Source organism: Clostridium puniceum (assembly GCF_002006345.1).
In the GTDB taxonomy this organism is placed as follows: Bacteria; Bacillota; Clostridia; order Clostridiales; family Clostridiaceae; genus Clostridium; species Clostridium puniceum.
Genome location: NZ_LZZM01000053.1, coordinates 57,672 through 98,833, shown reverse-complemented (window position 1 = coordinate 98,833; position 41,162 = coordinate 57,672). Strand labels below are relative to the sequence as shown.

The window sequence follows — 41,162 nt, the reverse complement described above, 5'->3', positions numbered from 1 at the left end:
GCAGATACACCAGATAATAATTGTGCTGCAGTAGCTAATGCATCTGATGTATCTACTACGCTTGTTTTACCACTTATGCCATCTATAGTTATTCCTGATTTTATATTTCCGCTTACTAATAAAGATAAGTCTAATCCACCAGCTATTCCAGTATCATTATAATTACTAAAGGTTGTATTTTTTCTTACATCTTTTGCTAGTGCAGTGCCTTCCGCACTAGCTTTGATAAAAAAACAATCACCCGTTAAGTTGTACCAAACTGTATAAGCTTTACCAGTTACTAAATTAGGTGGCGTTGTCGTTCCTGGTTTATAAAGCTGCTTTCCATTTATAGTTGTAGCAGCTCCACTATTATTAGCACTTGCTATAAATGTTTTACTATATCCATTCACTAATGATGATAATGTTAATGTTATAGCAGTACCTGTTCCTTCTGCTATTTGAAATACTGAATCCCCACCACTTGTTTTTATTGCTGCTTTTTCTTCAGCCGAAACAAACATATGATTTTCATCTTCTTTTATCATAGCTGATGGAAGAATTTTAGGAAGTTCATAATAATTTGCATTATCCTGAATACCAGCTAATTTAGTTTTTTCTTGAGTACTGTAATCTTCAGTACTTAATTGTTTTCCATCCGCCTTATCAACTTTATTATTTAGCAAATTTATAATTGTGGTAGAAAAGTTAGGATCATCACCTAAAGCTTTAGCAATTTCATTTAAAGTATCCAACGTTCCTGGAGCACTATCGATTAAGTCATTAAATTTCTGCAGTACTTCTTCTTTAGTAAAAACAAGATCTTTATCCGCTTTATTAATTTCAACATTATTAACTCTAACATCAATGCTATTTACTTTTTCATTGTTTAACTGTTCATAATTATTAATTTCCTGTTGCGTTCTAACAATCTCATTTTGCAGATTATTTACATCCTCAGCCTCAACTTGATCTCCAGTAGTTTCATAAGTTATATATACTTTATCTACATTGTCCATAATTTTAATTGTATATTTCCATGGCGTTTCACTTGGAGTTGACAAGAAATAATTTGTTATCCTATCTCCTGTAAGTTTTGAACCAGTATATATATTTAAACTTTTTTTATTTATATTATCATGGGCCAAAGAGCCAATATATACTCCATTAATAAGCATAATTTCTTCTTCTGTAGTATATATATTCCCTTCTAACTTATTTAATTTTTCATTAAACTTGCTTACTTCCATCTATGTCACCACCCCTAGATTAACAATTCCACTTACTGCAATTTCTTCATCTAGCAAAGGTAAATTGATAGCAGCATTATTCAATTTTAAATCTACATAATCTATAACTCCAGCTGTATTTAGCAATAGATTCCCTATTTTTGCAATACTTATATATGTAGTTTTAAAACTCACAGACTTTAGATATTCTTCAAATAGACTCTCAAATTCTGCTTTTACCTGTGCTAATTCAATTCCTAGGGCTAGGGTAACATTTGCAGTTATATTTATTGCTTTTTCTACTGCGCTTGTAATTGTAACAGTTGCTCCAATTGGTGCCTGCCCTTCTCCATTTCCTTCTGGGTATGGATCAATATACATTTTAACCTTTGTGATTAAATCTAAGCTTGCACTTCTTTTGTTGCTATCTGCTATTACTACCTTTACTGTCCCATTACCATTCCATAAAGGAAATACTTTTGCACCACCAACTCCGGTAACTGCTAGAGCCCAGTTCTTATAATGATATTTATTTCCACTTGTACTAGGTGTCTGTATTTTAATATAATATCGCTCTCTTAATTCTTCATCGGTTTCTTCCTCGTAGCCTGTTTTGAAATCTTCTGTGCTTGTAACAGTTTGTAATCCATCTAAAGTTTTAGGGAAAAATTTAATTGCACCTACAGGAACATTTCCCACAGTTCCAAACTTTATACATTCAACTGAAACATCGATAGTTTTAGTTGATGGGATTACAGCATTTTCTAAAAACATAAAGTTAGTAGCATCACTTGCAACATATTCACCCTTAGTTATTAAAGAACCTTCCGTTCCGGTTATAGTTACTGTTCCTCTTGCTTTAGTTGCTTTTTTTCTAATTAAACCTTCTTCTGCTACTACCTTATCAAGTTCAGCTCCAGTAGCTGAATATCCATATCTCTTTTTTAATATTGCATCAGCTTTCTTATAAGCTCCTTCTAATTCAATAGCTACTGGTTTAGCAGAATCATAGAAAAATGCTCCCTCTGACCTATCATATTGGTTTGATATATTTGACATCATCCTAGATTGTATAGTTTCTTTATCATCTGCCATTTAGATAATCACCTCTTTGTCTATGCTTCCATATATAGTATTAACTCTAAAACTTACACCTAAAGTTCTATTTATTCTACTAAAAGTAAAATTTTCAAGCGAATTAATTTTAATATTTTTAAGTAATGATTCTGTAATTTCTCTTTGAATTTCTGCTTGTACAAAAGCTTGAGGATATCCACTATTCACAAATTGCAATAGTGAAATCCCATACTCCACTCTTTCCCCTGTTTCATACACTTTAAATTTAAACCTTTCTGTCCTTAAAATCTTTTCTATCCACATTTTTAAAGCTTCTAGATCTTCTAACTCTAGGAGTTTTCCATCTTTTACAATGAAATCTCCTAAATTAAAATCAAATAAAAAAGCCTTACCATTTCCAGCAGTCTTTGCAACTTCAATTTCTGAATTTATATTAACTTGTTGGGTTGGAAACATCAGCTAACACCACCTTATCGATTATAAAAAAATGTTGTCCATCAACAGTAGGCATACATAATAACATATCCCCGATTTTTATAATTTCTTTAAATAGTATTTCAATCTCATAATCACTTTTATCAGCTACTCTCATTGAGCTATTAGAATATCCTCCAGTATCTGTTGTACTTATTGAAGCACTATATGCTTTTATTCTCATATCTGCTTTTCTTAGGAATCTTTCTACCATTGCAGAACACATATAGCAATGTTGCGATTCTAAAATAGCTTCATTCCCATATATGGCGATTCTTAAAGGATTAATTGAAATAACCTCACCAAGCTGAGCTCCTGTGGGTTTAATATTATCCCTTGACCTAAATTGCTTTGCAAACTCTACATCATAACCCATATTACCACTCCAAACTTATACTCACTTTATGCGTACCTTTAGCAAGTGTATGACTTGCACTTTTTATTTTATAAAATCCGTTCATTCTACTGCCAGCCTCTACCCAAATCATTCTATTTGCCTTAATAGTTTCAGCATCTTTAACTGTCATAACTTCAAATGATGCATTTTTTAGTATTTTATTTTTCTCTAAAAGCAGATTATCAGCTATATTTTGTGCCTGGGATATATTTTTATCATCTACAGTTTGTATATCACTTAATACTCCAAACCAAGGCTGTTGACTTGTATCCTCTGCTTTTGCAATAATTGACATATTGTTTTCTTCATTAGATACTATAGTTATACTATTTTTCATATCCTCTATACTGCTATTAATGTCAATTCCCTTTGGAATTAATATTTGTGGGTATATCCTCATTTCTTCAAGCTTTCGTACATATAAAATGTTACCTTCTATTTCTTTAAAATATTTAATACCTTGATCCTTTTCTGCCATGTCTAAAATACCTTTTATTATTTCATCTAAACTATTGTCCGTATAAATTTTAGTTATTGGCGTTGGAATATTAACTATATTCCCTACAATATAAGCTTCTCCTAATAAGGATTTTATGGCTTCGCTTGCAGAAATTCCATTAAACTGTTTAATAACTTTATTCTTAAGATAAAAGCTGTAATCTTGACAAGTATAAGAGAATGTCCACCTTTTTTGAGTCTTTTTTATAACTATGCCTCTAAAATATTCAGTATCATTTATCCAGAGACTAACTACAACGCCCTCTTTCAAATCTTTTAAACAATCAAAACTTAACTGAGTACCTAATGTATCAGTTTCACTATTCCACTTAACTTGATTGATATATTTCATTAAATCTATCTCTTGAGAAATTAATTTGTACATATTGGTCAATCCCTCCTATTTAACCCAAACTCCATTTTCATCTACATAATAGCCATCTGGAGTATATGCATTTACATACATTCCTCCCTGCTCTCCAAAATAATAAGACTTACTATCAATAGTTATCCATTCATTTCTAGCCATCTTACCACTATCTTTTAAATAATACCAAGAACCACCATCTTTTAACCAAGCTGATTGTCTCATATATCCATTTATATCAAAACTATAATATTCGTTATCAATAATTTCCCATCCATCTTTGTAATAGTTTCCTTCTTCATCTGTATAATAAAACCATCCATTATTATTCTGATCCCAACCAACTTTATAAATTGTTGGGATTTTTGAAGTATATTCTCTCCATTGCTTTACACCTAAAGAATATTGATAATCATTCCTTTTATTTACATTATAAGAAAATGACTCAATAGAATATATATCATTTACATAAGATATATTGTTTTGAGTTGAAATAATTATTCTTATTGGTTCTGCATTGTCTCTGGCATCTTCAAGTGATTTTATACAATCTAGTGGATTTATTTGGCTTCTTGAGAAATTATATTTATTAGCCTTTTCTGGAAGCCAAGAATCTAAAGTAAATGCCAATAGTCCTGGCTTCTCTATAAAGTTATATACTCCACTCCAATATGTTTCAAATTCCTCATTTGCTATTGGTTTTGATAAAGAAGGTAATTCTGGTGGTATAATTGGCAATTGAATTACTTTTGTCTTTTTATAATCACTTATATAAACATCATATTTCATAAATTACCTTCCTTTCTAAACATTAGATAATCCTAAATTTATTTTATTCCATACATGTTCTCCAATGCTATCTGCATATTCTTCATTTCCTATTACGTTCCCTTGAATTATTACTTGTATATCAACTTTAGAATTATTATTTAACATCTTTTGGCTTTGACTAGCTGTATGCACCTTGCTGCCATTTGGCAAATCCACTATCTCCTTTCCATATTCTCCGACTACGGTTCTTCCACCTCGCCAATATTGAGTGCCTGTTGCATTAGCACCAACTTCAAATAGTGGCTGTGGTACATTTCCATTATCGTCTGTAGGTGCAAGTGGATTTCCTTGTTGTGTAGTTGTTATGGTCATATCTTTATTACTTGCTGGAGTATCATTCCACGATGTGAGCCAATTCCAAGCTTTTTCTATCCATTTACAAATATCCTCCCAATGAGCAACAATTCCAATTAATGCTACTCCCAATGGACTTATAACAGTAGCTATAAAACCTAAAATAGGATTATTATTAATAATATCCCATGTCCTTTTGCACCAATCTACAATTTCTTGCCAATGTGTAACAACTTCATAAATTGCTAATCCAAGTGCTGCTATTGCCATAATTACAACTCCAATAGGGTTTGCATCCATAGCAACATTTAGTAGCCATTGCACCGCTTCCCATGCACTAGTTGCATTTACAACTCCCCATATTGCTAATTCTACAGTTGCAAATATCTCATTTGTTGCACCTACAATTACTGTCCACGCTTCAATTGCTATAAGTGTTAATTTGTAAGCACCTAAAGCCCCTACAATTGTTAATATAACAGGCTCTATTTCATTCCAATTATCATTTATAAAATTAACAACCTCTGTTGCATTTGTTAGAATATCTTTTACTGCATCTGCTACTGAGTTCCAATTATCAGGAACAATTCCATCAATAGCTGGCTGTACACTGCTTGAAATAGTAGTCCCTAAATTTATACAAGAATCAATAAAATCTTTAAGTGGCGGTAAATCTTTATCTATTATTGAACTTCCTATATCTATAAAAGTTTGAGTTACCCATGAAACTTTTTCTTTTATAGATGGAATATTATTTATAAACCAGCCACCAAATTCATTTAATTTAGGTAACACCGAATCGGAAATTGGTATTAATACACTTGTTTGAATATTTCTTTTTATTCCCTCAAAAGCAGAACCTACATCATTATATTTTATAGTTTTTATTTTACCTAATGCATCTACAGTTTCACTTATAGAACCGTTAGTCTTTGCTAATGCCATTACTGCATTAGAGCCTAAGTCTTCCCACTTCGTTCCAAAAAGTTCGACTCCAATTTGATTCTGTTTAATTGGATTATCCATTTTAGCCAGTGCACTTATCATATCTTTAAAGGCTTCTTTTGAAGTATCTCCACCTTGTGAAAATTTTTTTGCCATATTATCAGCATTAAATCCAAGCTGAGTAAATCCATCTGCTGTTGTTTTACTGCCATCTACTGCCCTTATTGCAAATTCTTTTAATCCATCGGATAAAATATCTACAGAAAAAGTTCCTGAATCTGCTCCTGCCTTTATGGCATTAAACATATCTTCCGCCCCTAATCCAACTTTTTTGAATTGGACAGAATATTCATTTACAACATCTAATAAATCACCATTTTTGTTTAAGCCTTGTTGAGCACCTTGAGCTATAAGGTTATAGGCTTGATTACCATCTATGCCAAATTGCTTCATCATCATATTGGTACTTCGTACTGATTCATTAACTTCAAAACCAAAAGTATCTTTTAGTAATAAGCCATTTTCAGCTAGTCCTTTTAAATCATTACCAGTTGCTCCAGTCTGTTGTCCAATTGTTTTTATAGTTTCTGATATATCTTCAAAGTTTTCTCCAAAGTTATCATTATAAATATCCAACATTATTTGTCTCATACCTGACATAGTATCATCAGTATAGCCAGTTGCTGCTTGAATACCATTTAATGATTTTTGCAGATCAGAACCTAAATTAATCATTTCCGAAATATCTTCTTTAGCCTGGCCATATATATCTAATCCAGCACCTAAACCAATGCCATTTTTAATAGATTCACCAATAGAACTAAATGCATTGGTTATCCCGCTTTTCATTTTATTAACTGTAGTTTCAGATTCTTTTATTCCTTTTGCAAAATTAGCAGTACTGGCTGTAGTTCTTTTTATGGTTTCACTGAAATTATCTTTTAAATTTAAAATAGTGGATATGGTTTTTGATGCCAAACTTATTCACCTCCACCAAATGCCTCTGACAATATGGATCTCCATTTTAACTTTTCTTCTTCATAATATTCTTTCCTTGCACAATGAAAAAAAGCTTTTTCTAAGTGCGTTTTATTTAATAGATATTCTAATTTAAATCCACGCACTAGGTAAAAAGCTATCATGTTCGCATCTTCATCATGCTCTATTAGTTTTTTATTTCTTCCTCAATATTTGTATTGCCAAGCAATTCGTTAAATTGATTCATTATTTCTTTAATATCTGCAATATCAAATAAAATTCTAGGAATATCGTAAGGATCTTTCAATTCTAATGCTTCAATAACTTGTGGCTCTTTAAGTTCTTGACAGCAATCATATATTAACTTTCTATTGGCTTCTATAGTTGAAGCTAAGTCAGGTTTATCTCCAATTTCATTTGCATAAGAATAAATTCTTTCTTCACTTGGTTTTTTTAATGTGATTGCTCTATCCATACTAGTAACATATATATCCTTGGTTTTATCTTTATCTTTTTCTTTTTTCACTTTCTTTGCTACAAAATCCTCTAATGTTGCTTTTTTACTAATTTCTTTATTCATCTTCTAATCCTCCAATTTATTAATTATAAATAAAGGACACTCCTATGAATGTCCATAAAATTAAGCTATCGATTCTAATATCTCATAATCACTGAATTTGAATGGGTATTCTTCTTCTAGCATTTTTTTCGCTTCAAAACTTGCTAACGCAAATTCTGTAATAGTTATTCCTTCAATAGCTGCTCTTTCAGATTGCCCAGTTGATTTGTCTGTTAAGCGTGTAATAATCTTAATAGGTGGCATTACGCCAGTCTTATACGCCTCAGCTACTAGCTTCCATACGGTTGAATCAATTTTTAAACAAATAAAGCTGCCTTCACCGCTCCACCCATTATAAACTGAATGTGTGGAAGGGTCTCCGCAAAGATTAATATCTTCAAAATCTCCTTTAACTTTTGCTTCTATCTTTTTTAATGAGGCTAATAGTTGTCCATTAAACCACATTTCTCCATCTTTACCTTTAAGTATTCTATTAACATCTACCATTTTCGCACCTCCTAATTCATTGTTAATACAAGTTTTAGGTTTTCCATTCCGCCTAATATTTTTATATCTCCAAGTAAGAAAACACTTCTCTTGTAAGTGTTATTTTTAACTTTTGTATCATCCCATTCACTTGCCTCTCCTTTTATAGTAATAAGTGCTTTTCTTTGTTCTGGAATATTTATATCACAAGTATTACTAAATTCAGGATCAAGGATATTTTCTTTTGTAAGTTCTTTAAAATATGAAACTATTGCTGAAACAAGTACCATCTGATTATCAACACTATTTTTCTTTTTGCCTAAATAATCTGATTTAAAAATTGATTTAATATCATCTGTAATCAAATTCATGGCTTCGACTATGTCTATATATTTCATATCCTCTGTTGTATTTGTTTCTTCACTTATAGTTTGTAAGCTGTTAATTCCCAAACCGACTTTAATTTCATCTACATCGTTAATAAGTATAAATTCTCCAGCTTTAACCGCTACTTCTTCATCTACTACAGTTTCAATTGCTGCTAAATTAGTGCATATAAAATATGTTGATGATCTACTAACATTACAAGATGCTAAAATACCTAAAAGTGACGGTAAATATTTATCTCCTGTGAATTTTCCTCTATCACCTTTAAAAGTAATACTAGGATTTGTGAAATTGACTACTTGTTTACTATCTGCTACAACCTTATACACTATAGCTTTGTATGTTAACCCAACATTTTCTTTTGCTTTAACCCAATCCGCTAAAGATTGATAATCCGCTGCTAACCCATCCGGAAATGAAATCCAACCACTTCTAACAGTTTTTTCAACTATCTTTAAGGCATCTGCTATTGTAGGAATAGTTTCCTCTCCTGTTGCAGTAGCATTAATTCTGATTACTACTAACTTATAAGCTTTAAAATTTAAAACATCTTGCATATATTGATAATTAGATGAAGTATATAAATCCTTATCTTTTAATAATTCTTCAAGTGTTGAATATTTTTTATTGTCAAATGTTTTATCTGTATCATCTCTAACAATAAGAATAGCCACACCTCTCTCACTTCTGCTTCTAAAAGTATTAGCAAGCTGTTTGAAAATTACATCTATCCATGGTAATCTAACTGCCATATTATCATCACCTTTCTTAATCTTTTATTTCATGTAAATTAAAATCTAATTTTAATTCTTCCATTGGTTCTCCTGGTTCTTCTGAAATCAATTCAACTGAATATAAGTCAAAACTACATTGCAAAACTGAATCAGTAACACTAAAATCAACTCCATCTTCTAGAATTGGCATATAAAAAGTATCTGTTACTTTTATATCCTCAAGAAAAGCATTCTCAAGAATATCCTGCATTTTCATGTTATCGTTTTTGTACTTGTATCTATCTTTTGCAAAAAAATAAACCCTTACTGTGAGAGTTCTTTCTTTATTACGACTATTAAATTTTTCAATTTTACTTTGTTCTAGTTTAACTTTTATGCTTGGTCTTATTTCAGAATTAATTGAACCATCTGCGCTTTTTTTTAATGCTTCTTGTATATCTTCTGATTTTATCAGAACATCACTAAAATTCGTACAACTTAAAGCACCTTTTATAGTATCATTAATCGCTTTATTTATTTGTTGTAATGTGATCATATCTATAACCCCTTTATAAATACATTATGCAAAAGTTCTTCAACATCTAAATAGTATCCACTTTCAAAATTCTTAGCTGCTTCTTCCATAAAATGAAACCCTGGAATAAAGTGTTCCTCACCACTTTGAATTTGTTTTTGTCCTTTTGCAATTTTTTTATGCGGTGCCCACATGTACCCGTCATTTAATAGATGAGCGTGAGGACTACTATTATACGCTCTAGAACTCCAAACACCTTGATATTTATAGGCTTTCCCACTTTTAAAACCTTTAATTAAATTTCCAGTTTCTTCTCCTATACCTTTACTCTTGAATACTTGCTTATTTTTTTTATTAAGTTTTCCAGATTGCTTTTTTATAAATTTTTTAGATTCTTTTGGCATAGTATCATTAATTTTTTCAACTAAGCTCTTTTCAAATTTTGTTAACTCACTTATATCAAATACATCCCTCATAGTACCACCTTCCCTAAAAAATAGTCCTTAATTTTATCCAATTATCTCTTCACAAAATATTTCTAAAAACTCATTTGAATAATAAGGATTAAGTATATATTTAATATCGAATCTATGTCCTTTATATATAAACCACATATCTTGAGTTACATCTTTAGCAGCTGCATATCTAACCTTAATTTTATGAGTTACATTAGATAATACTGTATTAGCCTGTTGCTTTTGCAATGATCCTGTCTGAGGTATTATTTTAGACCATATATTTTTTATTTTCTTTTTCTCAAATTCCGTTTCGTTTAACTCTTTATTTAAGAATTCTATATTACCCCAAATCTCTATCCGTTTATCTAACCTTTCATTCATACTTCACCTACTTTAAGTAGTTATTAAACTTTTAATTGATAATTGAGTAGTCATACAATTAAACAAAGCAGAGAACTTTAATTCTCCTTGTGTCAAATCCCATACATCATTTACGCCTATTGTAAGAGTTACTATTCCTAAATCTGTTTCAATCTGCTCCTTAGATACTCCACTATTTAGCATATATTGTTTAACTCCAATAGTTTTTATTAATAAATTATTATCATTATCATCTGAATCATCTGCATTAAGCCCTAATTTAACTTTTTCTAATAACTCTTCATTTGTCAAACTCATACAACACCTTCTTTCTTATTAACATAGTTGGGACATAAGTCCCTTTTCACTATGCTGTTGCACCTTTCTTAACAATAACTACACCATTAGGATCGATAATCTTTCCATCTGCGATTAAAATAGCCTTATCAACATACTCATTCTTATCATTATCAAAGTATCTATACATTAACATTTGCATATTTGAATTAAATCCATAGTTACTTAAGTTACAATAGACTGCAATTACATCACCTGTTGCAGCATCATCATAAGGTGAAATTATGTCATCTTCCACCTGTACTACTGCTTTTCCACCAAAACTTTCTTGTGGTCCACTAGTAATTCCATAGTTTACTCTTCCAATTGGTTGTCCATTTGTATCCACTATTCCATCAATGTAGCCTTCAAATGTACCACTTGCCATAAAGAAACTTGCTCCACCCTTATATGATAAAGGCATTTTCGCAAATACTTTTTTCTTCCAAGCACTCCATGAAGTTATTTCATCTGGTTTAAGAGTAATTATTTGCGTTGCTGGTATTCTAGTATCCTTTGTTATTCCCAAAGGTTGTCCTGTTCCTGTCCCCTTCAAAATTGCTAAATCTAAAGCTTTAGTCATAGCTTCAACTATAAGATCTGTAATTACATTTTCAAATCCTTCAAGTCTAACTGTATCTGCTAATAATGAAGTAGATACTTTACATTCAAGCCCATAATAACTAAATGAAATATTTTTATTTGATTCAGCTTTTTGTTTATCACTTGAAGAATTTTCTCCAATCCATGTAGCAGTAGGTTTTAACGAAAGTATTGGAATTGTTAATCCACCCTTAACATTAAGTTTTCTTACCCTATTAAATATTTGACCATATGAAGTAACTTTTTTGATTACTTCATTTAAAATAGTTGAAGGTATTACTGCAGATACATCTCCAGCTGTAGTAGTTGCATCTGCTCTTAATTCTGGAGCAATAGCACCAGTAATACAGAAATTCATAAATGCTTGTCTATATTCTAAAGTTGAATATTTGTCCTCAGTTGATTGTGATCTCTGTTGTGTTGCTGAACTTGATTGATATGTTCCTAACGGATTAAAATTATTTGGTATTTGTTGCCCTCTTGATTGTGGTAATTGATTTATTGGTGGATCCATTGATGCCACCCCTGATTCTATTCCTGGAGTAGCATTTCTTGCTTCCTCTGCTTCAATTTCTTTAATCATTCCATCTAAGTCCGCTATTTCAGCATTTAAAGTCTCCAGTTCACTATTAATGCTTCTTAGTTCTGCTATATCTTGTGTAGATTGTGCTTTAGCCGCTAATTCTTGCTTTCTTGCATTTTTTTGATTAAATAATTTTAATAACTTATCTTTCATTTAATTCACTCTCCTAAAATTTTAATAATGTTTCTGTTCTTAATTTTTCTAATTCTAATTGTCTTTTCTCTTCATCATTTGAACTCTCCAGTTCTTGAGTTCGTGCATTCTCCAATGCAAGTTTCGCACTATCCAGTGCTTCTTTATCTCTTGATGAAGCTATATCAGTTCCGCAATAAGCTGGAAAGCTAACAACGGAAACTTCTACTACTTTTTTTACTTTTTCAATATGTCTTGTAGGTGTATTAGTATCTAGCCCTTCCCAACGTTCCTCTTCTACATAAAAAATAAAACTCATACCATCCATATCACCTCGATTAATGGAACTGTATAAGCTTTTTGCATCAACATTATTTTCAATATCTAAGTTAGCCCTTACTGCTAACCCTATATTGTCGACTTGCAACTGTAATGTAGAATTCGCATTATTATTTCTACTTCTAGCAAGTGGTATTTTATCTAAATCATGATTTACACTGAATACTACATCTCTAAAATCTGTATCATTAAACGCACCTGGTTCTATAATTTCATTAAACCAGCCACCTATATTGGTCATTTGTCCATATACAGCTGCATGGCCACTTATTGTTGATTGATTATCTGAATTTGGTTCAATCGCTCGCAAGTCTGCCATTGCAAAATTACGCTTTGCTTTTTCATTCTTTTTAGGTAAATTTTTATCCATTGCTATTACCTCCATCCTGTTTAATTTTTGCATTATTCAATTGATATTGTGCAGCAATATTAGTATCTACATAGTTAAGACTTATTGTCCTTCGACTTCCCGTTCCATCTGGTAATGGTGGATATCCTAATGCCGCTAGCTTTTGATCATCTGATAATAATCCCTGTGCTCCTGCTATACTTAATAAATCTAATTTAGATTTCGTACTAAGATACATCATGTCTTTTTGATAAAATATAATTTCATTCCCAACATCTAATTCTCTTTTACTAAACATACATTTAGAAAAAGCTTGACCTAATCTAATTAAAATAGGTTCTAATGCCTGTTCATAAAATGCCTGGTATTCCTCATCTGTATAATCTCCACTTAGTATTTTCATTGATACATGATACCAATTTAATACTTTATCCTGTAGAAATTGCATTGTATCTTTATCAATAAGTTTGGGATCTACAGTTAATGGTGTATAGTCACCTTTTAAATCTAGTGCAACTATTCCAGATTCACCTGTTGAAATTGAATCATCTAACCTTTTTCTTTCAGCTTTTTGTCCTGCATCATCCATCATGGTATTTATCTTCAATATTCCCCTTATAGCTAAACTACTTTTGATTGCATTCCCAATGCCTTGTAATGATGTATCATTTATTGCTAATACCTTTAGTAATGCTGTATTATCTGGTTGTCCATTATGTCCACCACCCATTATGTCATTTACACTAAACTTCTTTCTAATGTGAATCACATCTGAGTATGGCAAAGTATAATTCTGCCCATTGTTAAAATAAAACTTTACATACATAATTCCATTTGGATCTTGTAAAAAATCTACTTGAGAAGGATTTAAAGGGTAAAACCCAGTATAATAAATTTGTTGATTTCCATTCTTATCATTATAAGTATCATAAGTTGGATAAATAAAAACATTGTAATTCATAAACAACAACCATATTGTTTTTTCAATGAACTCTGAAGTTGTCATTAATTCATTAGGCGCAAATTTAAAGAGCCTATTTATACTGGACTTTGGTATCTGTTGTAGTCCTTGATTATTAGTAAAAATATGTTTAGGCTGCAATTTACTACATTCACTTGCTATTATATCAATGCAGTTCTGGACAATGTCGGATACATAAATATTCTTTCCAAACTGACTAAAAGCTGGATAACTACCATCAAGCATTTTTGCATATTGTAAACTTCTGTTTGATTGATTATTATTAACTAAACTCTGCAATAACATCTGCTAACCTCCTTTCTTTGCAATAAAAAAAGCAAATGCAATAAAACAAATACCTAATGTTATGTATCCCGCTGGAATAAATATTTTAAATACTCCTCTTGCTAGTAATGCAATACCTATAATAAGAAAAATATCATCTATGCATTTAGATAATATTTTCCTAATATTTTTTAATACCTTTTTTAACAATTCCTCACCACCTTTAAGCAGTTCTTTTGACTAAATCTAAAAATGTTGGTCTATTATCTATATAGATTCTGTAAGCTATTATAATTGTTACAGCTCCATCGATCTTTTTGTCATCTTGCCCTTGTACTTTTATTGGCATTATGTCTAATTTACTATTCAACGTGAAAGCTGTATTTTCTAAACACCACTTATCAACTGGATTATTATTAAATATAATTAGTTTCTTTTGAAGGTCTTTTTCTACTAACTTCATTGGATCGCTCATTGTTCCAAAATCTTGATTTATTCTTGTACAATCAAACCCATATCCCTCCATTTCTTTAACCCAATATATAGCTGACCATTTATCATAGCCTGTATTAAATACTCTTATATTATAGTCTTTGTATAATTTATAGAACCATGCTGTAACCAAGCTAAAGTCATTTTCTCCACCTGGTGATACTTCAATATACTTATCTTTTATCCATTGTTTAAATTTAGGTAAATCTTCTTTCGAAAGATTCTCTAATTTGGATTGTGGAATAAAATACTTTTGGTGAAAATACTTATGATCATCTCCTGGTTTCATCAACATTATTCTTGCGCTTGTTAAATCACCAGTTTTTGATAAATCAGCAGCACCTATAGCAAAGCAGTTTCTAAATTCTTCTAAGTCAAAAGTTTTTTCATTAACAATATCATCTGTAGATAGCCATGCAGCTGCATTATTTTGTTTGATATTAAAATCTTTAGATAATACAAAAACCTTTGTTGGCTTGCTTGTCTTAGCTTCTTCTATCATTTGTCTTAAAAAACTTTTCTTCTTTACTACTCCTAATGATGGATTTGATTTATAATGACTATTTTCATCTTGCCATACTTCTCTTTCATTGTCCTGAGTGTATAGCCATATTAACCAACGTGGTCTTTCAAGTTCTCCATCTAAAACCTGCCTAGCTTCTTTTAATCTACCATCTAAATACCCATCATTAATAACTCCTTCTGTTGTTAATTCAAAAAATAATGGTTCTTCTTGGGTAGATAATGCTTGTCTAATAGGCATTATTGAACTATTATCCTTCAATTCGTGAACTTCATCCACCGCACCTACTCCAATATTACGTCCTTCCTTTGCTCCTGTTTTAGCTGAAATTTTCTTTATTGTTCCTTTATTTTGATATGAGAATTTACCTTTCTTTTTCTTAGTCTTAGGATTTCCAAAAAACATGCCTTTTATATTTTTTCTTGTGAGCTTTTCAAGTCCAGGACTATCCTCACGCATAGAATTTATTGCTTGAAACATTAAATCAGCAGATTCATAGTCGTTACTTGAGCAAAGTATTTTTAATCCCATAGGACCACAGAACCACTCAGATAAACATATTGCTGATATTAAAGGTGTTTTCCCATTTTTTCTACCTACAAGAAATAGTACATCTTGATATAACCGTACAAGCTTTCCTATTTCTTCATCAAATATCTTAAATGAATATATCGCTTCAATGAAAGCTTTTTGGTAAAGCAATAATGTAAATGGCTTTCCAGCAAAAGGAGCTTCACTATGTTTACATTTTTCTTCAATGAATTTGATTCTTTTATGTGCATCTGAAAAGTCTATAGTTATTTCAGTATCATCAAAATGAGTTAATAAAATATCTAGTTGCTGCATTAATTCATGGCCAATAATTATTTCTCCGCTCTTACATTTTTCAATATATTGCATCAACCATGAGTACTGACCATTATAAGTACAATCAATTATATTAGGCATTTATCATCATTCCTTAGCTTCTTTTAATAATTCTTTTATTCTTTGATCTGTAATTTTCATAATATCAACCATTTCTTTTTTTATTTTTTTAGCTAGATTATCTTTCATCTTTTTAGGTAACGGCAATATATCATAAACGAAAAATTTAAATTTTATAATTGAAAGTCTGCACATAAGTCTTCTATACATAATTCATTTATCTTCCTTTCTTAGATGAAGTACCTGGTCTTGGATAAGTTGGGCTTTTACAGCGTAAAAACCTTTCGTTCGCCAAAACCATAACATCCTTTTTAAACCTGGTTTCTTGTTTATTGTTACAAAAGCTTTTTACAATATAAAATCCAAATAATTGAATAAATATAACCGTTCCACATATTATTAATGTTATTTGCACATAATCACTCATATTATTTTAAACTCCTACTAATTTTTTCAGCTATTCCTTCAGTAATTTTTTCAATATAAACTGTGCCTTCTATAACAATCTTATTATTGATTATAACTTTACTGTTAATTTGCTTTGAGTAATGCCCATTTAATTGTTCATATGAATATGTATGTTCCAATTCTTCAAATGTTGGACTTAGGGTAAATGGACTTATAGAACTTCCACATATAGGGCATCTTAATCCGTCTTTATTTTTACCTTTAAATTCAACTTTACATTCTCTATTTAAACATTTATATATTATTTGCTTCATTCTTCTCACTCCTATTCATAGTCACCCATATCATCATCGTCATCATCAATTTTCTTTTGCAGAACACTACTAAGAGATTTAACTACAATAGAATAACTATTAAGATTTTGCCTATATTCTTTAGCTATTGGTAAAGGTTTCTGTAGACTAGGATTATCAGGATGTATTTTAATCATTCCTGTTTCATCTAAAATCTTTTTTAACGAATAATTTTCTGCATATAAAAAAGCTGCATCTTGGATTAATCCCTCAACCAGCTTCTTATCAGATTCTTCAACATCTTGAAATATTTCATTTAATTTATTTAATTCTTTGTTATATGCTTCTTTTTTAGTCATTTTTTCATATTCTCCTAATAGCTTGATTTATTTCAGACCTTTTAAAAAACTCTCAACTAATTTTCAAAATTTGCAGCTTGCGTTGAAATTGTGTCCCCTATACGGTCTTGTAGCAAAGCATTTTTTTACGAATATGGGGGGACTACGAATACATATCGAACCATTCATTAATATATTTTTCCCATTCAATAATCATATGTTCTCTATCTATATCTACATTAAGCCTCGCACAACATTCTTCCTTAGTTGCTTCTATATAAACTAATTCCGCTCCTATCCCTTCTGCTAGCCTTTCCCTTTTGAACTTATCTGCATATCCTCCAATGATCCAAGCATTATACCATTTACCATATCTAGTTTTTATATTATCTAATAATAAAGTTCTTATGTTTATTACATTAGTTAATAGATTATTAGGTTTATCATATGGACGTTGCATACTTACTGCTTCATATAATTTATCCATATCAATTACTATATCTCCACGTTCCATATTCTCTTTTACAAATGTCTTCTTTCCAGATAAAGGTGGACCATATACTAGATATACTTTCTTTGGTGGTTTATACCCAAACCTATGATGCTCTTTATCATGACAATCATGGCATATTAATTCTATTAGTTCTGGATTCAGACTTATATTATGATCATTAACATTCTCAGTAGTTAATTCTGTTTTATGATGAGCATGTATGTCTATGGGATTAACTATTAACTTTCCACACTTCTCACAAATAACTCCGCCATGTTCCTTACTTCTTTCTAAAATTAAGTTCAACCTAAAGTTTCTCCATTTGCTTGAAGCATAGAATGTTTGTAGTATTGCATATGTAGCCATCTATAATATTCACCTACCAATTCTTTGATTCATCTACTTTCTTTTGATGCTCAAATCTTTCATTCTCTAATCTTAATTTTTCTTTATCTACTTCAACTTTATGTTTAAATTCTGGATTATCTACTTTATTCTTTAATCCTTGAATCCTTAACTTTTGTTCTTCAGTAGCTAGATCCCAATTAGCATTAACCATATCAACATACTGCTTAATAAGTTTGGCTAAAGTATTCATTGCTTTTGATTGAGTATTCATAAGATTTGCTTCTTTATCCCAAGCAAATTGTATTTCATACTCTTCACTCCACATCTTCTCTCCATTAGATGTTTTCTTAAGTTCCTTAGTAGTATCTTCTTTACTTTCAACATGCATTATATTCTGCATATAAATTATTCTAGCTTCTTGTAAACAAATGCTTTTCCATAGCTTTTCAATTGGATCAGGTACATCTAGTTCTTCCATTATGGTTTTAACTGCAAACGGTATTCTTTTGGTGTAATTTCCTATCTTAAAACTATTTATGTTTCCTTTAGGAGCTCCGCCTTTATTCCCAATTGCATTTTTATTACCATATGGTGCGCCGACTTTATTAAACCTCCTTCTCCATTTATCCTGAGTTCTCCAACAATTTATATTATTCTCATTTTCATTTAATAAGGTTGCTATCTCCTTAGATGTTATTCTCCCATTAAATTTTTTGTATATTTCATATGCTTTATCTCTATTTGGACTTCTTGGTCTGCTCATTTTACCACCTTCTTAAACAATAAAAAAATAATACTATCGTTAACTATCTCTGAAATAAGATTTCAAAATATTTTAGAGATAATAATTGAGTTGTTTTCCGTCACTTTTAACCCTAAAATGATATAATTAAAATTTCAAAAATTCTCTATAATTCACTAATACAGCCTAATACATTGATTTTACTAACTTCAAAGGTTACTTTCCATTTTTCTTACAATAGGTAATAACATGGAGGATTACTGATATCATTTTTAAAGCACATATATTAGTAGATGTTTTTTATGTCTTAGTCAAATAAGTACCATTTTATTTTTTACGGATTATATATCTTCATCAGCAATTTTGGCTGCATCTTCTTTCATCTTTTCTTTAATACCCAAATACCTTTTTGTTTCTTCAATTGATTGATGATTTAATGCAATTCTAACTTTTTCTAGATCTCCGCCTGACCTTTCGTATATTCTAGTAGCATAAGTTTTTCTAGGACTATGACCACTAATATGTTTTAATCCAATAATTTTTCCAACTTCAGTAAGTACTGAGCTATATGACTTTTGTTCTATTGGCTCAATACCATTTTTAGATTTATTTGAAGGGAAAGCATAATCTGCTCTTTTTTTACCTTTAACATAATCTCTCAAATATTTTTCTAAGTTATTGCCAATATAGACTTTTCGCTTTTCAGGCTTCTTTCTATTTGGATATCTATTTAAATTAGCAAGCCATTGCTTGTATTGCTTTGATTCTTGTATTAAAAAATATCCATTGTCTAATGAATCTTTTATTTCAGCTATTGTAAGCTCAACTAGATCTTGCATCCTATAGCCTGTTGCTCTGGCTAATATAAATAAAATCAAATTTCTTTCAGCATACTTTTTACTATATTCAATTAATTCTTCTTTAAATCTCTCATACTTGTTTTGTGGTATTGGTGCTGCTGTACCCTTCTCCCAATCTCTTATTCTTTCCATTATTTCACCTGCTTTATCGCTCCTTTGTGTCTTTTATAGCTAGAGTGAGACATTAATTCTCTTATATCGTGTTCACTTAATTTCTCATTTTTCTTCTCATTCTTCATATTCCTGAGTTTATTGTGATTGCTAAAATCATTTTCTTTTAAAACATCTTTTACCCTCATATACTTCCTCCAAAACCACTAAAAAGAGCTGCTATATTATTTACTAATATAACAACTCTTTCGAATTTATCTGACCTTATTTTCATTTACTAATCTTTTAGGTGTATCCCATGTAACAACTGGAGCTATATCTCTATTAATTACAATATCTCCATCAAGTTTGGTCTTATATATGGATCTATTCTTTTTTATGAATGTACTATCTCCCATGAATTTATTGGATTCATAGTTGGTAGCTCTAATTATTTCACGTCTTTCTATTACAGCAATCTTATGCCTATAATTTAAATGACTTAAATTTCTTTGGATGTACTTTCTAACTGCTTCAATATTCTTTTTAAGCTTTTTTGCAATTTGACTTGCATCATACCCATTTAAATACAATTCTTCTATTTGATTTTTATATGTTTTAGCATTCAAAAGTTCCACCACCTTAAAAATGAATATAGTTCACCCAAACCATTAAACTGGACATTCTTCAGTTTTATAAAATTAAAATGAGAAATATTAAATTGTTTTTTGTGTTTATTACTTATTTATGTACCTATATTACCATCATTTGAATTACAAATGTGAGAAATTTTCGAGAAATTTTTACAACAAAAACAGAACAAAAATACGACAAAAATATAACAAAAAAGTGCCAGAAATATGACACTTTTATTCTCATAATCCTTTTGAAATTCTTGTTAACGCTTTGTTTATGCTGTAATTAATTTGCCTCTTAGTTCTATCTAATTCTCTTGCCACTTTATTTTTTTCTTTACCTTGTATATAAATAAGACTTATAACTTTATAATCTTTTTCAGGAAGTAATTTTAATATGTTATCTATCTTTTTATTTTCTAATTCTAATTTTTTTATATCTAATTGTAATTTTTGAATTTCTTCATCATTCTCATTTACTCCGTTTATAATTAAATTTTCTATTTCAATATTCTTATTTTCGATTTTACAAACTCTATCTCTATATAATTCAAATTTATTTTTTATTTCTCCCATTTATATCACCTATCCTTATTTATTTTATGTTATAATTTAGATAGGTTAATTAGAGAACTGACGTTCCAATGTGCATTCTCTAATCAAGGGTGTTCGTCATGAACACTTTTTTTATTTTGCTAAACAACTAATTTCCTATATTCATTTCTTAAATTTTCTTGACTTAATTGAGCATATATTTGAGTTGTGCTTGGAGTGGTATGCCCTAATATTCCTTGCACTCCTTCAATTCTCATTCCACTATTTAATAGCCTTGTAGCTTGAGTACGTCTGAATTTATGGCAATGTACTCTTTCCTCAACTCCTGATCTACTTTTAATTTTACCTAGTATTAATTGCAATGCTCTTACTTTAATGTGATTGTAATTGCCTCTCTCTGATATGAATAAATATTCCGATTCTCCTTGTCTAGTATTTATATATTTTTGCATGTGTAACTTAGCTTTAGTAGAAAAGTAAACTATTCTTTCTTTTTTACCTTTACCATTTACTATGAGGCTTTTTTCTTGCCAATTTATATCATCTAGTTTAATGTTATCTAATTCTGATATACGACAAGCTGTACTGTCCAAAAGTTCAAATAGTGTTTTTTCTCTTTCTGTTTTGCAAGCTTCTCTTAATTTTTCTACATTTTCTGCTTTATAGCCTTGTAAAATTACCCTTGGAACTTTTGTTTGCTTCAATTGAAATGCTGGATTTTTTAAAATGTATTCTTCTGCTTGCAACCATCCAAAGAAACCTTTTAACATGGTTATATATCCGTTAATTGTTGTTGCTTGTTTACCTTCTCCCATAAATGCTAAGAACATTCTTAAGTCCATTGTTGAAATTGTACTACAAGGTTTATTAAAAAATTGATCTAACTTCATTAAAAACAATCTATAATTATCTAATGTCTTTTGGCTTAAACCTTCTAACTTTTTGCAAGCTAGATATATGACCGATTTTTCTTCTATATCACTTGCAATTAAATCAGTACACTTAGTTTGCACCTCATAATCATAAAGCGTTTCATCAATTGTCTTTTTAACTTCTAGTTGTAAAGAGAAATTTTGTTCTAATATAGGCAATAACAATGTTAATTTCCCTAATAACCTTATACTGGCTTCTTCGTTTAGGCTGCTCATTTGTTTTTTCACCCTTTCTTTAACATTATTTATTCCCAAGGTGTCCAATAAGAACACCCTTTTTACATGTTGATATTATATTTCCGATTTTTTGATTACTCATTTGTCTTGCCTCACTTTTAAAAAAATCTTTTACATATGTTGAACTCTTAAAATACTTAAATTTATCGGTATTTCTTTCAATTTGGGGTTTATTATTTTTATTGCGTAAACTTTTAATCATTAAAAGCCCCAAAATTTGAACAATTATAATTGTGGCACATATTATTAATGTTATTTGGATCACTTGACTCATGCTTATTCACTCATTTCTACACTAAATTTAAAAACTACTTAGCAGAGTGTATTATTTTCCATTACTCCCAAACATCTAAATCACCTCACTTGCTTATAGTATTGTTCTGCATACTAAAGATATTTAAAAAACTTATCAGCAATATCTTTTTTTATTAATTGAACTATTACGCCCTGATATGCATTGCTATATTCTGCTTTTATGGTCACTAATAAATTGTTTTCTTTTGCTTTATTAGTAAATTCTTTAAGTTCATCTTGACTATAATGCTCTATAGGTACTGCTATAATATAATCATCTTCTAATGCTGCCTCTACAACTTCAGCAACATTTGTTTTTTCGATAGTTTTATAACAATCTACTGACATTGCTCTACCTCACTTTCATCATTATCTATAATTACAGTTGCTTCTGGAATTATCCCTTTAGCAACTGCTTGCTTTATTTGCTTTTTTATTTTTTCTTTCCGTGTTTCTTCTAACATTGAAAGCTGCTCTGTCATAAATTAAACCTCCCTGCTAATCTTTGAGTATTGCGTAGTATTTTAAATAAAAAATACCGCAAATCTATTCTTATTTATGAATAGTGCGATATTTTTATATGATAATATTAATTTTTTATAACATTGCCATATGTTACTTCAAATAACTGATAATAATAGACACAACTACTGCAACTGCTGCAACTACTATCCCAGTAATGCCAATAACATATGTACGATGTTTTTCTTTCTCTTTTCTCATGAATTCCTCAATATATTCTCTTCCTGAGTCATTAATGGTATACATAGACTTATCTACTGGTGTATCTTTGCCGTAATAAATTTCAACTTTATTACTAATTTCAGATGTATGGTATCTAATACATTCGTTTAATGCATTATAATAACCGCCTTCATTATTTTGAGAAGGTTCTATACTAAGTTCTTTACACAACTCAATAGCTGATTTATCATCTTCGCAAAGAGATTTTAAAACTTTAATCTGTATATCTGTCATAAAAAACACTCCTTAAATATTTTCTCTTTACTAAATAATAACATATCTCCCAATACCGCACTATTCACTTTTCAAAGAACAATTTATATAACTAAATAATTTTTAATTGTTGTCCATTTTTTATATATTCCTCAATTCTTAATTTACCTTTTCTGCAGTACTCTTCATCTTTTTCAACGCAAATATAATTTCTATCTGTATTTATTGCAGCTTCTGCTAATACGCAACTTCCTGCTGTAATATCTAATACGGTACCTCTTTCATTTGTATAAGTCTTAATTAAGTATTCATAAAGCTCTACAGGCTTTTGAGTTGGATGTAATCTTTCATCATTTTTTATAGTTTTATATGGAATATCTATTATTGTAGTTGGAAATCTATCTGTATTTCCTCCCCCACAAGTACCGATTTTAGTTTTCCCGTAATTTGAACCATCCGAACTATGTTTAGTATATTTGTTCATGGGTTTATGTCCTGTAGTCTTTTGTGGGTTGTATACTGGTAATTTCTTATAAAATATAGGTATGTCTATGTGCTGCCTTAACGGCATCCTATTTGCATTTAGAAAATTAGTTTTTTCTTTAGGCTTCCAGATCCACGAGTACCGATAATATTTTTTATTAGCTGTCATTAGTTCTGCAGTAAACATTCCAGCTGACATAAGAGCAATAACTCCATTATCTTTGATTACTCTATTTAATTCTTTGAACATTGATTTTATTGGAATAATCTTATCCCATTCATTCTCTGTCATTTCAAAAGGTAAATCAGAAATAACTAAATCTATTGAATTATCTTTTATTTCTTTTAGAACATTTAAGCAATCATCATTTATTATCTGATTTATCAAATTTTCACCCCCTAGTTAGTGCACAATATCTACAAATTCTGCATTTCTCCTTTACTCCTTTAAAACAAGCTCTTTAGCAAATTTCATTTCAAGTTCATAGCCTAAATTTTCTGCTAGTTCATTGAAAGACGCATTTAGATATGTTTGCAAAATTTCATAATCAATTCGTATATGAAACTTATTACTAATTTCTTTTATAATAATATCTTTTTTCTTTTTACTAAAATGATGAAAAAACATTTGCTTTTGACATACTTTTAAATAGATAATATATTCAATAAATTTCATGTTACATTCTGACTCACATTTTTCTAAAATTTCTTCTATAAACGTTGGAGTTGGATATGCCGAATGAAACCTTTGATATCCTAAGTTCGAATTAAGAACTCTTAATGTTTTTACAAATGTTATATCTATAACTGCTCTTGGAGCTTTCCACAAATAGCTCTTTTCTACATATTTAAGAATACCCAACATACTTAACAGTACTGAACCATATATAATGAATTTAATCACATCCTTTTTCCCCTTCCTCTAATACTTACTTATTTCCCTCCATATTGCATCCGTTTGTGGTATTATGTAATACATTTTTTTAGTCTTTAGAAAAGTATTTATCCAAGTACTCTAAAAATTTGCATTACACTTTCTACAATAGACAAATGAATTATCCTAACAATTCATTTTCTTCTACTTCATTTTCAATTTTATTAGAAATATCAAAGTTTTTGCCATCTTCGTTTCCAAGTTTAAAAGCAAAGAAATGTTTATTATAATCTGCATTAACTTGTATAGATGTAAAGTCACTTGAAAATTCTTCATATTTATCTATTACAATTTGTTCCTTCACCATAACTAATGCCCATTCCTCATTAGATTTAATCTGTTCCTTAAATCTTTCATCTAGTCCTCTTACAAATCCTAAAGCATAGTCAGCTTTTATCCCATCAAAATACTTCCTTCTTTTATCTTGCTTTAGTTTTTTTATTAGCTTATCCCCATTTAAATTTATTGATTTGATGGCATACTTTAACATTATATTGCAAATCATAACATCTTCTTCTTTTCCATAAAAACAAACTTCACGTGTCTTTCCTGCCCTATAAAATAAGAAGCAACCAAAGTTATCTGCAATTACTCTTGATAAATTTGACTTCCAACTTGAACCTCTAAATTTTATTCCAGTTCTATTTTCATCTACTTTTACAGATTCTTTTTTATATTGCTCAACATCTTTCATTGACAATTTATGTTTTATCAAAAGCTTTCGAGCCATCATCATAGCGTTTTGAGCTTCATTTTCATTAGAACTCTTACTTAATGTTAGTAAATTTTGAATCCTAATTATCATATCTCCTTGTTCTGTTACCATATCAATTCCCTCCTTAAATTTACTTCATATTTACATATTCGGTATTAATCTTCATCGACATTTTGTTTATATTCTTCTTGTGTAATTGGGGTAATAAAATCTATAAATCCATTAATTTGTTTTGCCACTAACTTCCTATATATGCTTTCAATTTTTTGCGTTTGATTTGCTGTAGGTTCTTTTTCTACTTCCATACTGCAACAAACATATGCTTTGCCAAAATTTCCATCTTCATCTACTGCAATTTCTAATCGTTCATCTAATTCAAAATAAAAATTTAACTTAATCATTGCTCTGCCTCCTTCACTTTACATATTTAATATTATTTCTTTCCCCTATTAACTGCCCTAAATTCAAATGTGTCGGGATTAAACCAAAGTATAAATGTTTTGCATATCAATCTAATTTGCCATCCTCTCATGTTTCTCACTCTCCATTTTTGTAATATACCAAGCATTAAATATCTCTTCTGGTAACACATAAGTACATGATTGCCATGAAGATATTGTTGGATTATAAAATTTAAGTTTATTCTTCTTTGCAAATATATCAATTTTGTAACTATCATCACTGAACTTGCTAGTAATAACTACATTTTCATCATCAATACTCTTTTCCCAGGCTTCAAGGAACGTATATTCAATTGTTTTGTTTATTTTCTTAATATCCATATTCCCACCTTATTTTCTACAAGAGGATTACTCCCCTTGTATTTTTATTTGCAGCAACCTTAACATTAGCAATTTGTAATCCCTACTAATGTGCCACCTAGTCCTGCAAGTATATTAATTCACTATTTCTTTTAATCTTTCATAAAAAGCTTTTGTTTCATCCTCTGAAAAACCTTCTGTATATTCTTTAAAAATTGCTTTCAGAGTTTTATCAGGTTCTTCAAAATATGCCTTAACAACTTTATCTATAATCTCACCATTTTTATCCATTGATTTTATCCCCTTATAACGTCCAAGCAACCAAATCTTTGAAATTGTCCTAACCACGCAAGCTTGGTTGTAGTTGTTTGTCCATTTCTATTTTTAGCTGTAATTACTTCAGCAATATTCTTATCTTCTGTTTCCTTGTTGTAATATTCATCCCTATAAAGAAACTGTATTACATCTGCATCCTGTTCTATAGATCCTGATTCTCTTAAATCAGATAATGTTGGTCTGTGGTCTGCTCTTTGCTCTGGTGCTCTTGATAGTTGTGATAATGCAATCATAGTAATATCTAATTCCTTTGCTAATGCCTTAAGTTCCCTTGAAATATGTGAGACCTCTTGTTCTCTACTTGTTGTTTTCAATGTTGTTCTTATAAGTTGCAAGTAATCTATAATTACAAGATCTAGTCCACTTTGTATTTTTAACTTTCTACATCTAGCTTTTATATCACTTAAAAGTGTTGTTGTATCATCTAATACCAATTTTCTTGTCATTATCTCATTAGCTCCAATAGCAATTTTTTCAAATTCATCAATATCTAATTGACCAGTTCTAACCTTGCCGAAATCTACCAAGCATTGAGCTGATAAAAGTCTATCCGTTAATTGCTCTTTAGACATTTCAAGAGAAAAAATTGCTACACTTGCATCCTTTGAAGCTACTTGTCCTAAATTTAATGCAAAAGCTGTCTTCCCCATCGATGGCCTTGCTGCTATTATTATTAAATCTTTTTTTATAAGTCCACATGTTATTTTGTCTATATCTGAAAAACCTGTTGATAATCCAATAAGTTTCCCACCATTTCTATATCTTTCTTCTAATGCTCTAAGTGTTTCTTCCATTGCTTTATCTATCTTTACAACATCATTTGTATTTTGATTACTTGATATTTCATACAAATTATTTTCAGTTTTATCAATAATGCTTTTTATGTCTTCTTCATAAGCACTTTCCAAGAGAAATCTGCTTGCTTTAATCAATTTTCTCCTATTTGATTTTTCTTTAACTATATCTGCATATGTTTTAACATTAACAATTTCAAAATATGATGTTGCTAATTCTGTTATATATGTTACTCCGCCACATTCATCAAGTAAGCTTTTCTTTCTTATTTCTTCTAAAACTGTAACTAGATCTATTCCTATTCCTCTGTTAAAAAGTGATTTTACTATCTCGTAGATTTTCTTGTGTTTACTAACATAAAAATCATCTAGTAATAAAAATTCAATATCTAGCAATTTATCTGAATTATTTATTATGCAACCTAAAACTGCTTGCTCTGCATCAATACTATTAGGCAATATTCTATTTAAATTCTCCATATCACAACGCTCCAAACTTTGATTTATCTATTTTTATTGTTTTTGGTTCAGCATTATTTTTATTTATATCTATAACTGGAGCTAATTTATAATTATCATCAAGGTAATCTTCAAATCTCCCATTAAAGAATGTTGATCCATTAAGAATAAATTGCATATCTTTTCCTTGAACTTCCGTTGCATATCTTTCAACACACCTTGTTATCTGCTCCTTACCATACTTATCTAAAATCTTAGGTATTTTTTTAATAGCTTGAGACTTTCCTCTTTTGTTAGGATATATACTCCAAATATCTTGTGCATCATTTGCACTATATATATTATGGTAGATGGATATAGTAGATGGATTTTTCGTTCGGGATTTAAATCCGTTTGATTCGGATTTATTTCCGTTTAGTTCGGATTTATTTCCGACCCTTTTCGTTCCGGGATTCAATCCGTTTAATTCGGATTCATTTCCGAACACCTCGGATTTATTTCCGACCTCTTTTTTTTCATTTATTCCCTCTTGAATCTTCTCCTTTTCAATGTCTATATTTTCATCTGAAATTAATTCAATATAATTATCTCCAAGTGAATAGTAGCTCCATACTCCACCTTGTTTTAATGTTCTATGCTTTAATACGCCTTTATTCGCAAGTCCTTTAAGTCTCCTGTATACAGTATCCTTTTTAAATTTAAAAATTGGATATTCCTCAATAACAGCTTCATATTTAACCCAATAAAATACTTCATTATCAAATATTTTCTTAGTTATTTTCTTACTATCCTTAAAATCAACAAACCATCTTAATATTGCTAAATCCTTATCATCCAAATCCATTTCAATAGCTCTCGCTTGACTAAAGCCTAAATGAGTAAATTTCATAAAGAACCTCCTTCTTTACTTTTAATTCTTAAACCATAAGTACGTATCAAAAGTAATCTTAAATGCCGCTTTTGGTTCTATTTTCCCACCAGCATAATGTATTTCTTCAACCCTTTTAAATTGATTAGGATCGGAGTCTTGAAATATTATTTTACATACATTTCTTTGACCTTCTAAATAAAATTCAAGTGTCCTATAATTAATTGCAAATTCTTTTATATTTAACATTGCACTAAATTTGAAATCATCAATTACAAGTTTTACTTTTTCATGACTATTCATTAATTTTTTTAATTCTTCTAACCTTGATTCAAAAGAATTTAATTCGCTTTCAGACTTCTTTTTAACTTTAGGTAAATACAATTCAGCAAATGTTTTTTTATCATTGTCACTTTCAACAGGTTGTTTAATTCCATTAATCAAAATTTCAACCTCTTCTTTAGATTCTTTAGGATCTAAAGCTTTAATTTCTTCATGAATAATTTCCTGCTCTGCTTCTGATAAACTACTTAATGTATGGGCTTGAGTTAATGTTATTTCTTCTTTATCAAGCTTTTCTTTTAGATCTGGAATTAAATCCTTATCTACTTTTTGATAACGACCTACTTGTACACCTGAAAGATTCATATCCTGCCCTATTATGTCCCTAAGTTTTCCCTTAGGTAATTCTTCGCCATTAGCTTTCTTTTGCTCATATACAGCCTTAAGACGTTTAATTCCTTCCATTTTTTCTGTGGGTAATAATTCTCTTTGTGCAACATTTGCCTGTATAAGCATTATCTCTGCATCTAAATCATTAATTTCTTTAACTTTACATGGTAATGTTTTATATCCTAATAACTTTGTTGCATGAAGTCTTCTTTCACCTGAAATAACCTCATAAGTACCATTTGATAGCTTTCTAACTACTAAATTATGCATTAATCCATTTTCTTTAATCGATTCTGCAAGCTCTTCTATTTCTCTAATTCCATAAAAATTATTTTGTGAAGGAACTAAAAGATTAATATCTAGTTCCTGTGTAAATCCTTGTTTTTCTACTCCATTTATCCTATCAGCTATCCCCTTTATATAAGACATTGCTTCATTTCCTCCACAAAACTTTTATAATCCTTAGATGCATTTGCCTTTGCATTAAAATAAATCACTGGAGTAGTATTAAAGGTACTTTTAATTACAGCCACATTATCTCTTATGCTTTGTTTAAATACCATATCTCCTAATTCATCTCTAAGTTCTTGTTTGATTTCTCTGTTAATTGTTGTAGCTCTATCCATTGTTATCAAAATACCTAACATTTTTAATTTATCATTAAATTCTTCTTTCACTCCTTGAATACTACTCATTAAATATTCAAAACCATCAAGTGCAAATTTATCTATCTTTAAAGGCACAATAACATAATCACTAGCAGCCAATGCATTAATAGACAACATTCCTAAACTAGGAGGACAATCAATTAAGATATACTCAAATGAATCTTCATTCTTACTATTGAGCCATTTCTTAAGCCTTGTTTCTCTAGCTTTCTTCGTATCTGCAAGTATTTCAGCTTCACTCATAATAAGATTTATGTTTGCTGGAACAATCCAAAGATTTTCATATATTGTCCCTTGTATTTTGATATCTTCACCTGTAAGCAATTCATATGTTCCTTTGGTACTAGGATTATACATATTTAAGTACTTGGTAGAATTACTTTGTGGATCTAAGTCCATTATTAATACTTTATGACCTTGTTTCCCTAACTCTGCTGCAACATTTACACATGAAGTTGTTTTTGCAACTCCACCTTTTATATTTAAAAAACTTATAACTTTCATATCTTTACATCTCCAATCAAATAATTTATAATGGAGATACGGATGGCAGTCCGTATCTCAAACATACTTGAACCTTTATGTAAGGTTCTTTTTTATTCCTCAACATTTAAATATTCCTCTAAATATTTATCATCATCTTTCCCAAATACTCTTTTCATATTTAAGAAAATAGAATTTAGTGCCTTATATCTTATTAATGATTCCTTTAACATTTGTTTTGCTTTTGGAAGTGTTACCTTTATTAGTGGATTTTCGTCTCTAGCCCTATCACAACCAAAAAAATTTATTTCATATTGAGTTTCATGAAGCTTGAACCAGCTTTTCTTCTTCCAATTTTCTAGCCCATCAATTGCCTTTTTGATTGTTTTAATTTCATTAATGGAATCATTATAGATATCTGCAAATCTTAATATAAATTCATAGCCATAGTCTTCATTAAATTTTTTTATTGCATCATAATCTTTTGAAATACCTTTCCCTCCACAAAACTCTTCAAACTCTTGCACTATTTCTCCCCCTTACATAAATTACATTTTTTATACTCTCCACAACAAACTTTAATTAAGTGCTCTTTTCTAAAATGTTTATCAACAATTTTGCTACGTAATTTATGGCTATTGTGGATAAAGTGTGGGCATTTAATTTTGCACATTCTCATTTCCTCCTTCTATTTCTTTAAACTCTAACCCTACATAGTCATAAAATAGTTTTGGGCTTATATGATAAGTCCACATACTTGACATTTTAATAGCTGTTCCAAATGGTAATAATCCTCGTTGTAATCCTATCCTTACAAACTGTTGAGATTTACCCATTATTACAGCTGCTTTTTCTACTTTTATATTCCCAACCATTTTGTAATCACTCCTTAATCTATTTTGCAAACTTTAAAGCCATAATAGCTTCAACAACATCATCCAATTCCTTCATTATCTGATTCCATTGAGGTCTTTCGGAATCATCTATGATTCCATCGCACGTAATTTGAATCATCAAGTCCTTACACTTAATAAAATCTGTAACTTCTTTTTGAAGTTTTAATATGGCAATTGGAAGTTCTTTTATTTCAATATTAGGTAAATATTTTTGACCAATTTCGGCACTTGTTTTTAAATGTTGATATGCTAAATATTGTGTATCATAAATTTCAATCATCTTTATAACAATACGATCTGGTGGAGTTCTTCTATCTCCTTCGTAGGCTCTTAAGCTATCAACAGATATATCTAGTAGTTCTGATGATTTTTCTTGAGTTAAACCTGTTGACTCTCTCGCTATTTGGTAAATATTTCTGTATTCTTGTACCATTTATTTTCCTCCTTATTAGTATTAAAATATAAATGTAGTTTGCTATTTGTGAACAACCTTTTTAAAAAAAAGATCATCAATTGATACCTTTAATAACACTGATATTCTTTTTGCATTATAGAGAGAAATTCCTCTTTTACCATTCTCAATCATATTGTATGTACTAACAGCTATTTTAAGCTGTTTTGCCATCTCTTGTTGAGTTAATCCGGCTTTTTCTCTGTATTGTTTTATCAAATTGTTCATATATCATCCTCCTTGTTTGCACATTGTGAACTTATACTTTTATTATAATGTCACAATATGTGAATGTCAATATTTTTTTCACATTTTGTGAAAAAGAAATCTAAATTAATTATTTATGATAAAATATAATTAGTAATATTCACTATTTGTGAAATGGAGGTTTAACTGTGAATTTAGGTGAAAGATTAAAAAAATTAAGATTAGAAAAAGGAGTTTCTCAAACAGATCTTGCTAAACAATTTAATATTGCAAGAAGCACACTTTCACAATATGAATCAAATCAAAGAACCCCCAGTGATGAAATTAAAATTAAGCTTTCAGAATACTTTAATGTTTCAACTGATTATTTATTAGGGAAAACAGATATAAAAAACTATACAGAAGATCCTAATATCACTATTGCACTTCATAGCGATACTGATTATGATGATCTTCCTGAAGAAGCTATAAAAGAGATTAATGGGTTTGTTGAATATATTAAACAAAAATATAAAAAATAGATTTTTAAATACGGTGTTCTTCACGAACACCTATATTTTTAAATATATACTGTAATAATTTATCATAATATGAAATAATTAATTTGACTTAAGGAGGATTTATAATGGAAATCAAAGAAAAACTTTATACATTGTCAGAGAGAATAGAAAAAATAATAGATCAAATTAAAACAGAAGAAGGAACAAAACAATCATTAATATTACCTTTTTTTCAAATATTGGGGTATGATGTTTTTAATCCTTTAGAATTTTGTCCTGAATTTGATGCAGACTATGGTATAAAAAAAGGTGAAAAGGTGGATTATGCTATTATAATAGATAATGAACCTATAATCTTGGTTGAAGCTAAAGCATGTAATGATAATCTAGACAAGCATGGAGCTCAATTATTTAGATATTTTAATTCATCAAAAGCTAAGTTTGGAGTTTTAACTAATGGCGTTAAATATCGTTTTTTTACTGATTTAGATGAGACAAATAAAATGGATCAAAAACCTTTCTTTGAAATTGATTTGTTAAATCTTAATGATACTCAAATTTCATATTTGAAAAATTTTGAAAGAGATTCTTTAGACGTCAATTCTATATTAAGCACAGCTGAAGAACTTAAATATTCTAATTTAATAAAGGACTTCTTAAAACAGCAACTTACTTCACCATCAGAAGATTTTGCTAATTACATTTTAAGCCATATATATGAAGGCAGAAAAACTGCTACTGTAGTAGAAAAGTTTCTACCTATTGTTAAAAGAGCCTATGGTCAATTGATAACTGAAACTTTGAGTACTAAATTTGCTGAAACACTTAAAGGTGATTCTAAGTTAAATAATGATAGCGATGATATTAAAGAAGAAATTGCAATAGATACAAATAAAATTGTTACTACTGCTGATGAATTTGAAAGCTTTGCAATAATTAAATCAATTTTAAGAACAACTATTGACCCAAATGACATTACATACAAAGATACTGAAACTTATTTTGGTATCTTATATAAAAATAATACAAGAAAATGGATATGTAGATTATATCTAGGTACAAAAAAATCTATCGTTTTACCAACCAATGAAAAAGGACAAGAGAGATATTATATAGATACACTAAATGATTTGTATTCTTATGAAGAACAATTACGAAATATTGTACTAAATTTTGCTTAATAAAATTTTATTATAGGAATAAGGTGTTCATAACGAACACCTTATTATTTTATATCGATTTGACGAACATACATTCTGTATATTATAATAATATCAGAAATACTGATAATGGTGGTGAAAGACTTATGAGGAAATTAATCAAAATTTTTGAAATAATTGAAAAAGAAAATATAAATATTGAGGAAACTACAATACGTTATAATGACAATAAAGGAATTTATATAAATATTCGTGGTATTCCTCCAACTATATTAATAGATAAATCAATTATCAATTATAGGTGTAAATATGCATCTATAATAAGCGAAGAATTAGGGCATCATTTCACTACATTAGGAAATTTGCCTCAGAAGTCTAAATCTTATTCTGAAAAACTTCAAAAAAACAAAAAGGAAAACAGGGCAAAATCATGGGCTGCTAATTTTCTAATAAGTGACGAAGATTTTGTACAAGCATTATATAATTGCATATCTACGCCTTATGATATGTGTGATTGCTTTAATGTGACTAACGAAATTCTAGAATATAAAATCTTATCTATAATCCATGATGAAGTTAAATATAACAATATAAAAAATAATTTTAGAGAAAAGGAAATCCCTTATGAAACTTGTTGTATTTAGACTAAATGTTATGGTCTAAAATAATTACTTTAACTCAATTTAATTACTTAATTAAATATATGTAATATTATAATAGTAAGATAAAGAAAGGATTTGATTATGCTAATGAGAAACCCTAATGGATATGGAAGTGTTTATAAACTTAAAGGAAAAAGGAGAAAGCCTTTTATTGCTCGACAAACAATTGGTTGGGATGATAATGGAAAACAATTATATAGGACTATAGGATACTATGAGAGTAGCAAAGATGCTATTGCTGCCCTGGCAGATTTCAATAGGAATCCTTATTCAATTGAAGTTAGTACAATTACTTTCTCAGAAGTATTTGAGAAATGGAAAGAAAATAAATTTGAAGGTATAAGTAGATCTGCTATTAATGGATATAATGCATCTTATAAACTATCTGAAAGATTACATTCTATGAAATTTGTTGATATTAAAACAATGCATATGCAAGATATAATAACTAACTGTAATAAAGGACATGGGACTCTTAGAAAAATAAAAAGTTTATACAATCAACTTTTCAAATATGCCATGGAAAATGACATAGTATCAAAAGATTACTCTGACTATGTTGATATTGGTAAAAATACAGAAGGATCTTCTAGAAAGCCTTTCTCATCAGATGAAATAAAAAGATTGTTTGAAGTTGAAAAAGAAATTCCATTTGTAGATACAATTTTAATAATGATTTATACAGGTCTAAGAGTCGGTGAATTGCTGTTAATAAAGAGTTCTGATATAGATTTTGATAATAGAACTATAAAAGGCGGTATTAAGACTGATGCAGGTAAAGACAGGATTATACCTATTAACCCTAAAATCTTTAATATGGTGGCTAATAGAGCTAATAGAGGGTATGAATATTTAGTAACTAACTTTAAAGATGAGCAAATGCTATATGATAATTATTATAGAGAAAAATTCTTGCCTATAATGGAACAACTGGGAATGTCTCATAAGCCACATGATGCTAGACATACATTTGCTACTTTGTTGAATAATGCCGAAGCAAATTCAACTTCTATAAAAAAATTAATTGGTCATAATAGCTTCATAACTACTGAAAAAATTTATACTCATAAAGACATTGAAGAGCTTCGAAAAGCTATCGAATTAATATAATAATTTGTTAGTTGTGTGTTAGTTATGTGTTAGTTATAGGTAAAAAATAATGTGTTTTCATAAGATTTTATATATAAGAAAACCCTGCAAACACTGTGTTTGTAGGGTTTCTGTAACTCCAAATATTATCTCTTTGAGAATTGAGGAGCTCTTCTTGCTTTTTTAAGACCGTATTTCTTTCTTTCCTTCATTCTTGGATCTCTTGTTAAGAAACCTGCCTTCTTTAATTCTGATTTTAAAGCTTCATCAGATTTAACTAATGCTCTAGTTATACCATGTCTAATAGCTCCTGCTTGACCTGTAAATCCACCACCGTGAACATTTACTAATACGTCAAACTTATCCTTAGTTCCAGTTAAAACTAATGGTTGATTTACGATAACTCTTAATGTTTCTAAACCAAAAAAGTTTTCAATTTCTCTTTTATTTATAGTAACCTTACCATTTCCTGGTACAAGTCTTACTCTTGCAACTGATTTCTTTCTTCTTCCAGTTCCCATGTATTGAACTTTTGCCATTTCTTATTCCTCCTCCCGAGACGGTATTAATACTTTAATTCAAGTACTTCTGGTTGTTGAGCTGCATGATTATGTTCAGCACCTCTATATACATTTAATTTCTTTAACATTTGTCTTCCTAAAACACCAGTTGGAAGCATTCTTCTTACTGCTTCCTCAAAAGCGAATTCAGGCTTCTTATCTAATACTACTCTATAAGGAGTTTCCTTTAATCCGCCTGGATAAAGACTATGCTTTCTTAATAATTTTTGATCTAATTTCTTACCAGTTAATACAACCTTTTCTGCGTTAATAACAATAACAAAATCTCCGCAGTCAACATTAGGTGTAAATGTTGGCTTGTTTTTACCTCTTAAAATTGAAGCAACTTGGCTAGCAACTCTACCTAGTGGCTTACCAGCAGCATCAACTACATACCATTTTCTTTGAACTTCACTTGCTTTAGCAATGTATGATTTCATCTGTTTCCCTCCCTGAACTTACATTAATACTTTACTTCTTTGAAGTAAATTTGTTTATGTCAAGACCCGGGGCTAGTGGATCTTATATACATAAATGTTTTAACAAACAAACTAATTATAATACACGCATACGGGCGTGTCAACATTTTTTTGCCATTTAATAAAAAACTTTTTCTAATATTAAACCATTTGGGGGAACACACATACCTGCTTGTTTTCTATTCCTCTCTTTTATTATATTTTCCATATCTTCAGCCTTTAATTTTCCATTACCAACCTTTATTAAGGTTCCTACTATTATTCTCACCATATTATATAAAAAACCATCAGCAGTTATAAATATTTTTATCCTATGACCTTTTTGTTCTATATAAAGTTCTTGAATAGTTCTTGTAGTTGTCTTTATAGAGCTTCCTGGAGACATAAATGCCTTAAAATCATGAGTTCCAATAAAATATTTACAAGCTTCCCTCATTTCATCAACGTTTAAATTATATTTACAATGATACAAATATTGATGTCCTAAGGATAATCTTTCATATCTATTAATAATGGTATATGAATATGTCTTTCCCTTTGAAGAATATCTAGCGTGAAAATCTTCTTCTACTTCTTCTGATTTTATAATAGATACATCCTCTGGTAATCTTGTATTTATAGCTTCACGGAACTTCTCCCCTGGTATTGTACTATTTGTAAAAAAGTTTGCAACCATGTCCCGTGCATGAACACCAGCATCAGTTCTAGAGCTTCCATTAATCATTGTCTCTTCACCTGTTGCCTTAAAGATTGCCATTTCTATTTCCTTCTGAACAGTCCTTCCCTTAGGTTGTCTTTGCCAGCCAGAAAAGTTACTCCCATCAAATTCAATTATTAATTTTATATTTCTCATTTATATCCTCTAATCTTAATTAAAAACAAATCTAACTAGTAGACACCATGCACATAGAATTGCAAACACAATAGAAGCAACTACATCCTTAGACGAAAAACTCAATACTTTCATTCTAGTTCTTCCAGATCCACCTCTATATCCTCTTGCCTCCATGGCCATAGCTAATTCATCAGCTCTTCTAAAAGAACTTATGAATAAAGGTACTAAAAGTGGTACTAAACTCTTAGCCTTCTTCATAAGCCCGCCTGACTCAAAATCAGCGCCTCTAGCCTTTTGTGCTTTCATTATCTTATCGGTTTCATCTACTAATGTTGGAATAAATCTTAATGCTATTGTCATCATCATCGCTAATTCATGAGCTATTTCCTTTCCAATTGGCTTGAGTAATTTTTCAATACCATCTGTCAATTCAATAGGTGAAGTAGTTAATGTCAATAAAGATGTTCCTACTATTAGCAGTACTAATCTTATAGCCATAAAAGCTGCAACTCTTAGGCCTTCAGGATAAACCTTTAAAAAACCTATGCTAAAAATTTCTGTTCCTTCTGGACCTCTACCCATAAATATATTTAAAACTGCAGTTAATGCCACCAATAAAAAGATTGGTTTTAATCCATTAAAAATAAATCTAAATGGAATCTTAGCTATTAATATAACTGCAAATAAAAATGCAACAATGACAGTATATCCAATAAATTTATTAATAATGAATAGACATGCAATAAAAAGCATGGATATTAAAATTTTTGTTCTAGGATCTAATTTATGAATAAAAGATTCCCCTGGCAAATATTGCCCTATAGTAATATTCTTCAACATAACTTGCCTATTCCTCCTCTATCTTATTTGTCTTTAGAATAGACAAAAGTTCTTTCTTTGCATCGTCTATTGTAAATATATTATCTGATATATTAAATCCTTTTTTTCTTAATTCTCTAACTAAATAGGTAACTTGTGGTACACCAAGCCCGATCTTCTCTAATGTTTCAACTTCTTTAAACACCTCAGCTGGAGTCCCTTGCAATGCAACCTTACCATCGTTCATAACAATAATTCTTTCTGCAATGTTTGCAACATCTTCCATGCTATGACTAACTATTATTATGGTCATATTATAATCCTTATGTAATTTACTTATTTGAGCTAATATGTCATCTCTACCTTTAGGATCTAATCCAGCTGTAGGCTCATCTAATATTAATGTTGTTGGTTGCATTGCTATAACACCAGCAATAGCAACTCTTCGCTTTTGTCCACCGCTCAAGTCAAATGGTGACTTATCCTTATAAGTTTCATAATCTAGTCCAACCATTTCCATAGATTTAATTACTCTATTGCGAATTTCATCTTCTGAGAGACCTAAATTCCTAGGGCCAAATTCAATATCTTTTGCTATGTTTTCTTCAAAAAGTTGGTATTCTGGGTATTGAAATACTAAACCAACCTTCTTACGTATATTAGTTAATTTTGCATTTTTATCTGTAATATCTACTCCATCAACAACTATTTTCCCACTCGTAGCTTCCAATAATCCATTAAAGTGTTGAATTAAAGTTGACTTACCAGAACCAGTATGCCCAATTAAAGCTAAGAATTCCCCATCTGCTATATCTAATGATATATTATCTAATGCAACTTTTTCAAATGGACTTTTAGGCATATATACATGTGTTAAATTCTCTATTTTAATTGACATAACTCATTCACCATCTCATCTACATTTAATATTTTTTCATTGATATTTATTCCTGACTTCTTTAATTCATAAGCCAATTCAGTAACTTGTGGAACATCTAATCCAATCTTTTTCATACGATCAACTTGTGGAAATATTTCTCTTGGTGTCCCTTCCATTTTAACGCTTCCACCATCCATTACTATAATCCTATCTGCTTGAGCTGCTTCATCCATATAATGGGTTATTAATACTACCGTCATTCCATGGTTTTTATTTAGATCTTTAATGTTTTTTAGCACATCTCTTCTTCCAGATGGATCTAGCATTGCTGTTGGTTCATCAAAAATTATACATTGAGGTTCTATTGCAAGTATTCCTGCTATTGCAATTCTTTGCTTTTGTCCACCCGATAAAAGGTGTGGCGCATGTCTCTTATACTTTGTCATACCTACCTTTTCTAAACTGTCATCAACTCTTTTGCGTATTTCTAATGGTTCAACACCTAAATTTTCAGGACCAAAAGCCACATCTTCTTCAACTATTGTTGCAACTAACTGATTATCAGGATTTTGAAAAACCATTCCTGCTCTGGATCTAATATTCCAAACATTTTCTGGATTACTTGTATCAAGACCATCTACTACAACTGTACCTTCTGTTGGGACAACTAATGCATTCATATGCTTAGCTATTGTTGATTTGCCCGAACCATTATGACCTAGTATAACTAAAAATTCACCTTTTTTTACTTCTAAATCAACACTTTTTACAGCATATCTTTCTTCATTAATTCCTTCTGAATTTTTTATGTATTTAAAAGATACATTTTCGCATTTTATCATTGTATCATCCATGGTATACCTCCATAATTTATTCCTAATTTCATATAATTTATTATTAATATATTATACAAATGTCTTATAATCTTATCTATAATTCTATATAAACTACAATTACTAGTTTTATTATATCTGAAAATCTTATTTATTCAATAAATAGTGTGTATTTTTATAATAATTCTAAAAAACTGCTCTATAATATATTAATTTTATTATTTAATTTTTTATGTTAAAATGGGGATTAAGTCTAAACTTAATCCCCTTGATATTATACTAATTCAAGTATTACTATCTCAGCTCCGTCCCCTCTTCTAGGACCTTTTTTAATTATTCTTGTGTATCCGCCATTTCTTTCAGCGTACTTTGGAGCTACATTATCAAATAAATTCTTAACAACTAATTCTTCTTGAACATAAGATAATACTTGTCTTCTAGCATGAAGATCTCCTCTTTTTCCAAGAGTAATCATTTTTTCTGCTATTGATCTAGTTTCTTTAGCTCTTGTATCAGTTGTTTCGATTTTACCATGTTTTAATAGACTAGTAACAAGATTTCTTAGCATAGCTCTTCTTTGGTCTGTAGGAAGACCTAATTTACGATGACTTGCCATTGGATTTACCTCCTTACTCCTCACTTAAAGTTAGACATAAACCTAACTCTTTAAGCTTTCTTTCAACTTCTTCTAAAGATTTCTTTCCTAGATTTCTTACCTTCATCATATCGTCCATGGACTTTGTGGCAAGTTCTTGAACTGTATTAATTCCAGCTCTCTTTAAACAGTTGTATGATCTAACTGATAAATCAAGTTCCTCTACAGTCATTTCTAGTACTTTTTCTTTCTTATCATCTTCTTTTTCTATCATTATTTCAACATCGTTAGTATTATCTGTCAATGACATAAATAACTTAAAATGTTCAATAAGTATTTTTGCTGATAAACTGATAGCTTCATCTATTTTTATAGTACCATCAGTCCAAATTTCTAAAGTTAATTTATCATAATCAGTAATTTGACCAACTCTTGTATTATCAACAGTAAAATTAACTCTTTTTACTGGTGTATAAATAGAATCAACTGCAATTGATGAAATTGGTAATTCATCACTCTTATTTTTGTTTTGAGTAACGTACCCTCTTCCCTTATTAACTGTCAATTCCATATAAAGTCTTCCATCGTTGTCTAAAGTTGCAATATGTAAATTCTTATTAACAACTTCAACATCTCCATCAGTCTTTATATCTGCTCCAGTAACTTCACCCGGTCCCTTAGCATCAATATAAATAACCTTTGGACCTTCACCATTCATTTTTAAAGCTAATGATTTGACATTAA

General features: G+C 29.8%; 60 protein-coding genes and 1 pseudogene (1 of these 61 only partly in view). 4 read left to right on the top strand and 57 right to left on the bottom strand.

Going from position 1 to position 41,162, the window contains the following annotated elements; genetic code table 11:
- The 49 genes and pseudogenes from CLPUN_RS28515 to CLPUN_RS04670 form a co-directional block, all read right to left on the bottom strand.
- Nucleotides 1–1,229 (bottom strand): annotated as a pseudogene (locus CLPUN_RS28515) (hypothetical protein); the annotation flags it as partial.
- Nucleotides 1,230–2,303 (bottom strand): baseplate J/gp47 family protein, encoded by a 1,074-nt coding sequence (locus CLPUN_RS04890; RefSeq protein ID WP_077846237.1) that lies wholly within the window; start codon nucleotides 2,301–2,303, stop codon nucleotides 1,230–1,232. It lies immediately after the preceding pseudogene.
- On the bottom strand, nucleotides 2,304–2,741 hold the full coding sequence (locus CLPUN_RS04885; protein WP_077846236.1) for a DUF2634 domain-containing protein: 438 nt from the start codon (nucleotides 2,739–2,741) through the stop codon (nucleotides 2,304–2,306).
- A complete protein-coding gene (locus CLPUN_RS04880; protein ID WP_077846235.1) occupies nucleotides 2,719–3,135 on the bottom strand; it encodes a DUF2577 family protein in 417 nt (138 codons plus the stop codon). Before CLPUN_RS04880 ends, CLPUN_RS04885 begins: the two co-directional genes overlap by 23 nt.
- A 1-nt stretch (nucleotide 3,136) precedes the next feature.
- Entirely contained in the window at nucleotides 3,137–4,039 is a 903-nt protein-coding gene (locus CLPUN_RS04875) for an XkdQ/YqbQ family protein (protein WP_077846234.1), read from the bottom strand.
- Between the two features lie 15 nt (nucleotides 4,040–4,054).
- Entirely contained in the window at nucleotides 4,055–4,810 is a 756-nt protein-coding gene (locus tag CLPUN_RS04870; protein WP_077846233.1) for a cell wall-binding protein, read from the bottom strand.
- A gap of 15 nt (nucleotides 4,811–4,825) precedes the next feature.
- Nucleotides 4,826–7,069, bottom strand: a complete 2,244-nt coding sequence (locus CLPUN_RS04865; protein ID WP_077846232.1) for a phage tail tape measure protein — start codon at nucleotides 7,067–7,069, stop codon at nucleotides 4,826–4,828.
- A 2-nt stretch (nucleotides 7,070–7,071) separates the two neighbouring features.
- The gene (locus tag CLPUN_RS27505) at nucleotides 7,072–7,233 is read right to left on the bottom strand and encodes a hypothetical protein (RefSeq protein ID WP_207652741.1); all 162 of its coding nucleotides are present in this window, start codon (nucleotides 7,231–7,233) and stop codon (nucleotides 7,072–7,074) included.
- A 23-nt stretch (nucleotides 7,234–7,256) separates the two neighbouring features.
- Entirely contained in the window at nucleotides 7,257–7,649 is a 393-nt protein-coding gene (locus tag CLPUN_RS04860; RefSeq protein ID WP_077846231.1) for a hypothetical protein, read from the bottom strand.
- A gap of 60 nt (nucleotides 7,650–7,709) precedes the next feature.
- The gene (locus CLPUN_RS04855) at nucleotides 7,710–8,135 is read right to left on the bottom strand and encodes a phage tail tube protein (RefSeq protein ID WP_077846230.1); all 426 of its coding nucleotides are present in this window, start codon (nucleotides 8,133–8,135) and stop codon (nucleotides 7,710–7,712) included.
- Nucleotides 8,136–8,146: 11 nt separating this feature from the next.
- A complete protein-coding gene (locus tag CLPUN_RS04850; protein ID WP_077846229.1) occupies nucleotides 8,147–9,253 on the bottom strand; it encodes a phage tail sheath C-terminal domain-containing protein in 1,107 nt (368 codons plus the stop codon).
- Between the two features lie 16 nt (nucleotides 9,254–9,269).
- Nucleotides 9,270–9,770: a phage tail terminator family protein gene (locus tag CLPUN_RS04845; RefSeq protein WP_077846228.1), complete on the bottom strand. Its 501-nt coding sequence runs from the start codon at nucleotides 9,768–9,770 to the stop codon at nucleotides 9,270–9,272.
- 2 nt (nucleotides 9,771–9,772) lie between these two features.
- Nucleotides 9,773–10,225, bottom strand: a complete 453-nt coding sequence (locus CLPUN_RS04840) for a hypothetical protein (RefSeq protein ID WP_077846227.1) — start codon at nucleotides 10,223–10,225, stop codon at nucleotides 9,773–9,775.
- Between the two features lie 33 nt (nucleotides 10,226–10,258).
- Entirely contained in the window at nucleotides 10,259–10,588 is a 330-nt protein-coding gene (locus tag CLPUN_RS04835) for a phage head closure protein (protein WP_077846226.1), read from the bottom strand.
- A 12-nt stretch (nucleotides 10,589–10,600) separates the two neighbouring features.
- Entirely contained in the window at nucleotides 10,601–10,885 is a 285-nt protein-coding gene (locus tag CLPUN_RS04830; protein WP_242954043.1) for a phage gp6-like head-tail connector protein, read from the bottom strand.
- Between the two features lie 49 nt (nucleotides 10,886–10,934).
- Nucleotides 10,935–12,242, bottom strand: a complete 1,308-nt coding sequence (locus tag CLPUN_RS04825) for a phage major capsid protein (RefSeq protein WP_077846225.1) — start codon at nucleotides 12,240–12,242, stop codon at nucleotides 10,935–10,937.
- 13 nt (nucleotides 12,243–12,255) lie between these two features.
- The gene (locus CLPUN_RS04820) at nucleotides 12,256–12,930 is read right to left on the bottom strand and encodes an HK97 family phage prohead protease (RefSeq protein ID WP_077846224.1); all 675 of its coding nucleotides are present in this window, start codon (nucleotides 12,928–12,930) and stop codon (nucleotides 12,256–12,258) included.
- Nucleotides 12,923–14,176 (bottom strand): phage portal protein, encoded by a 1,254-nt coding sequence (locus CLPUN_RS04815; protein ID WP_077846223.1) that lies wholly within the window; start codon nucleotides 14,174–14,176, stop codon nucleotides 12,923–12,925. The genes CLPUN_RS04820 and CLPUN_RS04815 overlap by 8 nt, the downstream gene beginning before the upstream one ends.
- A 3-nt stretch (nucleotides 14,177–14,179) precedes the next feature.
- The gene (locus tag CLPUN_RS04810) at nucleotides 14,180–14,365 is read right to left on the bottom strand and encodes a hypothetical protein (protein WP_077846222.1); all 186 of its coding nucleotides are present in this window, start codon (nucleotides 14,363–14,365) and stop codon (nucleotides 14,180–14,182) included.
- A gap of 13 nt (nucleotides 14,366–14,378) precedes the next feature.
- The gene (locus CLPUN_RS04805) at nucleotides 14,379–16,118 is read right to left on the bottom strand and encodes a terminase large subunit (protein ID WP_077846221.1); all 1,740 of its coding nucleotides are present in this window, start codon (nucleotides 16,116–16,118) and stop codon (nucleotides 14,379–14,381) included.
- Between the two features lie 6 nt (nucleotides 16,119–16,124).
- Entirely contained in the window at nucleotides 16,125–16,307 is a 183-nt protein-coding gene (locus CLPUN_RS04800) for a hypothetical protein (RefSeq protein WP_077846220.1), read from the bottom strand.
- A 7-nt stretch (nucleotides 16,308–16,314) separates the two neighbouring features.
- The gene (locus CLPUN_RS04795; protein WP_077846219.1) at nucleotides 16,315–16,524 is read right to left on the bottom strand and encodes a hypothetical protein; all 210 of its coding nucleotides are present in this window, start codon (nucleotides 16,522–16,524) and stop codon (nucleotides 16,315–16,317) included.
- A 1-nt stretch (nucleotide 16,525) separates the two neighbouring features.
- On the bottom strand, nucleotides 16,526–16,819 hold the full coding sequence (locus tag CLPUN_RS04790; RefSeq protein WP_077846218.1) for an Rpo12/RPC10 RNA polymerase subunit family protein: 294 nt from the start codon (nucleotides 16,817–16,819) through the stop codon (nucleotides 16,526–16,528).
- A gap of 11 nt (nucleotides 16,820–16,830) precedes the next feature.
- Entirely contained in the window at nucleotides 16,831–17,157 is a 327-nt protein-coding gene (locus tag CLPUN_RS04785) for a hypothetical protein (RefSeq protein ID WP_077846217.1), read from the bottom strand.
- Nucleotides 17,158–17,299: 142 nt separating this feature from the next.
- Entirely contained in the window at nucleotides 17,300–17,995 is a 696-nt protein-coding gene (locus CLPUN_RS04780) for an HNH endonuclease family protein (protein WP_077846216.1), read from the bottom strand.
- 13 nt (nucleotides 17,996–18,008) lie between these two features.
- Entirely contained in the window at nucleotides 18,009–18,740 is a 732-nt protein-coding gene (gene terS / locus CLPUN_RS04775) for a phage terminase small subunit (protein ID WP_077846215.1), read from the bottom strand.
- 320 nt (nucleotides 18,741–19,060) lie between these two features.
- A complete protein-coding gene (locus CLPUN_RS04770; RefSeq protein ID WP_077846214.1) occupies nucleotides 19,061–19,711 on the bottom strand; it encodes a tyrosine-type recombinase/integrase in 651 nt (216 codons plus the stop codon).
- On the bottom strand, nucleotides 19,711–19,878 hold the full coding sequence (locus tag CLPUN_RS27970) for a hypothetical protein (protein ID WP_198944288.1): 168 nt from the start codon (nucleotides 19,876–19,878) through the stop codon (nucleotides 19,711–19,713). The genes CLPUN_RS04770 and CLPUN_RS27970 overlap by 1 nt, the downstream gene beginning before the upstream one ends.
- 66 nt (nucleotides 19,879–19,944) lie before the next feature.
- Nucleotides 19,945–20,298, bottom strand: a complete 354-nt coding sequence (locus tag CLPUN_RS04765; protein WP_077846213.1) for a helix-turn-helix domain containing protein — start codon at nucleotides 20,296–20,298, stop codon at nucleotides 19,945–19,947.
- A 246-nt stretch (nucleotides 20,299–20,544) separates the two neighbouring features.
- Nucleotides 20,545–20,880: an RNA polymerase subunit sigma-70 gene (locus CLPUN_RS04760; RefSeq protein WP_077846212.1), complete on the bottom strand. Its 336-nt coding sequence runs from the start codon at nucleotides 20,878–20,880 to the stop codon at nucleotides 20,545–20,547.
- A gap of 119 nt (nucleotides 20,881–20,999) precedes the next feature.
- Nucleotides 21,000–22,007: a tyrosine-type recombinase/integrase gene (locus CLPUN_RS04755; protein WP_077846239.1), complete on the bottom strand. Its 1,008-nt coding sequence runs from the start codon at nucleotides 22,005–22,007 to the stop codon at nucleotides 21,000–21,002.
- A 25-nt stretch (nucleotides 22,008–22,032) separates the two neighbouring features.
- Entirely contained in the window at nucleotides 22,033–22,230 is a 198-nt protein-coding gene (locus CLPUN_RS04750; protein ID WP_143328975.1) for a hypothetical protein, read from the bottom strand.
- A gap of 185 nt (nucleotides 22,231–22,415) precedes the next feature.
- Complete coding sequence (locus CLPUN_RS04745) at nucleotides 22,416–22,670, bottom strand: hypothetical protein (protein ID WP_077846210.1); 255 nt, start codon at nucleotides 22,668–22,670, stop codon at nucleotides 22,416–22,418.
- Complete coding sequence (locus CLPUN_RS27500) at nucleotides 22,661–22,804, bottom strand: hypothetical protein (RefSeq protein ID WP_158078704.1); 144 nt, start codon at nucleotides 22,802–22,804, stop codon at nucleotides 22,661–22,663. Before CLPUN_RS27500 ends, CLPUN_RS04745 begins: the two co-directional genes overlap by 10 nt.
- Before the next feature lie 133 nt (nucleotides 22,805–22,937).
- Nucleotides 22,938–23,300 (bottom strand): hypothetical protein, encoded by a 363-nt coding sequence (locus CLPUN_RS04740; protein WP_077846209.1) that lies wholly within the window; start codon nucleotides 23,298–23,300, stop codon nucleotides 22,938–22,940.
- Between the two features lie 91 nt (nucleotides 23,301–23,391).
- Complete coding sequence (locus CLPUN_RS04735) at nucleotides 23,392–24,150, bottom strand: DNA-methyltransferase (RefSeq protein ID WP_077846208.1); 759 nt, start codon at nucleotides 24,148–24,150, stop codon at nucleotides 23,392–23,394.
- Between the two features lie 51 nt (nucleotides 24,151–24,201).
- Nucleotides 24,202–24,666, bottom strand: coding sequence for a hypothetical protein (locus CLPUN_RS04730; RefSeq protein WP_077846207.1), 465 nt, complete (start codon nucleotides 24,664–24,666; stop codon nucleotides 24,202–24,204).
- A gap of 151 nt (nucleotides 24,667–24,817) precedes the next feature.
- Nucleotides 24,818–25,522, bottom strand: coding sequence for a DUF2786 domain-containing protein (locus CLPUN_RS04725; RefSeq protein ID WP_077846206.1), 705 nt, complete (start codon nucleotides 25,520–25,522; stop codon nucleotides 24,818–24,820).
- Nucleotides 25,523–25,566: 44 nt separating this feature from the next.
- Nucleotides 25,567–25,812 (bottom strand): hypothetical protein, encoded by a 246-nt coding sequence (locus CLPUN_RS04720; RefSeq protein ID WP_077846205.1) that lies wholly within the window; start codon nucleotides 25,810–25,812, stop codon nucleotides 25,567–25,569.
- Nucleotides 25,813–25,923: 111 nt separating this feature from the next.
- Nucleotides 25,924–26,193, bottom strand: coding sequence for a hypothetical protein (locus CLPUN_RS04715; RefSeq protein ID WP_077846204.1), 270 nt, complete (start codon nucleotides 26,191–26,193; stop codon nucleotides 25,924–25,926).
- 114 nt (nucleotides 26,194–26,307) lie between these two features.
- Nucleotides 26,308–26,463, bottom strand: a complete 156-nt coding sequence (locus CLPUN_RS04710; protein ID WP_077846203.1) for a MarR family transcriptional regulator — start codon at nucleotides 26,461–26,463, stop codon at nucleotides 26,308–26,310.
- A 5-nt stretch (nucleotides 26,464–26,468) separates the two neighbouring features.
- A complete protein-coding gene (gene dnaB / locus CLPUN_RS04705) occupies nucleotides 26,469–27,782 on the bottom strand; it encodes a replicative DNA helicase (protein ID WP_077846202.1) in 1,314 nt (437 codons plus the stop codon).
- Nucleotide 27,783: 1 nt separating this feature from the next.
- Nucleotides 27,784–28,650 (bottom strand): hypothetical protein, encoded by an 867-nt coding sequence (locus CLPUN_RS04700; RefSeq protein ID WP_077846201.1) that lies wholly within the window; start codon nucleotides 28,648–28,650, stop codon nucleotides 27,784–27,786.
- 21 nt (nucleotides 28,651–28,671) lie between these two features.
- Nucleotides 28,672–29,730 carry a ParB/RepB/Spo0J family partition protein gene (locus CLPUN_RS04695; protein ID WP_077846200.1) on the bottom strand — a complete coding sequence of 353 codons (1,059 nt, stop codon included), beginning with the start codon at nucleotides 29,728–29,730 and terminating at the stop codon, nucleotides 28,672–28,674.
- A complete protein-coding gene (locus CLPUN_RS04690; RefSeq protein ID WP_077846199.1) occupies nucleotides 29,718–30,473 on the bottom strand; it encodes a ParA family protein in 756 nt (251 codons plus the stop codon). Before CLPUN_RS04690 ends, CLPUN_RS04695 begins: the two co-directional genes overlap by 13 nt.
- A 92-nt stretch (nucleotides 30,474–30,565) precedes the next feature.
- Nucleotides 30,566–30,979: a hypothetical protein gene (locus CLPUN_RS04685; RefSeq protein WP_077846198.1), complete on the bottom strand. Its 414-nt coding sequence runs from the start codon at nucleotides 30,977–30,979 to the stop codon at nucleotides 30,566–30,568.
- 132 nt (nucleotides 30,980–31,111) lie between these two features.
- Nucleotides 31,112–31,327, bottom strand: a complete 216-nt coding sequence (locus CLPUN_RS04680; RefSeq protein ID WP_077846197.1) for a hypothetical protein — start codon at nucleotides 31,325–31,327, stop codon at nucleotides 31,112–31,114.
- A 19-nt stretch (nucleotides 31,328–31,346) separates the two neighbouring features.
- Nucleotides 31,347–31,781, bottom strand: coding sequence for a helix-turn-helix domain-containing protein (locus CLPUN_RS04675; protein WP_077846196.1), 435 nt, complete (start codon nucleotides 31,779–31,781; stop codon nucleotides 31,347–31,349).
- 42 nt (nucleotides 31,782–31,823) lie between these two features.
- Entirely contained in the window at nucleotides 31,824–32,027 is a 204-nt protein-coding gene (locus CLPUN_RS04670; protein ID WP_077846195.1) for a helix-turn-helix transcriptional regulator, read from the bottom strand.
- A gap of 167 nt (nucleotides 32,028–32,194) precedes the next feature.
- Here CLPUN_RS04670 and CLPUN_RS04665 point away from each other — a divergent pair, with 167 nt between their 5' ends.
- The 4 genes from CLPUN_RS04665 (at nucleotide 32,195) to CLPUN_RS04650 (ending at nucleotide 35,438) form a co-directional block, all read left to right on the top strand.
- Nucleotides 32,195–32,527: a helix-turn-helix domain-containing protein gene (locus CLPUN_RS04665; protein ID WP_077846194.1), complete on the top strand. Its 333-nt coding sequence runs from the start codon at nucleotides 32,195–32,197 to the stop codon at nucleotides 32,525–32,527.
- Nucleotides 32,528–32,631: 104 nt separating this feature from the next.
- A complete protein-coding gene (locus CLPUN_RS04660) occupies nucleotides 32,632–33,687 on the top strand; it encodes a type I restriction endonuclease (protein ID WP_077846193.1) in 1,056 nt (351 codons plus the stop codon).
- 125 nt (nucleotides 33,688–33,812) lie between these two features.
- Nucleotides 33,813–34,310 carry a Zn peptidase gene (locus CLPUN_RS04655; RefSeq protein WP_077846192.1) on the top strand — a complete coding sequence of 166 codons (498 nt, stop codon included), beginning with the start codon at nucleotides 33,813–33,815 and terminating at the stop codon, nucleotides 34,308–34,310.
- Between the two features lie 99 nt (nucleotides 34,311–34,409).
- Entirely contained in the window at nucleotides 34,410–35,438 is a 1,029-nt protein-coding gene (locus CLPUN_RS04650; protein ID WP_198944287.1) for a tyrosine-type recombinase/integrase, read from the top strand.
- Nucleotides 35,439–35,563: 125 nt separating this feature from the next.
- Here the strand turns inward: CLPUN_RS04650 and rpsI are convergent, their stop codons facing one another.
- The 8 genes from rpsI to CLPUN_RS04610 form a co-directional block, all read right to left on the bottom strand.
- Nucleotides 35,564–35,956, bottom strand: a complete 393-nt coding sequence (gene rpsI, locus CLPUN_RS04645; protein WP_077846190.1) for a 30S ribosomal protein S9 — start codon at nucleotides 35,954–35,956, stop codon at nucleotides 35,564–35,566.
- 26 nt (nucleotides 35,957–35,982) lie between these two features.
- A complete protein-coding gene (rplM, locus tag CLPUN_RS04640; protein WP_077846189.1) occupies nucleotides 35,983–36,417 on the bottom strand; it encodes a 50S ribosomal protein L13 in 435 nt (144 codons plus the stop codon).
- A gap of 157 nt (nucleotides 36,418–36,574) precedes the next feature.
- Entirely contained in the window at nucleotides 36,575–37,309 is a 735-nt protein-coding gene (truA, locus tag CLPUN_RS04635; protein ID WP_077846188.1) for a tRNA pseudouridine(38-40) synthase TruA, read from the bottom strand.
- A 15-nt stretch (nucleotides 37,310–37,324) separates the two neighbouring features.
- On the bottom strand, nucleotides 37,325–38,131 hold the full coding sequence (locus tag CLPUN_RS04630) for an energy-coupling factor transporter transmembrane component T family protein (RefSeq protein ID WP_077846187.1): 807 nt from the start codon (nucleotides 38,129–38,131) through the stop codon (nucleotides 37,325–37,327).
- A gap of 7 nt (nucleotides 38,132–38,138) precedes the next feature.
- The gene (locus CLPUN_RS04625; protein WP_077846186.1) at nucleotides 38,139–39,008 is read right to left on the bottom strand and encodes an energy-coupling factor transporter ATPase; all 870 of its coding nucleotides are present in this window, start codon (nucleotides 39,006–39,008) and stop codon (nucleotides 38,139–38,141) included.
- Nucleotides 38,993–39,844 (bottom strand): energy-coupling factor transporter ATPase, encoded by an 852-nt coding sequence (locus tag CLPUN_RS04620; protein ID WP_077846185.1) that lies wholly within the window; start codon nucleotides 39,842–39,844, stop codon nucleotides 38,993–38,995. Before CLPUN_RS04620 ends, CLPUN_RS04625 begins: the two co-directional genes overlap by 16 nt.
- A gap of 253 nt (nucleotides 39,845–40,097) precedes the next feature.
- Nucleotides 40,098–40,439: a 50S ribosomal protein L17 gene (rplQ, locus tag CLPUN_RS04615; RefSeq protein ID WP_077846184.1), complete on the bottom strand. Its 342-nt coding sequence runs from the start codon at nucleotides 40,437–40,439 to the stop codon at nucleotides 40,098–40,100.
- A 13-nt stretch (nucleotides 40,440–40,452) separates the two neighbouring features.
- Nucleotides 40,453–41,162, bottom strand: the 3' portion of a protein-coding gene (locus CLPUN_RS04610) for a DNA-directed RNA polymerase subunit alpha (RefSeq protein ID WP_077846183.1). 238 nt of this gene lie beyond the right edge of the window; only the last 710 of its 948 coding nucleotides appear in the window; the start codon falls outside the window, past its right edge — the gene reads right to left on this strand; its stop codon occupies nucleotides 40,453–40,455.

Bases quoted from the DNA above. Each gene is read 5' to 3' on its own strand.
- CLPUN_RS04790 (WP_077846218.1), bottom strand. From the start codon at position 16,819: ATGAAGCAAATAATATATAAATGTTTAAATAGAGAATGTAAAGTTGAA.
- CLPUN_RS04720 (WP_077846205.1), bottom strand. From the start codon at position 25,812: ATGATTAAGTTAAATTTTTATTTTGAATTAGATGAACGATTAGAAATT.
- CLPUN_RS04625 (WP_077846186.1), bottom strand. From the start codon at position 39,008: ATGTCAATTAAAATAGAGAATTTAACACATGTATATATGCCTAAAAGT.
- CLPUN_RS27505 (WP_207652741.1), bottom strand. From the start codon at position 7,233: ATGATAGCTTTTTACCTAGTGCGTGGATTTAAATTAGAATATCTATTA.
- CLPUN_RS04780 (WP_077846216.1), bottom strand. From the start codon at position 17,995: ATGGCTACATATGCAATACTACAAACATTCTATGCTTCAAGCAAATGG.
- truA (WP_077846188.1), bottom strand. From the start codon at position 37,309: ATGAGAAATATAAAATTAATAATTGAATTTGATGGGAGTAACTTTTCT.
- CLPUN_RS04725 (WP_077846206.1), bottom strand. From the start codon at position 25,522: ATGGTAACAGAACAAGGAGATATGATAATTAGGATTCAAAATTTACTA.
- CLPUN_RS04675 (WP_077846196.1), bottom strand. From the start codon at position 31,781: ATGGTACAAGAATACAGAAATATTTACCAAATAGCGAGAGAGTCAACA.
- CLPUN_RS04850 (WP_077846229.1), bottom strand. From the start codon at position 9,253: ATGGCAGTTAGATTACCATGGATAGATGTAATTTTCAAACAGCTTGCT.
- CLPUN_RS04845 (WP_077846228.1), bottom strand. From the start codon at position 9,770: ATGATCACATTACAACAAATAAATAAAGCGATTAATGATACTATAAAA.
- CLPUN_RS04800 (WP_077846220.1), bottom strand. From the start codon at position 16,307: ATGTATAGAAGACTTATGTGCAGACTTTCAATTATAAAATTTAAATTT.
- CLPUN_RS04655 (WP_077846192.1), top strand. From the start codon at position 33,813: ATGAGGAAATTAATCAAAATTTTTGAAATAATTGAAAAAGAAAATATA.
- CLPUN_RS04875 (WP_077846234.1), bottom strand. From the start codon at position 4,039: ATGTACAAATTAATTTCTCAAGAGATAGATTTAATGAAATATATCAAT.
- CLPUN_RS04755 (WP_077846239.1), bottom strand. From the start codon at position 22,007: ATGAGCAGCCTAAACGAAGAAGCCAGTATAAGGTTATTAGGGAAATTA.
- CLPUN_RS04660 (WP_077846193.1), top strand. From the start codon at position 32,632: ATGGAAATCAAAGAAAAACTTTATACATTGTCAGAGAGAATAGAAAAA.
- CLPUN_RS04855 (WP_077846230.1), bottom strand. From the start codon at position 8,135: ATGGTAGATGTTAATAGAATACTTAAAGGTAAAGATGGAGAAATGTGG.
- CLPUN_RS04770 (WP_077846214.1), bottom strand. From the start codon at position 19,711: ATGGAAAGAATAAGAGATTGGGAGAAGGGTACAGCAGCACCAATACCA.
- CLPUN_RS04805 (WP_077846221.1), bottom strand. From the start codon at position 16,118: ATGCCTAATATAATTGATTGTACTTATAATGGTCAGTACTCATGGTTG.
- rplQ (WP_077846184.1), bottom strand. From the start codon at position 40,439: ATGGCAAGTCATCGTAAATTAGGTCTTCCTACAGACCAAAGAAGAGCT.
- CLPUN_RS04880 (WP_077846235.1), bottom strand. From the start codon at position 3,135: ATGGGTTATGATGTAGAGTTTGCAAAGCAATTTAGGTCAAGGGATAAT.
- CLPUN_RS04835 (WP_077846226.1), bottom strand. From the start codon at position 10,588: ATGAATGAAAGGTTAGATAAACGGATAGAGATTTGGGGTAATATAGAA.
- rplM (WP_077846189.1), bottom strand. From the start codon at position 36,417: ATGAAATCATACATTGCTAAAGCAAGTGAAGTTCAAAGAAAATGGTAT.
- CLPUN_RS04680 (WP_077846197.1), bottom strand. From the start codon at position 31,327: ATGGTTGGGAATATAAAAGTAGAAAAAGCAGCTGTAATAATGGGTAAA.
- CLPUN_RS04620 (WP_077846185.1), bottom strand. From the start codon at position 39,844: ATGGATGATACAATGATAAAATGCGAAAATGTATCTTTTAAATACATA.
- CLPUN_RS04715 (WP_077846204.1), bottom strand. From the start codon at position 26,193: ATGGATATTAAGAAAATAAACAAAACAATTGAATATACGTTCCTTGAA.
- CLPUN_RS04760 (WP_077846212.1), bottom strand. From the start codon at position 20,880: ATGGGAGAAATAAAAAATAAATTTGAATTATATAGAGATAGAGTTTGT.
- CLPUN_RS04815 (WP_077846223.1), bottom strand. From the start codon at position 14,176: ATGTTATTGCAGAGTTTAGTTAATAATAATCAATCAAACAGAAGTTTA.
- CLPUN_RS04630 (WP_077846187.1), bottom strand. From the start codon at position 38,131: ATGTTGAAGAATATTACTATAGGGCAATATTTGCCAGGGGAATCTTTT.
- CLPUN_RS27970 (WP_198944288.1), bottom strand. From the start codon at position 19,878: ATGAGGGTAAAAGATGTTTTAAAAGAAAATGATTTTAGCAATCACAAT.
- CLPUN_RS04860 (WP_077846231.1), bottom strand. From the start codon at position 7,649: ATGAATAAAGAAATTAGTAAAAAAGCAACATTAGAGGATTTTGTAGCA.
- CLPUN_RS27500 (WP_158078704.1), bottom strand. From the start codon at position 22,804: ATGACAGAGCAGCTTTCAATGTTAGAAGAAACACGGAAAGAAAAAATA.
- CLPUN_RS04695 (WP_077846200.1), bottom strand. From the start codon at position 29,730: ATGTCTTATATAAAGGGGATAGCTGATAGGATAAATGGAGTAGAAAAA.
- CLPUN_RS04885 (WP_077846236.1), bottom strand. From the start codon at position 2,741: ATGTTTCCAACCCAACAAGTTAATATAAATTCAGAAATTGAAGTTGCA.
- CLPUN_RS04825 (WP_077846225.1), bottom strand. From the start codon at position 12,242: ATGAAAGATAAGTTATTAAAATTATTTAATCAAAAAAATGCAAGAAAG.
- CLPUN_RS04690 (WP_077846199.1), bottom strand. From the start codon at position 30,473: ATGAAAGTTATAAGTTTTTTAAATATAAAAGGTGGAGTTGCAAAAACA.
- dnaB (WP_077846202.1), bottom strand. From the start codon at position 27,782: ATGGAGAATTTAAATAGAATATTGCCTAATAGTATTGATGCAGAGCAA.
- CLPUN_RS04840 (WP_077846227.1), bottom strand. From the start codon at position 10,225: ATGAGGGATGTATTTGATATAAGTGAGTTAACAAAATTTGAAAAGAGC.
- CLPUN_RS04700 (WP_077846201.1), bottom strand. From the start codon at position 28,650: ATGAAATTTACTCATTTAGGCTTTAGTCAAGCGAGAGCTATTGAAATG.
- CLPUN_RS04890 (WP_077846237.1), bottom strand. From the start codon at position 2,303: ATGGCAGATGATAAAGAAACTATACAATCTAGGATGATGTCAAATATA.
- CLPUN_RS04740 (WP_077846209.1), bottom strand. From the start codon at position 23,300: ATGACAGATATACAGATTAAAGTTTTAAAATCTCTTTGCGAAGATGAT.
- CLPUN_RS04820 (WP_077846224.1), bottom strand. From the start codon at position 12,930: ATGGATAAAAATTTACCTAAAAAGAATGAAAAAGCAAAGCGTAATTTT.
- CLPUN_RS04745 (WP_077846210.1), bottom strand. From the start codon at position 22,670: ATGTCAGTAGATTGTTATAAAACTATCGAAAAAACAAATGTTGCTGAA.
- CLPUN_RS04650 (WP_198944287.1), top strand. From the start codon at position 34,410: ATGCTAATGAGAAACCCTAATGGATATGGAAGTGTTTATAAACTTAAA.
- terS (WP_077846215.1), bottom strand. From the start codon at position 18,740: ATGAGCAGACCAAGAAGTCCAAATAGAGATAAAGCATATGAAATATAC.
- CLPUN_RS04750 (WP_143328975.1), bottom strand. From the start codon at position 22,230: ATGATTAAAAGTTTACGCAATAAAAATAATAAACCCCAAATTGAAAGA.
- CLPUN_RS04785 (WP_077846217.1), bottom strand. From the start codon at position 17,157: ATGACTAAAAAAGAAGCATATAACAAAGAATTAAATAAATTAAATGAA.
- CLPUN_RS04710 (WP_077846203.1), bottom strand. From the start codon at position 26,463: ATGGATAAAAATGGTGAGATTATAGATAAAGTTGTTAAGGCATATTTT.
- CLPUN_RS04870 (WP_077846233.1), bottom strand. From the start codon at position 4,810: ATGAAATATGATGTTTATATAAGTGATTATAAAAAGACAAAAGTAATT.
- CLPUN_RS04670 (WP_077846195.1), bottom strand. From the start codon at position 32,027: ATGAACAATTTGATAAAACAATACAGAGAAAAAGCCGGATTAACTCAA.
- rpsI (WP_077846190.1), bottom strand. From the start codon at position 35,956: ATGGCAAAAGTTCAATACATGGGAACTGGAAGAAGAAAGAAATCAGTT.
- CLPUN_RS04795 (WP_077846219.1), bottom strand. From the start codon at position 16,524: ATGAGTGATTATGTGCAAATAACATTAATAATATGTGGAACGGTTATA.
- CLPUN_RS04830 (WP_242954043.1), bottom strand. From the start codon at position 10,885: ATGAGTTTGACAAATGAAGAGTTATTAGAAAAAGTTAAATTAGGGCTT.